Origin of the sequence: Micromonospora sp. NPDC002296 (assembly GCF_040296145.1) — a bacterium.
GTDB lineage: Bacteria > Actinomycetota > Actinomycetes > Mycobacteriales > Micromonosporaceae > Micromonospora.
Genome location: NZ_JBEOWQ010000001.1, coordinates 227,781 through 283,135 on the forward strand (window position 1 = coordinate 227,781; position 55,355 = coordinate 283,135).

Consider the following 55,355-nt stretch of genomic DNA (forward strand, 5'->3'; position numbering starts at 1 on the left):
CTGCGTCGACGAGTCGCTGAAGTACGCGAAGGAGCGCCAGGCGTTCGGCCAGCCGATCGGCAACTACCAGGCCATCCAGTTCAAGATCGCCGACATGGAGTTGAAGGCGCACACCGCCCGCCTCGCGTACTACGACGCCGCCGCCCGGATGCTGGCCGGCGAGCCGTTCAAGCGGCAGGCGGCGATCGCCAAGCTGCACGCCAGCACGATCGCCGTGGACAACGCCCGCGAGGCCACCCAGATCCACGGCGGCTACGGCTTCATGAACGAGTACCCGGTGGCCCGGTTCTGGCGCGACTCGAAGATCCTGGAGATCGGCGAGGGCACCAGCGAGGTCCAGCGCATGATCATCGCCCGCGACCTCGGACTGTGAGCGGAAGGGCCCCTCGCTGACGCCCGCGGCACGGGCGGGAACACCACGGATCGCGACCGCTGCGGCGCGGCTGTCGGATATCCGTGTGCCGGGGCGTCGGCAGGGCGACGGTTACCTGCCAGCCGTCACACCGGATCCGTACCCTTCCTGCCCATGGTGCCCGATCATGATCGTCCGCCGGGCGTGGACGGTCGTACCGGCCTGTCGGACCTGTTGCGCGCGTACCGGCGTGGGGCCGGCCTCACCCAGGCCGAGCTGGCGCACCGGGCGGGCATCGGCGTGCGCACGGTCCGCGACCTGGAGCGTGGTCGGTCCGCACGACCGCAGCGGACCACCGTCGAGCTGCTCACCGGCGCGCTCGACCTGTCCGGCCCGGCGCTCGCGGAGTTCATCGCCGCAGCCCGCTCCACCCCCGCCGCGCCCGATGGTCCCGCCCCCGGGCCGCCCCGGCGCCCGCCCCCGAGCGTCGGCGCGGGGCCGTCGTCGGCCGCCCAGTCCGCCGGTACGCCGATCGCGCTCCCGCCCCCGGTCGAGCTGATCGGTCGGGAACGGGACGTGGCCGAGCTGGTCGATCTGCTGACGGCCGGCCACGGTCCGTCGGTGGTCAGCCTCGTCGGACTGGCCGGGGTGGGAAAGACGGCGCTGGCCCTGGCGGTGGCCCACGCCGTCGCCGGCCGGGCGCCGGGGGGCGCGGCCGGGGTGCTCGTCGGGGAGGGCTCGGACGCCGCCGACGTGCTCTCGGCGGTGGCGGCCGTGTTCGGCGGCGCCCGCCCCCCGGACCTCGCCGTCCGGGTCGCGGGCCGCCCGGCGCTGCTGCTGATCGACGCGGTGGAACGCGCGCCCGACGGGGTGGCCGAGGCGCTGCACCGGCTCGCCCGGGCGGTGCCCACGCTGCGGATCCTGGTGACCGGCCGGCACCCCGTCGGCGTGCCCGGGGAACGGGTCTGGCCGGTGCCGCCGCTGGACGTGCCCCCGCCCGAGCTCGACCCGGCGGAGCCCGATGTCCTCGCCGGCTACCCGGCGGTGGCGCTGTTCACCGCGCGCCTGGCCCGGGTGCGGCGGGAGCCGCCGGACCCGGCCGAGCTGCCGGCCCTCGCCGCGCTCGCCCGCAGGCTGGGCGGGCTGCCGCTGGCCATCGAGCTGATGGCCGCCCGGGGGCGCATCCTCGACCTCAACGAGCTGCTCGACCGGTACGGCGACCGCGTCCTCGACCTCACCACCTCGCCGGTGTCCGCCCCTGGGCCGGGATGGGCGGCGGCCGAGCCCGGCGGGGCGTTGGGCGGGGCACCGGTCACCCTGCGGGACGCGGTGGCGGCCAGTTACCGCCTGCTCGCGCCGGACGAGCGGGCGGCGCTGCGTCGGCTCTCCGCGTTCAGCAACCGGTGGTCGGTGGAGCTGGCCGAGGAGATGCTCGCCGACGACGCCGATCCGGAGGGCACCGTGTCGGTCGACCCGGTGCCGCTGTTGGACAGGCTGCTCCAGCTCGGCCTGCTCAGCGTGCGCGGTGCCGGGCCGTTCCGGTTCCGGCTGCTCGACGCGGTGCGGGAGTTCGCCGCCGAGCAGGCCATCGGCGTCGGCGAGCTGAGCGCGGTCCGGCGGCGGCACGCCGACGTCTACGCACGACTGGTGGCCCGCATCGTCGCCGAGCTGGCGGGTTCCCAGCTGACCTCGGCGGTGCGCCGGCTCGACGAGGCGGCCGGTGACATCACCGCCGCGCTGGCACACGCGGCGGTCGACGACCCGGTCACCGCGCTGCGGCTGGCCGCCGGGCTGGCCCGCTGGTGGCGGTTCCGGGGGCGCAACGTCCTCGGGCGGCAGTGGCTGCGCCGGCTGCTGGCCGACCCGCGTACCGCGGGCGCCGACCCGATGCTGCGCGCCTGGGCGGCGCTCGGGGTGGCCCGGCTGGCCGCCGAGCACGGGGCGGCGGAGCAGGAACTGCCGGCGGCGCGGGGTGCCTGGGCGGTGTTCCACCGGGTCGGCGACGTGGCCGGCGAACTTGAGGCGCGTACGGTGCTCGGCGCGCTGCTGGTCGCCACAGACGCGCACGACGAGGCGCGGGAGCAGGCGCTCGCGGTCCTGGACCTGGCCACCCGGCACAACCGGGCACGCGACATGGCCGTGGCGCAGAACAACCTGGCCTGGCACGAGACCCGGCTGGGCAACCTGGCCGGGGCCCGCCGCCGCCTGGCCGCGGTGGACCGGCTGGCCGCCCAGTGCGGCGAGCGGCGACTGCGGGTGCTGGCCCGGGCGAACCTGGCGGAGGTGTCCCGGTTGGAGGGCCGGTACGCCGATGCCGTGGCGCAGGGCCGACGGGTGCTCGCCGGGGTGGCGGAGCTCGGCGATCCGGGGCACCGCAGGCGGGCCCTCGGCACCGTCGGACTGGCGCTGGCCCAGGACGGGCACCCGGATGAGGCGGCCGAGGTGCTGTCCGGCCTCCGCTCGTGCGCGGCCGGCGACGCGGCGCTCGGTGCGGGTCCGGGCGGTGGCCGGTCGGTGCTCGGGTGGGACGCCCGTGGCCGGGTCGGGGAGGCCCGGTTCGAGGGCGCGGCCTGCGCGCTGATCGAGGCGAACATCGCCCTGCACCGGGGGGACCGGGACCTGGCGGCGGAGTGGTTCGCCGCCGCGGTCGAGGCGGGCGCCGCCGGGCGGTACCGCCGGGACGTGGTGGAGGCCCTGGTCGGGCTGGCGGCGAGCACCGGCGACGCGGGTGTGTTCGACCGGCTGGACCGGCTCTGCCGGGAGAGCGGCATCAGTCTGCTGCCCCGGGAGGCCGCCCTGCTCGCGCCCCTGCGATCGGCCGCCGGCCATGATCTCGGACGCTGCGGCGCGGCGGAGGGGTGACGCGGAAAGGGTGGCGCGGGGGGTGGCGCGAGCGAAAGCCCCCTGGTGTTACCCCTCGCTCATCGCTCGCGCCAGCACCCCCCGGTGCGCCCCCGCTCAGAGCACAGTAGCCGCCGCAAGTGGGGTGCTTCGTCCGTTCCGCCCGGATAGCTGCCGCTGGCTCAACGGATTCTGCCGGTCTTTCTGCCGGTGTCGCCGCCGGTCGGGTCAGCCGCCGTGCGGGGCGGCCGGCTCCCCCGGGTTCGGGTCGGTGCTGCCCGCCGTCGCCCCGGGGTGCACGGCGTCGCGTACCCGCCGGAGGCCGTCGAGGAGGACATGCAGCGTGTCGGGCGTCAACTGGCCGGTGAACCACTGCTCGATGATGCGCAGGTGCCCCGGGAGGGTCTGGTCCAGCCGTTCCAGGCCGGCCGCGGTGACCACGGCGTACGAGCTGCGCCGGTCGGACGGGCAGGCCCGGCGGCAGATGAGCCCGTCGCGTTCCATCCGGTCCACCACCCGGGTCACCCCGCTGGTGGAGAGCGAGGTCTGCGCGGCGAGGTCCGTCATCCGGAGCTGGTTGCCGGGCGAGCGGGCGAGGCGGGTCAGCACCTCGAACTCGACCGGGGACAGCCCGTGCTCCTCGAACTGGGCGGCGAACCGGGCCGACAGCCCGGCGTGCGCCTCGACGAGCAGGCCGACGGCGGTGATCCGGGGGTCGTCGAACACGTTCTGGTCCACCCGGCCATCGTAGCAGTACTTGACGCGGGGAATATTGCTATGGTTATAGTTGCTCAGTCAGCCGTTGGCCTATTAAACAATCTTCCCTGGAGGACTGCACCATGACCAGCAGCACCGGATCTGTCACCCGCGAGTGGGACGGCCTCACCATCCCGGCCGCCGGCACCTATCTGCTGGACGCGGCGCACAAGCGGGTCGGCTTCGTCGCCAGGCACATGATGGTCAGCAAGGTCCGTGGTGAGTTCGCCGACGCGACCGCCACGATCACGATCGCCGAGGACCCGGCGCTGTCCTCCGTCACCGCGACCATCCAGGCCGCGAGCATCAGCACCGCCCAGGCCGACCGGGACGCCCACCTGCGCAGTCCCGAGTTCCTGGACACCGAGACCTTCCCGACCCTGGAGTACCGCAGCACCGGCGTGAAGTCCCGGGACGGCAACGAGTTCGTGCTCTCCGGCGAGCTGACCATCAAGGGCGTCACCCGGCCGGTGGAGCTGGAGGTCGAGTTCGAGGGCGTCGGCCGCAGCCCGTTCGGCCAGGACATCTTCGGCTTCTCCGCGAGCACCGAGATCGACCGCGAGGACTTCGGCCTGACCTGGAACGTCGCCCTGGAGACCGGTGGCGTGCTGGTCGGCAAGAAGATCAAGATCGAGATCGAGGGCGAGGCCGTCCGCCAGGCCTGATCCCCTGCCTCCCCGTACCGGAGGGACTCCGCGGGCCCGCGTCGCACCAGTCGGCGCGGGCCCGCGGCCGTGTCGGCCCAGGAGCCCCTGGCGGCGCTGAGCCGGCGCGCCGGGCCGGTGACGGTGCGGATTGTCACGTGCCGCCGCACGTCGTGAGCGGTGGCGGGAGCGCCCACCTGGGTAGAGATCCGCCGGGAGCGTCCTTCGTCCTGGTCGCGGTCGTCCGTCGCGTGATCGCCCGGCGTCGGCCTCTGGCCCGGCGCGCTGGGCCCTTTTACCGTAGATGGTTCACAATGCGTTGCGGGGCGGCACCGTTCCGCAGCGCCTCGCGCCGGGAGGGCACATGGGCAGGGACGTCGAGCAGGGCGCCTTCTCCCGAGAGGACAGGGTCCGCTACCGGCAGAAGGTTCGGCGGTGTCTGGACGTCTTCGCGCTGATGCTGGACGACTTCGGGTTCGACGCCGACCGGCCGATGACCGGGCTGGAGATCGAACTCAACCTGATGGACCCGGCGGCCGAGCCGGCCATGCGCAACGAGCAGATCCTCGCGGACATCGCCGACCCGCTCTTCCAGACCGAGCTGGGGCAGTTCAACCTGGAGTTGAACGCCGAACCCCGGCTGATCGAGGGCAGCGGCTTCGCCGACTACGAGCAGGACCTGCGCAGCAGCCTGACCCGGGCCGACGAGCGGGCGGCGAGGTCCGAGGCCCGGATCGTGCTGGTCGGCATCCTGCCCACCCTCACCGAACGCCACCTGGTCGCCGACAACCTCTCCACCGCCGTCCGGTACCGGGTGCTCAACGACCAGATCGTGGGTGCCCGCGGCGAGGACATCGAGCTGGACATCCGCGGCATCGAGCGGTTGCAGACGTACACGGACTCCATCGCGCCGGAGGCTGCCTGCACCAGCCTTCAGTTCCATCTCCAGGTCGCCCCGGACAGCTTCGCCGACTACTGGAACGCCTCCCAGGCCATCGCGGGCGTCCAGGTCGCGGTCGGGGCGAACTCGCCCTTCCTGTACGGCCGGCAGCTCTGGGCGGAGACCCGGATCGCCCTGTTCCAGCAGGCCACCGATACCCGCCCCGACGAGCTGAAGGCCCAGGGCGTACGCCCCCGGGTCTGGTTCGGGGAGCGCTGGATCACCTCGATCTTCGACCTGTTCGAGGAGAACGTCCGCTACTTCCCGCCGCTGCTGCCGATCTGCGGTGACGAGGACCCCGTCGAGGTGCTGCACGCCGGCGGCGTCCCCGAACTGGCGGAGCTGCGGCTGCACAACGGCACGGTCTACCGCTGGAACCGGCCGGTCTACGACATCATGAACGGCCGCCCGCACCTGCGGGTGGAGAACCGGGTGCTGCCGGCCGGCCCCACGGTGGTCGACATGCTGGCGAACGCAGCCTTCTACTTCGGGCTGGCCCGAGGCCTGGCGGAGGCGGAGCGGCCGATCTGGAGCCAGTTGACGTTCAGCTCGGCGGAGGAGAACTTCCACACCGCCGCCCGGCGTGGCATGGACGCCGTCCTGCACTGGCCCCGCCTCGGGGACGTGCCGGTGACCAAGCTGGTGCTCGACACCCTGTTGCCGACAGCGGCCGTCGGGCTGGACCGCTTCGGGGTCGCGCCGGCCGAGCGGGACCGCCTGCTCGGCATCATCGAGCAGCGGTGCCGCACCGGCCGCAACGGTGCCGTGTGGCAGACCGAGGCGGTCTGGGCCGCCGAGCGGCACCGGGGAATGGACCGCGGCGCGGCCCTGCACGACATGGCGCAGCGCTACGTGGCGCTCCAGCGCAGCAACGAGCCGGTGCACACCTGGCCGGTCGACTGACAGGCGTCATCGGGTACGCCGGCCGCCGCGGGGCTTCGGCGCAGTCGACGGCCGGGGCTCGGTGGCCGCCTCCACGGCGGGCGTATCCAGGGCGGGCGTATCCACGGTGGTGGCCGCCTCCACGGCCGGCACCTCCACGGCGGTGGCCGCCTCCACTGCGGCGGGCGTTTCCGTGCCGGTACCGGGCGTGAGCGGGCCGACCTGGTTGGCGGTTGGCGTTTCCGGCTCGGCGTCGGCCAGGCCGGCCCGCTGCCGGGGCACCAGCGCCGGTGCCTCGGATCCGGGCAGGGCCGCCGGCGGCACCGGTACGCCGGCGCGGCGGGCCCGTTGGGCCAGCGTGGCGGTCAGCATCGACCCGGCGAGACCGGCCAGCACCGCGTACGGCGCGATGAGGTGGGCCGACACCTGCTCCCGCCCGATCGTGGCGAGGCCGGGCACGGCCAGCAGGTAGGCCAGCGCGACGAGCAGCGGACCCGCCGCGCCCGAGGCCGCCGCCCCGAGCCGGTGCTCCGGCGACCGGGCCGTACGCCGCGCGGCAAGCGCGCCGATCAGCAGCGCCGAGCCGAGCGCCAGGAGCGCGCCGGGCCAGTAGAACCAGTCCCGGATCCAGAAGCCTGGCCGGTCCGCGCTGAGCTGCCAGATGCCGAGCTGGGCGGTGGTCAGCCCACGCCCCGAGAACACCCCGTCCGCCACGGTGACCATCGCGAGCAGCCAGAGCCAGCCGACGGTGGCGATCACGGCGGTCGCCGCAGCCGGTGAGCGCAGCGCCCACCTGGCCACCAGCATCCCGATCAGCACCCCGGCCCCGGCGTACGCGGCTGCCACGGCCTGCGGTGCGGAGACGTCCGGGACGCTCGCCACCCGGGCCGGTACGGCCACCAGCAGCAAGGTGACCAGCGCGCCGGCGCCCCCGGCGAGCGCCAGGACCGTCGATCCGAGCCCGCCGACCTCGCCCGACCCGGAACCGCCAGGAGGCGGGACGTCGGGGGAGGCGGGCGCCTCCGGTCGCTGCTCGGCGGCGGGGGGAGCGTCCGGGACGGGGATCGCCGGTGTCGAGCCGCGCTGTCGCAGCCGCTGGGCGCAGACCGCGCCGGCGATCGTCGAGGTGCTCGCGATCCAGGTCGACCAGGCGAGGCTGGCCACCCAGGCCGCCCCGCCACCGACGTCCGTCGCCGCCCAGCTGATGATGCCCAGCCCGTAGCCGAAGCCCAGCTGGGCCGCGCCCGCGCCGGCAGCGACGCCGACAGCCGTGGCGATCGATCCTCCCCAGCCCCGTCTGGCCATGCCGGGGAGCGTAACGTCCCGAGGTCGGCCCGGCGAGTCGTGGCGCGGAGCGGGGCCCGGCGCTTGGCGCGGCCCGATACGGTCGCCGGTGATGAGATGGTGGGCGCGATGACGGACGGGAACAACGCTCGGGTGACGTACTCCGACGAGCCGGGCGGGTCCGGGTCGGGCCGGATGGCCAGGGTGCTCGGCGGGGGCCTCGCCGTCGCGCTCCTCGCGGCCGCCGGGGCGGCCGGCGGCTGGCTGCTGGCCGGCGAGGATGCCCCACCGTCCGGCCCGAACGCGGATGCCGGCGTCGGCACGACGGCCCCGGCCACCCCCTCCGGGACCCCGTCGCCGACGGCTCGGACGACTGCGCCGCCCGCGCCCCGGACCAGCGCGCCCGCCCCGTCCGGCGGGCTGACCGTCCCGCCGGTGGTCGGCACGGACTTCGCGGACGCCCGGGACGAACTGCGGGACCACCGGCTCGGCTGGCGGCTGGTCTTCGGCACCGGGTCGGGGCGGGACGTGCGCAGCACCGACCCCCCGGTCGGCTCGCCCGTGCGCCGGGGGACCACCGTCGCGCTGTACGTCGCGGGGCCGGCGCCCGAGGTCAGCGTCCCGGATCTGCTCGACGACGACTGCTCCGACGCGGCCGACGACCTGGTCGAGGAGGGCCTCTACCCGCGTTACCGCACCGGCCGGGCCGGCATCGTCACCGCACAGGACCCGGCGCCCGACAGCACGGCGTACTGGAACGACCCGGTGACCCTGACCTGCGGCAAGGAGCCGGCGGAACCGAGCGGGGAGCCGGCGCCGACCCCGTGACCTCCGGGCCGGCGCACCGACTCGCCTCCCACCCCTGCGGTTCGCCGCGCTGATCCCGGCCGATGTGCGCGGCAGCGGTTAGCGTGGACGCCGAGGGCCAGGCCGCCCGGTGGGGAGAGGACGTGCGATGAGCGACGACCGCCAGGACCCGCCACCCGACGACGACGACCGCACCCGCCCGCTGCCGGGTTCCTCGCGCGGGCTGCCCGCCGAGGAACCGGGCGACGCGACCCGCCCGCTGCCCCGGTCCGGGGACACCGGTCGGCAGCCGCCGACCACCCCCGCGGTCTGGTCCGGGCGGGCCGGGGTTCCGCCGCCGCGCCCGGCGGACTACCGCGACCCGGCCGGCGAGGACTGGTACGCCGAGGACCAGCCCGGCCGGCGCTGGTGGACGCCGATCCTGCTCGGTGTCCTGGCGCTGCTGCTCGTCGGCCTGCTCGGGGCCGGCCTCTGGTTGCTCGCGTCGGCCGACGACTCTTCCGGTCCCGGGGAAACCCCCTCGGCGCGGCCGACCACCGCCCCGGCGACGACCGGCGCTCCGACGACCGAGGCGACGACCGCCGGGCCGTCCAGCACCCCGCCGTCGACCGCCCGACCCGCGGTCCCGATGCCGCCGCTGGTCGGGCTGTCCCGGGCGAGGGCCGAGCAGGTCCTGGACCAGCTCGGCATCGAGCACCGGGTCGAGGCCCGGGAGTCCGACCAGTCGGCCGGCACGGTACTTGAGACCGATCCCGGCCCCGGCGAGCTGGTGCCCGCCGGGGAGGAGGTCACGCTGGTGGTCGCGACGGCTCCGGCACCCACCACGAGCGCGGTCGAGCCGTCGGCGACCACGGCTGCCAGTCCGACGCCCTGATGCGGCCGGGCCGCCCCCCGGTGGCGACGGGCCCTCGCCGTGTCGGTCGTGTGCTCACCACCTCCGGCGTCTGGTCCCGACAAGTCCCAGTCCGGCCAGCGAGATGGCCAGGCCGAGGACGCCGGACCAGAACAGTGAGCGGCTCACGTCGTACCGGGGTTCCGCCGTCCCACCCGGTGCCCGGCGGGCCTCGACCACCGCGTCCGTTCCGTCGCCGGCACCCGCTCCTGCGGGGCCCGGTACGCCGACCGCCCCCGCCGGAGCGCCCCGCGCCCCTGCCGGGGCTTCCCGGTCGGCCCAGTCCGGCCCGGTATCGGCCCCCTCGTCCACCACGGTGATCTCGGGGGCCGGGACCGGGGCGCTCAGCTCGGTGGGGGACAGGGCCGGGTATCGGACCACCACCACGAGCGTGGTGACGGCGCCGAGCAGTGCCAGCAGGCCGAAGGCGTAGAGGGTGCGGGAGCGGTGGTGCCGCCGCGCGGCGGGCAGAATGACCATGACCATCCCAGGTTCAGGGTCCGGGACGCGCGGGGTGGAAACGTTCGCCGGGGTGGGCGTACCGATCCTATGCCGGCGGCACGCCTCCCGACCTGCGATTCCGGTGGTCAGCCCACCCGGACCGCCGTACGGACCACCGGGCGGCGCTGGCGGACGGTGTGCTGCTGGGGCTGCGGCGCGGTCCGGAGCTGACGCAGCCCGGCCGCCTGCACGAAGATCGACCGCTGGCTGACCGCGTCCCCCGCCGCGTTCAACTCGTAGCCGTCGAGCCACACCCAACCTTCGTACGTGGGCCAGTCGTGTACCCGGATCACGCGGAACATGATCGGTCTGAGGAACTGGACACTCGCCGCGCGAGTCACGTGCACTACGTCACCTGAGCGGGGAAGCACAGAGGACTCCTGGAAAGGATCGGCCGGCGTACGCCGGCGGTGATTTCGGGGGATGCCGTGGGCCCGGTGACGGGGGGTCGTGCCTCGTGAACCGGTCAGGCGGGGCGGTGCTGGTCGGGTTGTGCCCGCTGGTGGCGTGCCGTCACCCGACCATCACCCGACTGCATCCGGTCGTCGCGCCCGCCGTCGCAGCCAGTGGCATGTGACAACGGGGCCTGGAACCGGGGCAGGTCCGTGTGGTGCCTGGGCCGGGTCCCTCGGACCGGGCGGTCCGTCGCGACGGAGCGCCCGCCTCTCCGGTGGCCGACCGGAACGGTGAGTGACCTTGGCCCTACGGACAGACTGCATCAGTGGCGTGTTTCATGCAAGTTGCATGTCGACTTTTGCCGATACGTGAGCGGCGCGCGGAAATAGACGCTTGATGCCGCTGTCCCCGGGGCGGCACACTGGACGCCGGTTTCGCCCGCCCGCGGCCGGTCGACGACCGGCACCACGCCCCTGCCGCGAAACGCTCGCCGCCCGACGGTCGCGCCCCCGGCGGGCGTCGATTCCGGGCGCGATCGACCGGAGGTAACCGGGTGAGCGCGAGCAGCGATCGGTCCGGCCACATGGCCCGCTGGGGGACGCCGTGAGTGAGCGACGCAGCCCCACCATCCGCCGTCGCAGGCTCGGCGCCGAGCTGCGCCGCCACCGCGACGCGGCACGCATCACGATCGAGGTGGTCGCCGAGCAGTTGGAGTGCTCCGCGTCGAAGATCTCCCGGATCGAGACCGGCCACACCACCGCCACACCGCGCGACGTCCGGGACATGCTGCTGATCTACGGGGTGTCCGGCGCCGAGAGCGACGAACTGGTGCAGATCTCCCGGGAGGCCCGGCAGAAGGGCTGGTGGCACCCGTACAGCACGGTGCTGGTCGGGTCGTTCGTCGGCCTGGAGTCGGCCGCGAGCTCCATCCGGACGTACGAGCAGCAGGTGGTGCCGGGCCTGCTGGAGACCGAGGAGTACGCCTCGGCGATGATCCGCGCCGCCCGTCCGGACTTCACCGACGATCAGGTCCAGCAGAGGGTGCGTGTCCGAATCGACCGCCAGTCGTTGTTGACCCAGGACGATTCGGTCGATCTCTGGGTGGTGCTCGATGAGGCGGTGCTGAGCCGGCCGGTGGGCGGCGACGCGGTGATGCGTGGTCAGCTCAGGCGGCTGGTGGAGGTGGCGGAGCTGCCGAACGTGACGCTCCAGATCCTGCCGTTCTCGGTAGGGGCGCACGCCGGCATGGACGGCACCTTCACCATCCTCAGCTTCCCCGAAGCGGGTGATCCCGATGTCGTGTACGCGGAGAACGCCACGGGTGGGCTCTTCCTCGAGAAGAGCGACGAACTGCAGAAGTACAACTTCATCTTCGATCACATTCGAGCAGCAGCCACACGGCCGGAGGAATCCATCGCACAAATCGCAAAACTGGCAGAGGAGCCGTTGTGGAAGTGGCGACCAAGTGGTCCCGTGGGGACCTGACGCGGGCGACGTGGTTCAAGAGCTCGAAAAGTGGGCCGAACTGTGACAACTGCGTCGAGGTGGCGTACGTGACCGGGGCGGTCGGGGTGCGGGACTCGAAGGACAAGAGCGGGCCCAACCTGATCTTCGCTCCGGGTGACTGGCACGCCTTCGTCGCCGGCACCAGGGAAGGCACCTTCGCCCGGGACTGATGGACCGGACCCAGACACGGCGGGCGCGGCCCGTCCGGCAGCGTTGCCGGACGTTCCGCGCCCGCCGCGCGTCCCGGGGTGGGACCGTGACCTGCGGGTACGGATCTGCGGCCAGCGGCACGGATCGGATCCGGACCCGTCGCCACCCCCGCCCCGGGTCGTTGTACCCCTCGGTACGGCGCTGATCGACAAACCGCCGGGATCGGCAACCGAGCGAGGCAGGCGAGACGATGACGACGATCGGGTCAGAGAACCTCACCAACGGTCCGGGCAAACCGGAGCGGTTCGGCGGCAAGTACCGCGGGGCCCGCCGGGACACCGTGCTGACAGAGGTGGTCTCCACCGACACCGACTTCGGTGGCAGGGAAGGCGGGGCGCCAGCCCCCGAGCAGGCCGGGCCGCCGCTGTCGCTGCCCTCGCTGGACCCGAACCCGCTCACCGAGCCGTCGTTCCCGCCGGCCGGCTGGCCGACCGGGTCGGCCGAGTCCCTGGCCGACCATCCGTTGCTGCGCGGCCTGCTGCTGGAGCTGCCGCCGAAGGGGAGCGTGCCCCCGCCCGACTGGATGGACCGCTGGTTCGAGGCGACCCGGGCGATCCTGGAGCTGCTATACGTGCAGGGGACTGGCCGCCCGCGGTGACGCCGGCTGCTGGGACAGCGCCCGCTCGGCCAGCCGGCTGTGGCGCAGCGCGTGTCGTACCCCGATGGCGGCGACACCCAGCGCGCCGACGGTGACCGCGGCCCCGGTCGTGCCGGGCCCGGCGAAGACCTCCAGGCCGCTGGCCGAGAGCACACCCGGGACGGTGGCCAGGCCGGTGACCTGGAGCGGCAGGCCGACGAGCGGATGGGCGGCGGCGGCCCGCAGGCCGTGCGGGGCCGGGGCGTGCGGTGCCGTGGCGAGGGCGCCCGCGCCGGTCCGCAGCCGGCGGATCCGCCGGGCGGCGCAGACCGCGACGAGCAACGCGGGTGGGGCCGCCGGCGCGAGCCCGGCGGCGGCCCGGTCCACCGTGCCGGCGCCGGCGCTCTGCAACCCGGCGGCCAGCACGCCCGCCGTCAGGCCGAGGCCGGTCAGGGTCAGGGCGAGCACCCATCCGGTACGCCGGTGCAGTGCTCGGGCGCGGTCCGGCCGGGGCAGCCGGTCGGCGAGGAAGCCCGCGGCCAGCCAGACGCCGGCGACCGGCAGCAGAACGATGAGATGCCCATCCACGACCCCAGCCTCGCCGAATCCGACCCCGGGCGGATCCGGGCCGTTCCCGGGTTCGACCCGAAGCCTGGTCCCCTAGGGGCGGCCCGTCGGCGCGCGGTTCACAGCATCGACGGGGTGACCGGAGGGGCGTGGGTCAGACGGCGAACGTGGCCGGACGCTCGGCGGCCGGGGTGGGCGGCTTCGCCTTCCACAGGCCGGTCTTCTGCGCCGCCAGCCGGCCCAGGTAGGCCGGGTTGAGGATGACGTACCGGCGCCAGAGTCGCTTCGGCTCCAGGCCGAGCCGCCAGAACCACTCCAGGCCGGCCCGCTGCATCCACGGCGGCGGCTTCCGGAGCAGGCCGGCGTGGTAGTCGAAGGCAGCCCCGACCGCCATCAGCGGCATGTCCAGCAGGGGCCGCATGGCGTACGCCCAGACCTCCTGGCGGGGGCAGCCCAGCCCGACCAGGACGAGCCGGGCACCGCTGGCCCTGATCCGGTCGGCGATCTCGACGTCCTCGCCCGGCTGTACGGCCCGGAACTTCGACGGCTCCACCCCGGCGATCTTCAGGGCCGGGAACATCCGCTCCAGCTCCGGGATCAGCCGGCTCAGGGTGTCCTCCGTCGAGCCGTAGAGGTAGACCGGCAGGCCCTCCTCGGCGAAGCGGCGCAGCACGTGCAGGGTCAGCAGCGGGCCGTAGACCCGGTCGGCCAGGCCGGCGTGGTGCAGCAGGTTCAGCGCCCAGCGCACCGGCTGACCGTCAGGGGTGACCACGTCGAACGAGTTGAGCCGGGCGTTGTGCGCCGGGTCGAGCACGCCGGTCATCACGCCGTGCACGGCGAGCGCGGTCAGCGCCAGCGGCCGGCGCTCGCGCGCCGCGGCCACCACCCGCTCGGTCGCGCCGGCGTAGTCGGTGGCGTCGACCAGGACGCCGAGGACGTTGCGCTTGCTGTCGACGGTCATGCGCCCGGGACCCACTTGTCCACGTTGGCCTCGTGGATCTCCCGCATGATCATCGGGACGTCGTAGACCTGCTTCCAGCCCGGGTAGTCGGCCTGGAACGCCTCGTTCGAGCCGATCCACCACTTGTGGTCGCCGACCCGGTTCGCCTCGACGTACTCGGTGACCATCTCCTGGCCGGTGATCTGCTCGGCCAGGGCGAACGCCTCCCGGTTGGAGGTGTTGGAGTGCCGTCCGCCGCCGAGGTTGTAGACGGCAGCCGAGCGCGGGTCGCGGAAGAACGCCTCGAACGCCGACACCACGTCCGAGCTGTGGATGGCGTCCCGGACCTGCTTGCCCTGGTAACCGAAGATCTTGTACGTCCGGCGTTCCATGTTGGCCCGCATCACGTACCCGAGGAAGCCGTGCAGCTCCGTCGCGGAGTGCGCCGGGCCGGTCAGTGTGCCGCCCCGGAAGCAGGCGGTCCGCATCCCGAAGTAGCGGCCGTACTCCTGCACCATCACGTCGGCGGCGACCTTGGACGCGCCGAAGACCGAGTGCAGGCAGGCGTCGATAGACATGTCCTCGCGGATGCCCTGCTCGTACGGGTGCCCCGGCTCGATCTCCCACCGGGTCTCCAACTCGACCAGGGGGAGGCTGTTGGGGTGGTCGCCGTACACCTTGTTGGTGGAGCAGTGGATCACCGGCGCCTCGACGCAGTGCTCGCGGACGTTCTGCAGCACGTTGAGGGTGCCGCCGGCGTTGACGTCGAAGTCGGTGAACGGGTCCCGGACCGCCCAGTCGTGCGACGGCTGCGCGGCCGTGTGGATCACCACAGCGATGTCGCGGCCGTACCGGGCGAAGAGTGTCGCCAGCGAGTCGCGGTCCCGGATGTCGATGCTGTGGTGGGAGTACGCCCCGCCCAGCTCCTCGGACAGCCGCCGGACGTTCCACGCGGTCGACGCCTCGGCGCCGAAGAACTCCTGCCGCATGTCGTTGTCGATGCCGACGACGTCGAGACCGAGGCCGGCGAAGTGCCGGACCGCCTCGGAACCGATCAAGCCGCCCGACCCGGTCACCAACGCGACACTCACACGCCACTCCTGGTCCATAGGAGGCAGGGAAACGATCGGAGCATAGCGTGACGTCCGGCACCGGCCGGACGCGACGCAGGCCCCCAACGACTCAAGGGCCCCGCATCGCTGCGGAGCCCTTGATCTGGTGGGGAAGGGGGGAGTTGAACCCCCACGTCCTTTCGGACACACGGACCTGAACCGTGCGCGTCTGCCATTCCGCCACTTCCCCGTGGCTGACCGGTAAGACTGTAGCTTGCCCCGGCTCCGCCGTTGTCAGCGGCCCGGCACATCCTACGGTCTTTCCGACCCTGGCCACGACCGGTTACCGTTCGTGGCGGACGAAACTGTAGCACGAGGGCACCGGCCCGCCCGAGCGGGCCGGCAGCGGACGGCCGAGCGGCGTGTGAGCTGCACGCGCGCCGGCCGGATACCATCATGTCCTCGGGACCCGAGGAGGAGCCGGTGAGCGTGCTGCAACGCTTTGAGAAGCGTTTGGAAGGCCTGGTCGAGGGAGCCTTCGCCAAGGTCTTCAAAGGGGTGGTTCACCCTGTGGAGATCCTCAACGCCATGCAGCGGGAGGCCGAGGCGCACAAGGCGATCCTGGCCGGTGGGCGAACGCTGGTGCCCAACCGCTACGTGATCGATCTCTCGCCCTACGACCACAGCCGTCTGGCGCCGTACGCCGCCGCGCTGGCCCAGGAGCTGGCCCAGTCGCAGGCGGAGTTCATCGGCGAGCAGGCCTGGACGGTCTACGGCGACGTGATCGTCGAGATCGAGCGCGGCGAGGGCCTCGACACCGGGATGTTCCGGGTCACCGCCGAGGTCTACACCGGCGGCGACGTCGCCCCGGTCTCCGCGCCCGGCTACGACCAGGGCGGTTACGACCAGGGCCCGCCCGCCTACCCGGCGTACGACCAGGGTGGCGGCTACGGTCCTCCGCCGGGACACGGCGGCGGGCGCAACGTCCGGCTGGTCTCCGGCGACGGCCGCACCTATCCGCTCCAGATGGGCTCGACGGTGATCGGCCGCGGCGACCAGGCCAACCTGCGCCTGCCGGACGTCGGCATCTCCCGGCGACACGCCCGGCTGGACTTCGACGGTGGACAGGTTGTGCTGACCGATCTCGGGTCGACCAACGGCACCATGGTCAACGGCCAGCGGGTCTCCGCCGTCGCCCTCAACCCGGGCGACATGATCCAGCTCGGCACCACCACCCTGACCTTCCGCGTGGACGGCTGATCCGCCTTGCCGGAACTCGTCATCACCGTCGCCCGGTTCGGGTTCCTCATCCTGCTGTGGATCTTCGTGTTCACGGTGGTCGGCGTCATCCGCCGGGACCTGTTCGCGGGCGCCCGTTCGGGCCGGCTGGTGGCCGCGCCGCGGGCGGTGGGGGCCTCGACCGGGCAGCCACAGGCCAAGCCGGCGAAGGTGAAGCGGGGCCGGGCCGCGCACCAGCTGGTGGTGACCGCCGGGCAGCTCGCCGGCACCCGGATCACCCTGGGTGAATCGCAGATCACCATCGGTCGGGCCGAGGATTCGACCCTGGTCATCACCGACGACTACGCCTCCGCGCGACACGCCCGGCTCGTGCCGCGTGACGGGCAATGGTTTGTCGAGGACCTCGGATCGACTAACGGCACCTACCTGGATCGCGCTAAGGTCACCGGACCAACCCCCGTCCCCCTCGGCGTGCCGATCCGTATCGGCCGCACCTCTCTCGAATTACGGCCATGACTCTGACCCTGCGCTATGCGGCCCACAGCGACCGCGGTCTGATCCGAGACGGTAACCAGGACTCCGTCTACGCCGGACCGCGGCTTCTCGCCGTCGCCGACGGCATGGGCGGCATGGCCGCCGGTGACGTCGCCAGCAACATCGTCATCGGTGCCATGGAGCCGCTCGACCAGGACGTCCCCGGTGACGCCCTGGTCGACGCGTTGCGCTCGGCCGTGGGCACCGCCAACCAGCAGCTCCGCGACACAGTGGACGCCAACCCGCAGCTGGAGGGGATGGGCACCACGCTGACCGCGACCCTCTTCTCCGGCACCAAGCTGGGCATGGTCCACATCGGCGACTCGCGGGCCTATCTCCTGCGCAACGGCGAGTTCGCGCAGATCACCAAGGACGACACGTACGTCCAGATGCTCGTCGACGAGGGCCGGATCAGCGCCGAGGAGGCGAGCAGCCACCCCCAGCGCTCGTTGCTCACCCGGGCGCTCGACGGCCGCGACATCGACCCGGAGTACAGCGTCCGTCAGGTGCTGCCCGGCGACCGCTACCTGATCTGCAGCGACGGCCTCTCCGGCGTCGTCAGTGCGGAGACGATCGGCGACACCCTGCGCGAGTACACCGACCCGCAGCAGTGCGTCGAACGGCTGGTGCAGCTCGCGTTGCGCGGCGGTGGCCCGGACAACATCACGGTGATCATCGCCGACGCCACCGCCCATGACATCGTCGAGGCGAGCCCGATCGTCGGTGGCGCCGCCGCCCGAGACCGGGGCATGGCCACCTCCGCCGACATCTCCACGCCCGCCGCGCGTGCCTCGGCGCTGTCCGCGCCCCGGCCGCCCGCACCCGATGAGCCGGCCGAGGAGGACGACCGCCCGAAGCGTCGCCCGCTGCGGACCACCGCGATGCTCCTCGGCCTCGTGGTCATTCTCGGTGGCGTGCTCTTCGCCAGCTGGAGCTACACCCAGCGGCAGTACTACGTCGGCGCCACAGAGCAGGGCGACGTGGCCGTGTTCCGGGGAGTCCAGGGGCAGATCGCCGGCCTGGACCTCTCGGCCGTGCACTCCACCAGCCCCGCCCGGCTGGACGACCTCACCCTGGCGGCGCAGGAGCAGGTCAAGCAGGGCATCCCGGCGAAGAACGAGCCGGACGCCGAACGCCGGCTGGCCGAGCTGACCAGTGACGACCCGGCCAACCCGAACCTGAAGCCGATCTGCCCGACGGCGACGACGGATCCGGCCAACCCGGGCCCGGCGACCCCCACCCCCGGGGCGAGCCGTACCGCGATCGCCAGCGGCGAACCCACCAGGCCGGGCGGCCCGGCAACGCCATCAGCCGCAGCCACCCTGACGTCCTCGCCCACCACTACACCCGACGTTCCGCCCTCCGACACGGCCACGCCGGCCGACCCCGCCGGCTGCCGGTCGCCCGAGTGAGCGTCGGCTGAGAAAATCCGAGGACCATCCGTGACCGCAGCGGCCGTACCGACAGTCTCGCCCGCCACGACGGGCGAGCAGTCCGGCGTACGCATGGCCAGGTCGCGGCGCAACGCCGAACTGTCCCTGCTGCTGCTGGCCCTGGTGATCGTGGCCGCGTACGGCGCGACGGTGGAGGCGACCGTGCTCGACACGGTCACCCCGGACTTCTGGGTCCCGACCGCCGTGCTGGCGGGCGTCTTCCTGGCCCTGCACGTGGTCATCCGGTTTCTCGCGCCGTTCGCGGACCCGGCCCTGTTGCCGGCGGTGGCCCTGCTCAACGGGATCGGCGTGGGCTTCCTGCGCCGGCTCGACCTGGCCAAGGCCACCCCCGGGGACCGGGAGTCGCTGGCGATCTTCGCCGGTAACGGCGGCCGGCAGTTCGCCTGGACGCTCGCGTCGGTGTTCCTCGCCGCCGTCCTGCTCGCGTTGATGCGCGACCACCGGTCGATCTCGCGGTACGCGTACACCCTGGGCCTCGCCGGCATCGTGCTGGTGATGATCCCGGCGGTGCTGCCGGCGAGGTACTCCGAGATCTACGGCGCGAAGCTGTGGATCCGCATCGGCGGCTTCAGCATCCAGCCCGGTGAGTTCGCCAAGCTGGCGCTGCTCGTCTTCTTCGCCTACTACCTGGTGCGCAAGCGCGAGGTGCTCTCGCTGGCCAGTCACCGGGTGCTCGGCATCGACTTCCCGCGCGGGCGGGACCTCGGCCCGGTGCTCGCGGTGTGGGTGCTGAGCGTGCTGGTGCTCGTCTTCGAGAAGGACCTGGGCACCTCGCTGCTCTACTTCGGCATGTTCGTGGTGACCCTCTACATCGCCACCGAACGGGTGAGCTGGCTGCTCATCGGCCTGATCCTGTTCTTCGGCGGGGCCTATCTGGCGTACGTGCTGGGCGGCGTCATCGGCGGGCCGTTCGCGAACTTCCACCTGCGCGCCGAGATCTGGCTGGACCCGTTCGCCGACCCGTACGAGGACGGCTACCAACTGGTGCAGGGCCTGCTGGCGCTCGGCAGCGGCGGCCTGTTCGGCGCCGGGCCGGGCGGCGGGCAGCCGCTGGAGATCCCCGAGGTGCAGAACGACTTCATTTTCGCCGGCATCGGCGAGGAGATCGGCCTGTTCGGGCTCTCCGCGCTGCTGGTGGTCTACCTGCTGATCGTGGAGCGAGGGCTGCGGGCCGCGCTGGCGGTGCGGGACTCGTTCGGCAAACTGCTCGCCGGTGGCCTGGCCTTCACCCTCGGCCTCCAGGTGTTCGTGATCGTGGGCGGGATCAGCAAGCTGATCCCGCTGACGGGTCAGACCACCCCGTTCCTGTCCGCCGGTGGCTCGTCGCTGATGGCGAACTGGCTGCTCATCGCGGTGCTGCTGCGGGTCTCCGACGGCGCACGTCGTCCGGTGGCCGGGGCCGGCGGCTCCGCCGCCCGACCCGGGGGCGGCCCGCCCGAGCAGCTGCACGGTGCCCCCACGGAGGTGATCCGGCCGTGAACGCACCCCTGCGCCGCGTTGGCGTCGTCGCGATGGTCCTGTTCGGTCTGCTCTTCGCGAACCTGAACTGGATCCAGGCCTACAAGGCGGACGAGTACCGCAACAGCGACTACAACGGCCGGGTCCAGGTGGCCGAGTACGAGCGCAAGCGCGGCAACATCGAGGCCGGCGGCACCGCCCTGGCCACCAGCAAGGAGACCGGCGGCAAGCTGCGGTTCCTGCGGACCTACCCCGGCGGGGAGAAGTACGCGCACGTCCTCGGCTACAAGCCGGTCAACCTCGGCGACACCGGCATCGAGCGGGTGGAGAACGACTTCCTCGCCGGCACCAGCGACGCGTTGATCGTCAACCGGATCGGGGACATGTTCACCGGCGACGAGACCGGCGGCGGCAACGTCCTGCTCACCCTGTCGAAGCGGGCCCAGGACGCGGCGTACGCCGGGCTGGCCGACAACGAGGTCGGGGCGAAGAAGGGCGCGGCGATCGCGTTCGATCCCCGTACCGGTGCGGTGCAGGCGCTGGTCTCCATGCCCAGTTTCAACCCGAACCCGCTGGTCAGCCACGACAGCAACGAGGCGACGGCGGCTTACAACAAGCTGGACAACGCTCCGAACGGCCCGCTGAAGAACCGGGCACTGTCGGAGGTGTTGCCCCCGGGGTCCACCTTCAAGATCGTGGTGGCCGCCGCCGCCCTGGAGAACGGCGTCGGCAAGAACACCGAGATCCCCGCCGGCTCCAGCTGGACCCCGCCGACCTCGGGCACCCCGATCCGCAACGCCGCGCCGTCGATCTGCCCCGAGGACCAGGTCACCCTGCTCGACGCGGTCACCGAGTCCTGCAACACCGGCTTCGCCCAGCTCGGCGTCAAGCTCGGTCCCGACAAGGTGAAGGAGAAGGCCCGCCAGTTCGGCTTCGAGCAGGACGACCTCACGGTCGGCCAGCTCGGCGAGGGCGGGCTGCCGACGGCGGCCAGCCGCACCGGAACGATGCAGGCCCCCGACGGCGCCACCGACCCGGCCGCCCTGGCACAGTCCTCCATCGGGCAGCGCGACGTGCGGATGACCCCGCTACAGGGGGCGCTGATCGCCGGGACGGTCGCCAACGGCGGCAGCCAGATGCGGCCGTACCTGGTCCGGCAGTTGCTCGCCCCGGACCGCACCACCAGCTACTACACCGCCAAGCCGCGGGAGCTGCGCCAGCCGGTCAGCGGCCCCGTCGCGTCGGACCTGCGCGACATGATGGTCAGCGTGGTGGAGAACGGCAGCGGCCGCAAGGCGAAGATCGACGGCTACCGGGTCGGCGGCAAGACGGGCACCGCCCAGTCCGGCCCGCAGACTCCGGACCACGGCTGGTTCATCGGCTTCGCGTTCGACAAGAACGGCAACCCGGTCTCCGCGGTCTGCGTGATGCTGGAGGAGGCGGGCGCCGGCGGCAGCGCCGAGGCGGCCCGGATCGCCGGCAAGATCATGCAGGCGGCGATCGCCGACCCCGGGGGCCGCTGACATGCTCAGCCCCGGTGTCCAGCTCGGCAACCGCTACCGCCTCGACGAGCGGATCGCCAGCGGCGGCATGGGCGACGTGTGGCGCGGCACCGACCAGGTGCTGGGCCGGACGGTCGCGGTGAAGAGCCTGCTCCCGGCGCTGCTGGACGAGCCGGGCTTCGCCGAGCGGTTCCGCGGCGAGGCGCGCACCATGGCCACCATCAACCACCCCGGCGTGGTCGACGTATACGACTACGGCAGTGACCAGCACATCGCCTTCCTGGTGATGGAGTACGTCGAGGGCGACGCCCTCTCCTCCACGCTCGGCCGGGTCGGCCGACTCACCCCGGCCCGCACCATGGCGCTGCTCGCCCAGGCCGCCGACGCGCTGCACGCGGCGCACTGCAAGGGCATCGTGCACCGCGACGTGAAGCCGGGCAACCTGCTCGTCCGGCCGAACGGGACGCTGGTGCTGACGGACTTCGGCATCGCCCGCTCCGAGCTGGTCGGGCAGCTCACCGCAGCCGGCTCGGTGCTCGGCACCGCCTCGTACATCTCCCCCGAGCAGGCCACCGGTGCGGTCGCCACGCCCGCCTCCGACGTGTATGCCCTCGGCGTGGTCGCATACCAGTGCCTCGCCGGCCGGCGGCCGTTCGAGGGCGACAATCCGCTTGAGATCGCCATGAGGCACGTCCGGGACGCCCCCCGGCCGCTGCCCGGCGACATCCCGCCGCCGGTGCGGGCGATCGTCGAACGGGCGATGGCCAAGGACCCGACCGCCCGCTGGCCCAGCGCCGCAGCCCTGGCCGGGGTGGCCCGGCAGGCGAAGCTCGCGCTCGGCCAGCAGTCCCGCACCGCCGGGCAGCTCGGCCAGATCTCCGCCGCCCCGGCCTCCCCGGCGGCCCCGATGGCCCGCGCCCAGGTGCCGTCCGCCACACGCCGGCCGCCCCGCCCGCCCGCGGTGGCGCAGCGGCCGGTCCCGACGTCCGCGCCGCCGCAGCCCCGTCCGCCGGCCGCCGTACCCCGGCCGCCGGTCGTCCACCAGCCGCGCCCGCCGGTCACCCACCAGCAGGCGCAGCCTCCGGCGGCCGTTTCCCGTCCGCCGGTCGCCACCCCGCCGGCCTACCCGCGCGGCGCCGCGGCCGTGCCACCGGCCCCGGTCCGGCAGGCGGGCCCGGTCGGGTACGCACGGCAGCCCGGCCCACCGCCGGCCCCCCCACAACGGTCCAGCTCAGGGGTGGTCCTGCTGTTCGTGGTGCTGGCCGTAGTGGTCCTGCTCTGCTCCGGCGTGATTTCCTACAACTGGCGGAAGAACGCGGCGGCCGGTGATCCCGGCGGCCTCGGCATGCGGGCCGTGGCCTCCGGTGCGTCGGCGGCCGGCGAGGGCGACGAATCCTCCCGGACGCCGTACCGTCGGATGGGACGGCTCCTGCCGGGTGACGGCGGGACGACGACGAGCGAAGGACGACAGACGCGATGACAGCGCAGGCCCGCCTGCTCGGTGGCAGGTACCAGGTCGGCGAGCTGCTCGGCTACGGCGGCATGGCCGAGGTGCACCGCGGCCGTGACCTCCGGCTCGGTCGGGACGTCGCGATCAAGATGCTCCGGGCCGACCTGGCCCGGGACGACACGTTCCAGATGCGGTTCCGTCGGGAGGCGCAGAACGCCGCCTCGCTCAACCACCCGGCGATCGTCGCCGTGTACGACACCGGCGAGGAGACCGGGCCGACCGGCGAGACGCTGCCGTTCATCGTGATGGAGTTCGTCAACGGGCGGACCCTCAAGGAGGTCCTCGGCGTCGAGGGGCGGCTCCAGCCGCGCCGGGCGCTGGAGATCTGCGCCGACATGTGCGCCGCGCTGGAGTTCAGCCACCGGCACGGCATCATCCACCGGGACATCAAGCCCGGCAACGTGATGCTCACCCAGACCGGCCAGGTCAAGGTGATGGACTTCGGCATCGCCCGGGCGCTGGCCGCCGGCGTCACCTCGATGACCCAGACCAGCGCGGTCATCGGCACGGCGCAGTATCTCTCCCCGGAGCAGGCGCGCGGCGAGGCCGTCGACGCCCGATCCGACGTGTACGCGGCCGGCTGCGTGCTCTTCGAGCTGGTCTGCGGCCACCCGCCGTTCGTCGGGGACAGCCCGGTCAGCGTCGCGTACCAGCACGTCCGGGAGGCCCCGCCGACCCCCAGCGACATCAACCCGGATGTCACTCCCGCGATCGACGCGATCGTGCTGAAGGCGCTGTCGAAGAACCCGCTCAACCGGTACCAGAGCGCCGGCGAGATGCGGGCCGACCTGCTCCGGGCGGCGGCCGGCCGGCCGGTGATGGCCACCCCCGTGATGCAGGAGGCCGAGACCGCTCCGATGGCGGCCGCCAGATCCGGGTACCCGACCCAGGTCGTCGGCGGCGCGGCCACCCGGCAGCAGCCGCCGGCCCGCGTCGGCGATCCCCGGCAGCGCAGGGCCTCCTCCTGGGTGATCGCCACCTTCGCCGCGCTCGGCGTGCTCGCCGTGATCGCCCTGGTCACCGGCATCCTGCTGAACGAGAGCGACCCCGAGAAGGTCGGCGTTCCCAACCTGGCGGGCCAGACCAAGGACGCCGCGGTGGCTGCGATCGAGGGTGCCGGCCTGGTCCCCACCGTCGGCGACCCGGTCTTCGACAGAACCTGCAAGAAGGACACGGTCGTCAAGCAGGAGCCGTCGGCGAGCACCGAGCTGGAGAAGGGCGAGGGGGTCACCATCCAGCTCTGCGGCGGCAAGCCGGAGGTGGCGATCCCGCGCGCCCTGGTCGGCTCCCCGTTCAAGAACGTCGAGCAGCAGCTCAAGGGGCTGAATCTTCGGGTGACCAAGAAGGAAGTGAGCAGCGAGGCCGCCGAGGGGAACGTCACGGAGGTCGACCCGCCCTCCGGGACCATGGTCGCCGAGGACACCCAGGTGACGGTGACGGTCTCCAAGGGCAACATCCGTGAGGTGCCGAACGTCGTCGGCTCCTCGGCGGAGGACGCGAAGCGGGAGTTGGAGCGGGCCGGCTACGTGGTGAAGATCGTCGACGGTGACGAGGTGCCGGCCGACCAGGCCGGCAAGGTGTCCGGCCAGAACCCGCGGGGTGGCACGAGTCTGGAGAAGGGCAAGCGGGTGACCATCGAGGTGGACATCCCCGAACCCAGCCCGGAGCCCACCGAGCCGACCGGGACGCCGCCGTCCAGCAGTCCGACCCCGCCGGCGGGCCGCGGCGGCGGGCTGCCGCTCCCGACCCCGCCGGTCCGCCTCCCCGAGCAGTGACCACCGAACCCGGCCCCTCCGAGGGGCCGGGTTCGTCGTTTCCGGCCTCGGGCGGCGCGAGCGCGACCGGTCGGCCTCGGGGTGGGGCGGGCGCGACCGGTCGGCTTTCGGGGTGGGGCGGGCGCGACCGGTCGACGTCAGGCGGCGGCGAACGCCGAGCGGCGGCGGGCGTCGACCTCGGCGGACAGCTCCGGTGCGCGCTCCAGCGCCTCCGGGTGGCCGCACGTGGCCAGCCAGTTGGCCAGCATCAGATGGCCGCCCTCGGTGAGCACCGACTCCGGGTGGAACTGGACGCCCTCGATCGGCAGCGTCCGGTGCCGCATCGCCATCACCACCCCGGAGCCCGTCCAGCCGGTGACCTCCAGCTCGTCGGGCAGCGTCTCGGGCAGCACGGTGAGCGAGTGGTACCGGGTGGCGGTGAACGGGTCCGGCAGCCCGGCCAGCACCCCCACCGCGTGGTGTCGCACCTCGGACGTCTTGCCGTGCAGCAGCTCGGGGGCGCGGGCCACGGTCGCCCCGAACGCCTCGCCGATCGCCTGATGACCCAGGCAGACGCCGAAGATCGGCAGCTCGCCCGCGTACCGGCGGATGACGTCGAGGCAGATGCCGGCCCGGTCCGGGCTGCCCGGCCCCGGGGAGAGCAGGACGCCGGCCGCGCCGACCCGGCCCACCTCCTCGACGTCGATCTCGTCGTTGCGCCGCACGTCGCAGTCGACGCCGAGCTGGCCGAGGTACTGCACGAGGTTGAAGACGAACGAGTCGTAGTTGTCGATCACCAGGACGCGCATCGACTCACCTGTTCGGGCTGGGGGGCGGGGTGTTGTTCTGGTCGGTGTTGTACGGCAGGTCGTGCTCGTCGCCGGGCGGGGCGCTCCCGTCCACGCCCGGCTCGCCGCCCGGCTCACCGGAGTCCTGCGTGACCTGCACGTCGTCGAAGGGGAGCAGCGGCTCCGCCCACGGGAAGACCACGTACCACAGCAGGGCGACCGTCGCGGTGGCGAGCAGCAGCGAACCGGCCAGCTTGCCGGGTAGCCCCAGCGGGAGCCTGCGCCAGATCCAGCCGTACATCGTCAGGCCCCCAGTTCCGCCGGCCGGCCGGCCGACTTGGCCTCGGTGCGGTCCAGTTCGGCGTGGATGATCAGGCGCTGGTAGTTGTCGAACTTCGGGTTGCAGGTGGTGAGGCTGAGCAGCTTCTTCGTCGGCTTCGCGCCCGGTTGCATCGGCACGGGGGCGACGACCTCGACCTGGTTCGGCTTGACGATCCGGGACTTGTAGACCTTGTAGACGTACCAGTCGGTCTTGCCCTCGACCACGATGGCGTCGCCGCTGTCCAGCTCGTCCAGCCGCCAGAACGTGGCCCGGTTGCGGTGGCCGGCGACGGCGAAGTTGCCCACCTCCCCCGGCATGGCGCTGTCCGGGTAGTGGCCGGGGGCGTACCGGATGTCCGCCTGGGTGACGCCCTCGACCACCACCCAGTTCTTGTCGAGCTTCGGGATGTAGAGCCCGGCGAGGGGCTTGCCGTGCACCGGCGGCTTGGGCTTGGCGGTGGCGGTGGCGGTGGGGGCCACGGTCGGGTCGCCGCTCGCACCCCAGGCCTGGGCGAGCTGACGGTCGAGGTCGTTCTGATGGGCGTCGACGATGGCCGACTTGCCCCACACCTCGTACCCGGCGAAGAGGAGCACCACCAGGCCGAAGGTGATCAGCACCTCGCCGGTGACCCGTACCCCGGTGCGCAGCCGGGTCCAGATGGACGGCCGGGTCAGCTCGGAGTAGACGCTCTTGTAGCCCTCGCCGGTCTGCTCGGCCCGGAGCTGGACCACCCGCTCGCCACGGCGCGGTCGGGGCGGCTCGGCCGGCTCGGCGTCGGCTCGGCCCGGGTCGTCGCTCTGCGCCATGCGGGGCACGGCGCCCATCAGCGCGGTCGAGTCCAGGGCCGGGCCGGTAACCGGTGGCCGGCCGGGCGGCACCGTCGGGAGGAAGGCGGTGGGGGCCTCGGCGGCGGACGCCGGGCGGTTCGCGGCGGGGCCGGTCCAGGCGGGCGGGGCGTCCGCCGGCTTCGGCCGGGTGCCGGGTGCCGCCGGATGGCCGCCTCGGGAGGCCGTCGAGCGGGGCGGCAGCACCGGGTGGGGCCAGGGGCCGGCCTGGCCGGGTCGCTCCGACGGGCTCGGGCCGGGGCGGTCGACCGGGGGGAGGAAGTCGGTCGCCTCCTCGTCCCGGCCGGGGCGCCGGCCGTCCCAGCGGTCGTCGGGCGTCCGGCTCACCTGGGCACCTTGGCAGCGCGTAGGGCTGTCGAGTCCTCGAAGGCCGGCACGGTGACCGTCGAGACCGTCTCCCGGTACCCGAGGTGGAAGTCGTCGACCACGCCCTTGAACACCCGGACTCCCTCGGAGGCGGCGAGGGCCTGCTGGAGGGCAGCTGGATCGCCGATTGCCACGATCTTGAACGGTGGGGAGTACACCCGGCCGTGCAGCAGCAGGGTGTTACCCACGCAGCGTACCGCGCTGGTGGCGAGCACGCGGACGTTCATGATTGACATGGCCTCCGCGCCGCCGGCCCACAACGCGTTCACCACGGCCTGGACATCCTGCTGGTGGACGACCAGGTCGTCGTTGCTGGCACCCTCGGGCAGCCCCTGCTCCGGGCGGCGCGGCGCGTCGTCCAGCTCCACGGCGACGCCGGTCCCGCTCAGCGCGGTGAACCCGGCGGCCTGGAGGCTGGTGGCGGCGCGGTCCCGCTGATCCCTGATCGGGCCGTCGGAGTCGGCGAGGGCGGCGGTCTCGCCCTCGACCTCGTCGCGCAGCCGGGCGGCCCGCAGCTCGCTCGTCGCGACCTGCTCCCGGCGTTCCTCGATGAGCTGCGTGAGTTGGGGGCGGCGGTCCTCGCGCAGGGCGGTGCCCCCGGCGGTCGTCGCGGTGGTGGTGAAGAGCAGCCCGGCCGCGGCGGCGATCAGCGGCACCCCGATCGACCAGCCCGGTCGGCGCTGGCGTGGGCGTCGGGGCAGGAGGGCGATGACCGCCCGCCGGAGGACCTTCCGCCAGGAGGCGGCGCCGGATGTGTACTCCACCGACCGTTCCTTCCGCGTCGTCTGGTGTCAGCCCGCCACGACGCGGACCGGTGCGGGTACCCGAACAGTCCCGCCCTTTTCGGTCACTCCGCGCATCGGCCTGACCCCATTCATGGCCTGGACGGGCCTTCGGGACTACGCTAGCTGTCGAAACATTATTGGCCATGGACCGTCGCCCCCGTGCCCGGTTGTCAGGCCGGACGAGGTCGTCACCCCCTCTGGAGAGCGTCGTGCCCAAGTCTCAGGTCCGCAAGAAGAAGGTGTACACCCCGCCGACGGACGTGCGTCCGACGGCGACGGCGGCGACGCGCAAGCCTAGCCCGGTCTGGCTGCCGATCACGGCGGTTGCGCTGATCGTCGCCGGCATCGGCTGGCTGGTGATCTACTACCTCTCCGAGCAGGCGTACCCGGTCATGTCGTGGGGTTACTGGAACCTCGCGGTGGGCTTCGGCGCGATGGTCGGATCCCTGGTGCTGCTCTCCCGCTGGCGCTGACCGCGCCGGGCGTCGGCCCGGCGCGTCGTTCTCGGTGGTGGACACGCTCCACGTCACCTCGCTGGCCCCTGCCCGGCGCTTCGGCGCCGGGCCCCCTATGGTGTCCGCAGGGCGGCGTGGCCCCAGGTGCGAGATGACTCACGTTACTGCTGGGTAACCTTGCGCGTAGGCTGCACTGCATGACCGAGCGGAGCGAGGTCATCGACCGGTCCGGTCGGTGTGCGGGGTCGGCGGAACGCCGGTCACGCACCTGACCCGGTCGCCGAGCCGCTCGACAGGCAGCAGACCGGGAGGCCAACTCGATGGGCAGCGTCCAGATCGTCACCACGATCCTCGCGGCCGCCATCACCGCCGTGGCGGTGTGGCTTGCGGTGCGTGCCGTCATGAAGATGGTGGCAGTGATCCGGTTGGGTCGGCCCGATCCGGATCGGTTCACCGACAGGGCCACCCGCACGAAGACGATGCTGGTGGAGACCGCCGGCCACACGCGGATGCTCCGGTGGGGCGTCGTGGGCGCCGCGCACTGGTTCGTGATGGTCGGCTTCATCGTGCTGTCGCTGCTGGTGCTGGAGGCGTACTTCGAGGTCGTCTCCCCGACCGGCGGCCTTCCGCTGATCGGTGGCCTGGCGGTCTACGGCCTGGTCACCGAGCTGATCGCGGTGCTCGGCGTGGTCGGCATCCTGGTGCTGATCGCGATCCGGGTCCGGAACCGGCCGACCCGGCCGGGCGGGCGGTCCCGGTTCACCGGTTCGACCATGTGGCAGGGCTACTTCGTCGAGGCCGTGGTCCTCGCGGTGCTGATCATGGGCTTCGTCATCCGGGGCTTCAAGGTCGCCACCGACCACTTCGAGTACCCGGTCTGGGCCACCCCGGTCAGTCACGCCGTCGGCTCGCTGCTGCCCGATTGGGAGGCCGGCGTCAGCATCGCCGCCGTCATCAAGATCGCCATCTCGATGACCTGGCTGATCGTCATCGCGCTCAACGTGACCATGGGCGTCGCCTGGCACCGCTTCCTGGCGTTCTTCAACATCTTCTTCAAGCGCAACCCGGGTGAGGCCGGCTCCGGGCTCGGCGCGCTGCGGCCGATGATGAGCGAGGGCAAGCCGCTCGACTTCGAGGAGGCCGACCCGGAGAAGGACCAGTTCGGCGTCGCCCAGGTCGAGCAGTTCACCTGGAAGGGCCTGCTCGACTTCAGCACCTGCACCGAGTGCGGCCGGTGCCAGTCGCAGTGTCCGGCCTGGAACACCGGCAAGCCGCTGTCGCCGAAGCTGCTGGTGCTGAGCCTGCGCGACCACGCGTACGCCAAGGCGCCGTACCTGCTGGCCGGCGGCGGCAAGGACCTGACCGGCGAGGAGAAGGCAACCGCCGCGCAGCTCGCCCACATGGACGTGCTGGCGCTCGCCGAGGCCGAGAAGCCGCTGATCGGCGGGGCCGAGGACGGCGGCATCATCGACCCCGACGTGCTCTGGTCCTGCACCACCTGCGGGGCGTGCGTCGAGCAGTGCCCGGTCGACATCGAGCACGTCGACCACATCGTCGACATGCGCCGCTACCAGGTGTTGATCGAGTCGAGCTTCCCGTCGGAGGCCGGCGTGATGCTGCGTAACCTGGAGAACAAGGGCAACCCGTGGGGTGCGCCGCAGAACACCCGGGAGGACTGGACCAAGGGCCTCGGCTTCGAGGTGCCCCGGGTCGGTGAGGTCGAGGACTTCGAGTACCTCTTCTGGGTCGGCTGCGCGGGCGCGTTCGAGGACCGGGCCAAGAAGACCACCCGGGCGGTCGCCACGCTGCTCAACGAGGCCGGCGTCAGCTTCGCCATCCTCGGCGAGGGCGAGACCTGCACCGGCGACCCGGCCCGCCGGATCGGCAACGAGTTCGTCTTCCAGATGCTCGCCCAGCAGAACGTGGAGACCTTGAACGAGGCCTTCGAGGGCCGAGAGAAGAACAAGCGCAAGATCGTCGCCACCTGCCCGCACTGCTTCAACACCCTGGGCAACGAGTACGGGCAGCTCGGCGGCGAGTTCGAGGTGGTGCACCACACCCAACTCCTGGCCCACCTGGTCAGCGCCGGCAAGCTCACCCCCGTCCAGCCCGTCGACGGTGGCGTCACCTATCACGACCCCTGCTACCTGGGCCGGCACAACCGGGTCTTCGCCCCGCCGCGCGAGGTACTCGACAGCTCCATCGCCGGCGAGGTCACCGAGATGCCGCGCAACAGCGAGCGCTCCTTCTGCTGCGGTGCCGGCGGCGCCCGGATGTGGATGGAGGAGAAGATCGGCAAGCGGATCAACGTGGACCGGGTCGAGGAGGCCATGGCCACCGGGGCGAAGACCATCGCGGTCGGCTGCCCGTTCTGCTCGACGATGCTGAACGACGGCGTGAACGGCAAGGGTGCCGGCGAGCAGGTCGAGGTCGTCGACGTCGCCAGCGTGCTGCTCCGCTCGGTCAAGCCGGCGGACGCCGCCGGCGCGAAGGAGACCGCGCCGGCCGGTAGCTGACGGCGCCGCCCCGGGCGCGGGCGGACGGCGGACAGCGGACAGCGGACAGGTCACGGTGGACGGCGACGCCCCGGGCGACGACTGGCCGGGGGCGACTGCGCGTGGTCGTGTGCGACGCGGCCGGTCGTGGAACAATCGCGCCGAGGTGAACCGATCATCGACAGTCCTCTTGTTACCACGGTGTTGCCCCTGGTCGGCTTCGTGCTGCTGACGGCGGGTAACGCATTCTTCGTCGCGGCCGAGTTCGCACTGGTCACCGTGGACCGGCCGGAGCTCGACCGGCGGGCCGCGGCCGGGGACGGCGGTGCGGTCACCGTCCGGCACGCGCTGCACGAACTCTCCTTCCAGCTCTCCGGGGCGCAGCTCGGCATCACCATCACCGCCCTGCTCACCGGGTACCTGGCCGAGCCGGCGCTGGCCCGCCTGTTCACCCCGCTGCTGCACCCGCTGGGGGCGTCCGCCGACCGGTTCACCCCGTTCCTTGCGCTCGCCCTGGCGACCCTGCTCTCCATGCTGTTCGGCGAGCTGGTGCCGAAGAACCTGGCGCTGGCCCGGCCGATGCCCACCGCGCTGGCCACGGCCCCGGGGATGCGCGGCTTCTCCCGGACGTTCGGGTGGCTGATCAGAGGGCTGAACAACTCGGCGAACACGCTGGTGCGGCGCCTCGGGGTGGAACCGCAGGAGGAGTTGGCCAGCGCCCGGTCCCCGGAGGAGCTTGGCCTGCTCGCGGTGATCTCGGCCCAGGCCGGCGCGCTCCCCCCGGACACCGCGATGCTGCTGCGACGCACCATCCGCTTCGGCGACAAGCGGGCCGCCGAGGCGATGACCCCCCGGGTGGACGTCATCGCGCTGCGCGCCACGGCCAGTGTGGCCGAGCTGCTCATCCTTGCCCAGCAGACCGGCCGGACCCGGTTCCCGGTCTTCGAGGAGACCCTCGACCTGGTCACCGGCGTCGCGGCGGTGCCGGACGCGCTGGGTGTCCCGCTCGCCCGCCGGGCCGGCACCAGCGTCGCCTCGGTGGCCCGGGAGCCGGTGTACGTGCCGGAGAGCCTCGACCTCGACGGCGTCCTCGCGGCGCTCAAGGCGGCCGGCTCGGACCTGGCGATCGTGGTCGACGAGTACGGCGGCACCGACGGCGTGGTGACCATGGAGGACCTGGTGGAGGAGCTGGTCGGGGAGATCGCCGACGAGTTCGACCCGGCCGCGGTCGACGACGGCGGCCCGGTCGAGCTGACCGTGCCGGGCGGCGAGCGGACCGCCCTGGTCGACGGGGTGCTGCGCGAGGACGAGCTGGCCGAGCAGACCGGATTCCGGCTGCCCGAGGGGCCGTACGAGACCCTCGCCGGCTTCCTGATGGCCCGGCTCGGGCATATCCCGGTGGCCGGGGAGACGGTCGAGGAGAGCGGGTACGAGTTCACCGTGGTCGAGGTGGAACGGCACCGTATCGAGCAGGTGCGGGTGGTCCGCCCGGAGGAGCCCGGCGACGATGCTTGAACTGTCGGTGACCGTGCTGCTGCTGCTCGGCAACGCCTTCTTCGTCGGCAGCGAGTTCGCACTCATCGCGTCCCGGCGGACCGTGATCGAGCCGCTCGCGGCGACGTCGAAGCGGGCCCGGTGGGCGCTGTCGGCGATGAACCAGATCCCGCTGATGATCGCGGGGGCGCAACTCGGCATCACGGTCTGCTCGCTGGGTCTCGGCGCGATCGCCGAACCGGCGCTGGCGCACCTGCTGGAGACGCCGTTCCACGCGCTGGGGCTGCCGGCCGGGGCGGTGCACCCGGTGGCCTTCCTGATCGCCCTCGGCGTGGTTGTCTTCCTGCACACCGTCGTCGGCGAGATGGTGCCGAAGAACATCACCCTCGCCGGGCCGGAGCCGGCGGCGCTCTGGCTGGGCCCGGCGATGCTCGCGTTCTGCACGGCGACCAAGCCGCTGCTGCTGGCCATGAAGTGGGCGGCACGGCAGGTGCTGTGGCTGTGGCGGGTCGAGGCGACGGACTCGGTCAAGACGGTCTTCACCGCCGAGGAGCTGGCGGGGCTGGTGGCGCAGGCCCGCACGGAGGGGCTGCTCGACGCGGAGGAGCACGCCCGGATCACCGGCGCGCTCGCCCTGCACACCCGCACCGCGGCGGACGCCCTGCAACCCTGGTCGACGGTGACCACGGTGGCCGAGGACGTCTCGCCGGCCTCCCTGGAGGTGCTGGCCACCCGCACGGGCCGGTCCCGGTTCCCCGTGGTGCAGCGGGCCACCCGCAAGGTGCTCGGCTTCGTGCACGTCAAGGACGTCCTCGGGTACGCCGGGGCGGACCGCCGCGCGCCGGTGCCCGCCGAGGTGTACCACCCGCTGGCCGTGGTCCCGCCGGACCGTACGCTGGCCGACCTGCTGCTGGCGATGCGTCGCGAGCGGCGGCACATGGTTCTGGTCAGCGACGGCCGCCTGCCGCTGGGCGTGGTGACCCTCGACGACGTGTTGACGGCAATCGTCGGCTGAGTCGCCCCCGCCGGACCGCATCCGTGGTGTGCGAACGGTTTCCGGTACGTGACCGTAGGCGACCCACCTTGATTCCCCGAGTGGGCCTCGCCTAATGTGGGGCGCTGACCGCTGTGGGTCGTCTGCCTCGATCTTCCCTCTCGCGAGGCGCCCGGCGGTCGGTTGCGAAGGAGTCGGTGCCGGTGGCAACCATGCCCCCCCATCGCCATGTCCCGGGCCGGTCACCTGCTCGTCCGGGTGGCACCCGCCGGTTCGTACGACGCCTGCTCACCCTGGTCGCGGCGGTTGCCGTGGGCGCCGGAACCCTGACCGCGCCCGCGTACGCCGAGCCCTCGGTCGACGAGATCGAGGCGCAGATCGACAAGAAGTGGGAGCAGCTCGAACCCACCATCGAGCAGTACAACAAGGTGCGTGCCCAGCTCAAGCTGAACAAGCAGAAGTCGGCGGAGCTGCAGAAGAAGATCGAGCCGCTCGCGCTCGAGACCGAGCTGGCGATGAACCGGGTCGGTGACCTCGCCGCCCGCTACTACATCTCCGGCCCGTCGCAGGACCTCGGCGCGCTGCTGGTCAGCACCAAGCCGGGGACGCTCGCCGAGCAGCTCACCATGCTGGACCGGCTGGCCTCGGAGGAGCGCCGTCAGTTGCAGGGCGTGCTCGCCGTCCGGGCCAAGTACGACGGACAGAAGCTGAAGCTGGACACGCTGATCGTCAGCCAGGAGAAGCAGACCAAGGAACTGGCGGCCAAGAAGACGCAGATCAACACCGAGATCAAGCAGTTGCAGGCGTCGATGCCGAAGACCGTGGTGCCCGCCGGCGGCGGCTGCCCCACGATCCAGGGCGTGGTCAGCGCGGCCGCCCGGACCGCGATCAGGACCGCCTGCGCCCAGGTCGGCGATCCGTACGTCTGGGGGGCCACCGGCCCGAACTCGTTCGACTGCTCCGGCCTGACCCAGTACGCGTACAAGGCGGCCGGGATCTCGCTGACCCACTTCACCGGCGCACAGTGGAACGAGGGCCGGGCCATCCCGCGCTCGGAGGCCCGCCCGGGTGACCTGGTGTTCTTCTTCAGCGACCTGCACCACGTCGGCCTCTACCTCGGCAACGACAAAATGGTGCACGCGCCCCGGGCCGGTAAACCGGTCAACGTGAGCAGCATCAACACCATGCCGGTCGCCGGCTTCCGCCGACCCGGCTGACGCCGTGCGGCCCCGCACCTGAGCACCGCCCACGACGAAGGCCCCCGGTCACCCGACCGGGGGCCTTCGTCGTGCCGAGGAAACCGTCAGCGGGGCGCGCCCAGCGGGGACGGCACCAGGTTCACGTCGGCGCGGTCGACGTACATGATCCGGTGGCCGAACTGGATCTGCACGTACGTCTTCTCGCCCCGGATCACCGTCCGGTCACCGGGGGCCGTGCCGTCGAACGTGGTGGCCCGGTAGTACTCGCCGGGCAGCACGTTGCCGACGGCGTACCGCTGGCCGGCGGAGAGGGTGTACTGCAACGGCGAGATCGGCTGGTACGGCACGCCGGCCGGGTACGCCGCCTCCTCCGGGTAGGCCCGCCCGTACACCGGGATCGTCGCCTTCCCGGCCTTCGGGGTGGCCACCAGGCCGACGGTCCACGCCGCGGTGGGCGCGGACGCCGGGTTGTGGAACCACGCCTTCTGGCCGAGGTACCAGATCGCCGTCCAGTCGCCCTCGCGGCCGGCCAGGGCGTACGTCTGCCCGGTCGACGCGCGGGCGCCGTGGTCGGAGACGGCCATCGTGGCCGGCGAGCCGTTCGGACGCAGGGCGATGTCGTTGACCAGTGGCGCGTCGGCGCTCGGCGCGCTGCGCAGCACCACCGCCGAGGAGCCGCGCGACGGGCAGGGCACGCCCGCCGTCACGCAGCCGGTGAACGCCGGCCGGTTGGTGGCGAAGTCGGGGTCGATCCGCACCATGCCGGTCAGCGGGGTGCCGGTGTTGAGCTCCGGCGCGCGCAGCAGGTCGAAGTAGTGCGACCAGTCCCAGTACGGCCCCGGGTCCCAGTGCATGCCCCGCACGTTCGCCGCGACGGTGCCGGGGACGTTGTCGTGGCCGATGATGTGCTGCCGGTCCAGCGGGACGCCGTGCCGCAGCGCGAGGTACCGGACCAGCTTCGACGAGGTGCGGTACATCGCCTCGGTGTACCAGGTGCCCTGGGCGGCGAAGCCCTCGTGCTCCAGCCCGATCGACTTGGCGTTGACGTACCAGTTGCCGGCGTGCCAGGCGACGTCCTTGGTCTTCACGTGCTGGGCGATGTGCCCGTCCACCGAGCGCAGCGTGTAGTGCCAGCTCACGTAGGTCGGGTCCTGGACCATGTTGACCGTGCCCGCGTAGCGGCCCTCGGTGTCGTGGATGAGGATGTACTCGACCTTCTGCCGCTTCGGCCGGTCGGACAGGTCGTGGTTGCCGTAGTCACCGGGGTCGGCACTGAGCGACTGGTACGGCGCGGGGATCCACTCGCAGGAGATGGTCGACGGGCACTCCAGGCCGTCGGGGCGCTCCGGCAGGCGCAGGCCGAGCCGGTCCAGCCAGGACTTCTGCGGGGTCACCGCGCGGGCCGCGAGGGTCACCCGCTGCCCGTCGTCGGTCACCCGGCTCTCGCCCTCGGCGATGGTGCCGAAGACCTCGTCGGCGAAGGCAGCCGCCGCGTCGGCGCCGTCCGCGCCGGCGTACCGGGCCACCGCGCCGTACCAGGCCGCCGGGTCGGTGTCGGCCCCGACCGGGGCGCCGATCTGCCGCTGGTACGACGCGAGCAGCGCCGCCCCGCCCCGGATGTTCGTCGGCGCGTCGGCGCGCAGGGCAGCCTCGTCGGCCCCGGTGAGGGTGGCGGCGGTGTCCAGGGTCTGCAACGACGCGGCGGCCGGGGCCTCGTCGGCCGAGGGCCGGGCGGCGGCGGGGGCCGGGCGGGAGTCGTCCCCGCGCGGGTCCTCGTCGCCGGAGTCGTGGTGGGTGCCGGTGGGCAGGCCGGCGACGTACTCGGCGTCGGTGAGGTGCATCGGCCCGTACCCACCGCTGGTGCTGGGGGTGCCGGAGTTGGTGTCCCACCTGGACTGGAGGTAGGAGACACCGAGCAGGACGCTCTCCGGCACGCCGTACTCGGCGGCGGCGTCAGCGTACTGCTGCTGGCGTTCGGGGGTCTGGCCGGCCGCGGCCGGGGAGGCGGTGGTACCGAGGGGCACAAGGGCCGTGGTGGCGGCCACGGCGGCGGCGAGCAGGATCCGTCTGCTCGACGACACGACGGAACGGGGCATCGAACCTCCTGGTTAAGCGTCGGATGAGGGTCACCCTTCCGCCGCCGACCTCCCGCGTCAATAGCTTTCCAGCAGGTGCCGCGATGTGAAGGAAACTTCCGCACGGCGGCATGGTGTGGCGTGTTGTGGCCCGGCGGGTTGCGGATCGATAACGGGCGTCTCTACTCTGGTCAATCGTCGGCCGGTAGCTGTACCGCCCAGCCGGGCGGTGACGGTCCGACACCGCCGAGTCGCCTCCGGGCGAACCGGGGACCCAGGTACGCCGGGGTGAATCCGCAGCGCCGCTGCGGTAGGGCGTTCTCCCTTCCCGCCCGAACCCGTCAGCTAACCCGGTAGGCGGTCGAGGAAGAAGGAGAACGGAGCCCGGTGGCACACCATGCCCCGCGGCGCCCGTCACGCCCGTCGGCGCACGCCGACCGGATGCCGGCTGCGCCGCGCCCACGCTGGTCACGCTTCACCACCGCCCTCGCCGCCCTCGTCGGCGCCGCCGTCGTCCTGACCGGCGCCCCGACCGCGGCCCACGCCGATCCCTCGGTCGCCGAGATCGAGCGGCAGATCGATCAGGACTGGAACAAGCTCGAACCGCTCATCGAGCGGCACAACGCCACCCGTCAGGACCTCGCCCTCAAGCGCCGGCAGGCCGACGCCGTCGCCAAGCAGATCGGGCCGCTGCAACGCCGGGTCGACGAGGCGATGGACAAGGTCAGCGGGCTCGCCGTCGAGGCGTACAAGAGTGAGAACCTGTCTGCGGTGAACGCGCTGCTCGGCAGCCGCTCACCCGGTCAGATGATGGGACAGTTGGAACTGCTCGACCAGTTCGCCGAGCGCCAGCAGCGCGACATCCGGGCGGTCATCGACCTCCGCGACGAGCTCGACGCCAAGAAGAAGCCGCTGGACGAGATGGTCACCCAGCTCGCCCGCACCGAGGCGCAGCTCGCCGCCAAGCGGAAGCAGATCAACGCCGAGATCGACCGGCTCCAGAAGCTGCGGCTCACGGTGTACGGCAACGGCGGTGGCGGCGCGCTGCGTCCCGCTCCCTGCCCGGCTGCCTACCCGGGCGGCGGCGCGGGGGTCGCGGTGAAGTTCGCCTGCGCCCAGATCGGCAAGCCCTACGTCTGGGGCGCCGAGGGCCCCAACTCGTACGACTGCTCGGGTCTGATGCTCGCGGCCTGGGCCAAGGCCGGCGTGTCGCTGCCGCACAACGCGGCCCAGCAGCGGTCGGTGACCGCCCGGGTGAGCCGTGCCGACCTGCGCCCCGGCGACCTCGTCTTCTACTACGCCGACCTGCACCACGTCGGCATGTACGTCGGCGGCGGCTGGGTGGTGCACGCCTCCCAGGCCGGCCAGCCCGTCAAGATGAAGCGCGTCGACGACGGCCAGATCCACAGCTACGGCCGCCCCGACTGAGCGGCGAGGGGCCCGTTCCGCGGAACGGGCCCCTCGACCACGCCCGCGTCGTCAGCGGGTGGGCCAGGTGCGCCAGTTCTGCCAGGAGCGGCTCGGGGTCGGGCCGCGCTGGCCCTGGTACCGCGAGCCGTACACCGTCGACCCGTACGGGTGCTCGGCGGGCGAGGAGAGCCGGAAGATGCAGAGCTGGCCGATCTTCATGCCCGGCCAGAGCGTGATCGGCAGGTTCGCCACGTTGGACAGCTCCAGCGTGACGTGACCGGAGAAGCCCGGGTCGATGAACCCGGCGGTCGAGTGGGTGAGCAGCCCGAGCCGTCCCAGCGAGCTCTTGCCCTCCAGCCGGCCCGCGAGCTGGTCGCCGAGCGAGATCACCTCCAGCGTGGAGGCGAGCACGAACTCGCCCGGGTGCAGCACGTACGGCTCGCCGTCGGGCACCTCGACCGCCGAGGTCAGGTCGTCCTGCTGCACCGACGGGTCGATGTGCGTGTAGAGATGGTTGTTGAAGACCCGGAAGAGCTTGTCGAGGCGCACGTCGATGCTCGACGGCTGCACAAGGGTGGGCTCGAACGGCTCCAGCGCGAGCGTGCCAGCCTTCAGTTCGCTGACGAGATCGCGGTCGGAGAGCAGCATCGCCACACCATAGCGACCCTGGTCGGCGGGCCTGTCATCGCATGCTGCAACCGGCGTGCCGCGCTCGCCTGTCGTACACGTGTTCGATAGAATGTCCACATGGCTTCCTGGTCCGAATTCGCCGCTGACGAGCCACGACTCGCCGGCGGGATCCGCCTCCTCATGCAGCAGTACGGGCCGGGCTTCGGCTACCTGGCCACCGTCCGCGCCGACGGTGGGCCCCGGGTGCACCCGGTCTCCCCGGTGATCACCGACGACGGGCTCTTCTGCTTCATCGTCGACTCGCCGAAGCGGCGCGACCTCGAACGCGACGGCCGCTACGCGCTGCACTCCTTCCCGCCGGAGGACAGCGACGACGAGGCGTACGTGGCGGGGCACGCGTGGCCCGTGACCGACCAGGCCCGGGTGGCCCGGCTCGCCGAGCTGGGGCGGGCCGCCCCGCAGGTGGACTGGCGGCTGTTCGAGTTCACCGTCGACGTGGCGATGCTCGCCCGCCGCTACCAGGGCGGCTCCGTCTTCCCGGGCGGGGGCCCGGGGCAGCCGGCCGTGCAGGTGTGGCTCGACCCCCGGGCCGCCGGCGAGGCGGGCGCTGCCCCGGTGGGCGTACCGGATCAGGGGTCGACCCTGCACGTCCGCGGCTCCCACCGCGCGGCGGCCTGACCCCCGACGACGCCGGTGCCGGCCCCGTGGAAGGACGGAGCCGGCACCGGAGGGTCAGGAACAGGGATCCGTCAGGCCGCGCGGTACGCGTTCCACGCGGTCAGCATCCGGCTCGCCTGCCCGGTCGTGAACTGGTACATGCACGAGTCGTAGGTGTAGTCCATGAAATTGGTGATCGGGTCCAGGCCGGTCGCGGTGCAGGTGTCCCGCCCGGTCGGGCACTCGAACGCCGGCGAGGCCTCCGCCGGGGTGTCGCTCACGCTGTCGCCCGAGCCGGAGCAGCCGCCCTGGAAGGTGTGGTAGAGGTTCAGCCAGTGGCCGACCTCGTGGGTGCCGGTGTCGCCCTGGTTGTAGTTGGTGGCGGTGCCACCCGGCAGCGACTCGTTCAGGGCGACGACGCCGTCCATGCTGTTCAGCTTCTTCTGCGGGAAGGTCGCCCAGCCGAGCAGGCTGTCGCTCAGCTCGCCGAGGTACATGTTCAGGGTGTTCTTGCCGCCCTCACGCAGCGAGGTCTTCATCGAGCGCTCGGCCGACGAGCCCGACACGATCGGGTACCACGCCGGGTTGGTGACCCGGTTGATCTTCTGGAGCTGGAAGGCGAAGGCGGTCGCCGCGCCGCCGGTGGCACCGCTGTAGGCCTGGTTCAGCACGTTGATCTGCGAGGTGATCAGCGAGTCCGGGATGTTGCCGCCGGCCCGGGTGCTGTTCTCCTGGATGACGTGCACGACGACCGGGATCGTCACGGTCGCGAGCGTGCCGGCGCCGGCACCGGCCCGGAAGCTGGCCCGCTCGCGCAGGGCGGCGGCGAGGTCGGCCTCGCGGTCGCGGACCTGTGCGGCGGTCAGCTCGTTGGGTTCGTGCTTGGCCTGCGCGCCCGCCTTGACCCGGGCGTCGGAGTGCACGTCGGCCGGCTCGGCGCACGTCTGAGCCGGGGCGGCGGAGAAGGCCGATGCGGCCGGAACGACGCCCACGGCGGCGGTGCTGAGCAGGAGCGCGAGGGTCGTCGACGCGACGCCGGCGGTACGCCGGGTCAGCAGGTTGGGACGGAGTCCCATGGGCCCACCTCTTTCTGGCGACGCGGCAGGGGGTGTGTCGCGCCGTGGCCGAAACTTGTGGCAGACGTTACAACCGATCGAGGGATTTGAGAACGGCTATATATGCCCGGCATGAAACTCCTACGGCTCGTCGATGGCTCGTCGATGGCTCGGGGATCGCGGGGAGGCGGTCAGGGTGGCCATGGATCGGGTGGGGTGGAGCGCGAGCCGCGGCGTCGGCCCGGCGCGGCTGCCGGTCGGCGGCGCGCGACGGGTGCCTGGATGCACCCGGCGCAGCCGTCGGGTACAGTGGTGCCGCCTGCGGGTGTAGTTCAATGGCAGAACATCAGCTTCCCAAGCTGACAGTGCGGGTTCGATTCCCGTCACCCGCTCCACCACGAAGGCCCTGGTCAGGACGCGAGTCCCGGCCAGGGCCTTCGACGTTGCTGACGCTTACCGCGCTTGCCGTGCCCGATTCCGGGTCAGCTGAGCGCGGGGTGGGCTCGGGCATGCGGTGCCCCGCTGCGGTAGGTAGAGCCAGGTATACCGCTCGGGTACCGGCGCCTCGACCGGGGGCGCGGGCTCGTGCACCATCGCGCCCCGAACGGGTGGTTCCTAGGGTTGACCTGTGCGAATTCGAAGAATCACCGCGATTGTCGCCGCCGGTGCACTGACCATCGGCGGAGTACTGACCACGACTGTCGCGTCGGCCGGGGTTGCCCAACGGCAGTCGGTGAACTGGCACGGCTGCCTTACCGGTCCGGCCGACGAGCTGGGCGCCGCTCTCGACGACGCGGGTGCCCAGTGCGGCGAGATGACCGTTCCGGTCGACTACAGCCGCCCGCACGGCCCTACGACCACGGTCGCGATGGCGCGGATCAAGGCGACCGATCCGGCCCAGCGCCGTGGCGTCCTGATGCTCAACCCGGGAGGCCCTGGAGACAGTGGGATGGGGATGGTGCTTGCCGGCGAGCAGATGCCGGACGTCGCGGCCCGGTACGACCTGATCGGGATGGACCCGCGGTTCGTGGGCCGGAGCAGCCCGATCGAGTGCCGATGGGAGACCAACACGTTCCTGCGTTCCGCCGGCCCGAGCCAGCGCACGTTCAACGAGAGCGCGGCACTGGCCAAGGAGCTCGCCGCCGGGTGTGCGCAGGGCAACCTCGATCTCCTGCCGCACGCGTCCACGCGGAACACCGCCCGGGACATGGATCTCATCCGAGGCGTCCTGGGGGAACGGAAACTGTCCTACCTCGGCTACTCGTACGGCACCTACCTGGGGGCGGTCTACCTGCAGATGTTCGGCTCCCGCGCCGACCGGGTGGTGCTGGACAGCGCCGTGGATCCGGCCATCTTCGGCCCGGCCCTGTTCTCCCGCAACGCGGCGGCGATCCAGGCCGCACTCGAACACTGGGCCGCGTGGGCGGCCGATCACAACGGCGAGTACGGCCTGGGCGCCACCGCCAGCGAGGTGTTGGCCGTGGTCGACCGCATCAACAGCGCCAGCGCTCGCCGTCCGCTCAAGATCGGTACGTACGCGGTGGACTCGCACGTGTTGCCGTACTTCCTCTTCGCCCACCTCTACGACGACCTCGTCGAGGGCTACGCGGATCTCGCCGAGCAGCTGCGGGTGCTCGACGCTGCCGCACGCGGCGAAGCGACGACGCCCACACCGTCGCTGGAGGCGTTTCTCGCCGGTCTGCTCACCGGCGACGGCTACGCCGCCGATCGAGCAGGGACCCCCGTCCTCTGCGCCGACCGCGCCGCTTCCCGGGATCCGGGCACGTATTTCCGCGACATTCAGGCCCACCGCGCCGACGAGCCCCTGTTCGGGCCGTTGATTCGCAACATCACGCCGTGCGCGTTCTGGCCGGTCCGGCCGGCGGAGGCGGCCACGACGATCCGCAACAACGCGCCGGCGCTGATCGTCGGGGCTGACGGCGACGCGGCCACCCCGTACCCGGGACAGCAGGCGATGCACCAGGCGCTGGCGGGCTCGCGGATGGTGACGCTGCGCGGCCGTTTCGCGCATGCCCAGTATCTCGCCGCAGGGAATGAATGTGTGGACAGCACCGTGAACCGCTACCTGGTCGACGGCGTTCTGCCGACCCGTGACACAGACTGTGTCGCAGGGGCGTGAACGTGGCTGCGAGCGTGTGGCGGGCGATAGCGGGCAATCCGCTCCGCTTTCTCCGGTCGTCGTGGCCGTGGCGGAGCCTGGCCTACGTCGCCAGCACGGTGCCGGTCGCCGGAGCCGCGTGGGTCGCCGTACTGGTGCTGTTGTTGTTCCCGCCGTTGCTTCTGCTCATCGGTATGCCGGTCGGGGCGCTGGAGCGTCACCGGCTCCGCCTCCTGACGTCGGCCCAGGTCCGCAACCCGCACGCGACGGCACCCGGAAGCGGGCTGGCCTGGGCACGGCTGAGGGTGCGGGAGACGGCCACCTGGCGCGAACTCGGCTATTTCGCGTGCCTACAGTCGGTGCTCCTTCTCCTCGACGCGCTCGCCTTGTTCGTCGTCTTCCTCTGCGTCATCCTGCTGGCCCTGCCGCTGTTCGTCGCGACGATGAACCCGGGTCAGTTCCAGATCGATCTGGGCGGCTGGTCGGTCGACACGGTTGGCCAGGCGTGCGCCGTCGCCGCCCTGGCCGGGGTGCCCGCCACGATCGTCACCCTGTACGGGATCAGCGTTCTCGCCGGTGGGCAGGCGGAGTTCGCCAGGTGGCTGCTCGCCCCCACCGGTACCGAGTTGAGCCGTCAGATGGATGAGCTGGCCGAGTCGCGCAACCGGCTGGTGAACGCGTTCGAGGCGGAACGTCGACGCATCGAGCGTGACCTGCACGACGGCGCACAGCAGCACCTGCTGCTGTTGACGATGAATCTGAGCCTGGCCGAGATGGAACTCGCCGGCAAGAACGAACGGACCGGCGAACTCGTCGGCGAGGCCCACCAGCAGGCCCGGATGGCGCTCGCGGCGATCCGGGAGCAGATTCGCGGCATCCATCCGCAGATTCTCACCGACTTCGGGCTGGCCGAGGCGGTACGCGAACTCGCCGAGCGGTGCCCGATTCCGGTCGAGGTCGACCTCGTGATGCCCGGTCGCCCGTCGCCTGCGGTGGAGTCCACCGCCTACTTCGTGGTCTCCGAGGCCCTGACCAACGTGGTTCGGCATGCCGCCGCCACCTGCGTCCGGGTCACCGGAAGGGTGGTGGAGGATCGGCTGGTGCTGACGATCACCGACGACGGGCGGGGTGGTGCCGACCCGTCGCTGGGCACGGGCATCCGGGGGCTGGCCGACCGGGTGGCCGTCATGGATGGCACCCTGGAGATCAGCAGCCCGCGAGGAGGCCCGACCGTGGTGAGGATCGACCTGCCGTGTCGCTGCGGATAGTCCTGGCCGAGGACTCCACCCTCATGCGGGCCGGCCTCGTCAGCCTGCTTGAGGGCCTCGGCCACACGGTCGCGGCGGCGGTCGCCGACGGTGACTCGCTGTTGCGGGCCGCCCTGGAGTGCCGGCCTGACCTGGTCATCACCGATGTCCGCATGCCGCCCGGTTTCACCGATGAGGGGTTGCGCGCCGCGGTGACACTGCGTGCCGGCGATCCGGACGCGGCGGTCCTGGTGCTGTCGCAGTACGCGGCCACCGCGTACGCCGCCGAACTGCTCGGCCCGTCCGGTCAGGCCGGGGTCGGCTACCTGCTCAAGGACCGCATCGGCGAGGTCGCCGACTTCGCCGATGCGGTGTCGCGGGTCGCGTCCGGCGAGACCGTCATCGACCCCGCTGTGGTGCGGCAGTTGCTGAGTCGGCAACGCACCACCAATCCGCTCGACCGGCTGACCCGGCGGGAACGGGAGGTGCTCGGGCAGATGGCCGAGGGCCGCTCCAACCCGTCGATCGCACGCACGCTCGGGGTCAGCGACGCCGCGGTGGCCAAGCACATCGGCAACATCTTCCTGAAACTCGATCTTCCCGTGGAGGACGGCCACCGCCGCGTACTCGCCGTCCTGACCTACCTGCGAAGCTGACCGGCCTGCTGGCGTCGGTGAGCGGACGACGGGGCGCAGCGGTGCCCCCCCGTCAGGCCGACCACTCGTCGAGGATCGTGTCGAGATCGGCGCGCAACTCGTCGAGGCGGTAGTCGGGGGCCTTGCGTCGCAGCTTCGTCGCCAGCCCGTCGAGCGTGGATGTGAGGTCGACCGCGAAGTCCTGCTTCTGCCGGTCCAGGCCGGCGCGGGCCTCGGCGTCGGTGTAGTGCCGCTCGACGGTGAGCACGACCTCGCCGCGGCGGCGGGTGAGCCGGCCCAGCTCCATCCGGGGCCGCAGGAACGGCTTGGCGTCCGGGGCGGTGGGCGGGCCGATCTGGTCGTGGAAGTACTCCATGCCGAGCCCCGGACCTCCGTTGGGCAGGCTGAACAGCAGGCGGATCCCGAGGTAGCCGAATCCGGGGCCGTACGGCCTGGCGAGCCGCTCGTCCAGCAGGCCCCGCAGGCGGGCCAGTTCGTCGACGAACTGGCCCGCCTCGATCTGGTAGTTGCCGGACCGGACCAGCCGGACGGGGTTCTTGGCCAGAGGGATGCGCTGCGAGTGCAGGGTGGTCACCGAGGGGTCGACGTTCCCCGGGCCGCCGTCGACGAGGAACGTGTCGCCGCGCCGGGACCAGCCGTGCGCGGTGCCGGCGACGGCCCGGAACCGTACGTCGTGCAGCCGCGTGTAGAAGGAACCGTTGATCCAGCGTTCGGCGAATGCCTCGACGGGCTCCCGGTCGCCCCAGCCGATCAGGGCGAGGGCCTCGCAGACACGCACCAGCGCGTTCCAGTCTGCGGCGCTGCGGTAGTCGCGGAGCCGGTCGAAGTCGGCGAGCAGAGCTGCCCGGTCCCACCCGGTGCAACGCTCACGCAGTTCCTCGACCGTCAGGTCCCCGTACAGGCCGTCCATGATCACGAAGCATAATCGCGCTGGTGCCCTGGTCGGCCGGGGCGGCGCAGGGTGGTCGGCCGGGTCGAACACGACCGGGACGCCGGGGAGTCGAGCACGCTCGCCTACGCTGCGCGGCATGGATCAGAGTCTGCCTCCGAAGCTCACCCGGGATGAGGCCATCGTCCTCGTTGAGCGGATCATGAGTCTCGGCTACGCGGACGACGCTGAGCTCGACGACTTGTTGGATCGACTCGAACGTGGCCTCGTCTGCCCGGACGTCGCTGACATGATCTTTTCGGTCCCCGAGCTGACGGCCGCTGAGGTCGTCGACCGGGCCCTCGCCTACGAGCCGATCGAGATGCGGTCCGGGCCGTGGACGGAGCCGGCGACCAGCTAGGTGACGTCACCGGCGGGTGCGAACTGCTTGTCGACCAGCGCCAGCAGGGCGGCGTGCGTCTGGCGGTCCGCCGCCACGATGAGCCCGCCCGAGCCGGTGTGCGGGGGTTGACCCTGGATGCCGGTCACCACGCATCCCGCTGCCTGGCACAGAGCGATCCCACTGGCGAAGTGCACGCTGTCCCGCAGGTCGCCGTCGGTGACGTAGGCGGCCCGTCGACCGGCGGCGACCCAGGCCACCGCCAGGGTGGTGGAGACGACGCGCGGGCGGAACCACTCGACGAAGCCCGGGTCGGCGAGCAGCCGCGCCGCCTGGAACCGGGGAGCGTTCGGGAACGGTGGATCGAGATTGACATCCACCAACCGGGACTCGGCGGAGGGCGCGAGCCGCACGTCGACGCCGTCGCGGCGTACGTACGCGTGCGTGCCGTCGGTCCAGAACACCTCGTCCGTGAACGGGTCGGCCGAGGCCGCCACGGTCACCCTCGCATCGGCCCGCAGCGCGACGTTCACCGCGACCAGCATGTTGCGTACGGCGTAGTTGAGCGTGCCGCACAGGGGGTCGACCAGCCATTCGCGGGCGGTGCCGCCGGCACCTGTGCGTCCGCTCTCCTCGCCCGTCACGGCGTCCTCCGGCCGCGCGGACCGGAGGACACCGAGGATGGCGTTCTCCGCCTCGATGTCGACCGAGGTGGCGAAGTCACCCCCGGACTTCTCGAAGCGGGTCAGGGCGGCCCCGTACCTGGCCCGGACGATGACGGCTCCCGCTTGCGCGGCCTCGATCGCCACGTCCTCGTCGCTGTCCGGCATGCGCGCAGGGTACCGGCGCCGGTGCCGAAGGGCCCGACGGGGGACACGTTCTCCGAGCTGCTGACCCTGGTGGCGCTTGGCCGGGGCGTCCTGCCGGTCGGCGAGCACACCCGGCGCTACTACCCGCGCCCGTACGTCGTGTACGTGCCGATCAGCGACGCCCCGCCGATCCAGCGCGGGCCGGTCTGGCTGGAGAGCAACACGACGGCCCGGGTCCGTGAGTTCGTCCGGGCCGCGACGGACGCGACGGCACGCCCGCCGGCCTGAGCCGGGTGCGGCGTCCGGCTGAGCCCGGTACGAGGGAAGGCGCCGGGCGGCGAGCGGGTCGGGAACCCCGGCAGGCCGTACGCTGGCGATCATGCGGATTGGCATCGTGATCCTCCCGGACCAGCGCTGGTCGGACTCGCAGCGCCGGTGGCGGCAGGCGGAGGAGTGGGGCTTCGACCACGCCTGGACGTACGACCACCTGGGCTGGCGGGACCTGGTCGACGGGCCGTGGTTCGACTCGATGACGACGCTGACCGCCGCCGCGACGGTGACCTCCCGGATCCGGCTCGGCACCCTGGTCGCCTCGCCCAACTTCCGGCACCCGGCGGCGTTCGCCCGGCAGATCACCGCCCTCGACGACGTCTCCGCCGGCCGGTTCCTGCTCGGTCTCGGTGCGGGTGGCATCGGCTTCGACTCGGCCGTGCTGGGCGGCGAGACGCTGCCGCCGCGCCAGCGCGTCGACCGGCTCGCCGAGTTCGCCGAGCTGCTCGACCTGATCCTGCGGAAGGACGGGACGACGTGGCGCGGCGAGTGGTTCGCCGCCGTGGACGCCCGGAACAATCCCGGCTGCGTGCAGCGTCCCCGGGTGCCGTTCGTGATGGCCGCCAACGGTCCCCGTTCGATGCGGTTGGTGGCCCGGTTCGGGGAGGGCTGGGTGACCACCGGCGAGGGCGGCGACGACCTGGAGGCGTGGTGGGGGACCGTGTCGGACCTCGCCGCCCGGATGGACCGGACGCTGGCCGAGGCCGGCCGCGACCCGGCCACGCTGGACCGCTACCTTTCCCTCGATTCCGCCCCGGTCTTCTCGCTGAGCAGCGCGGACTTCTTCGCCCAGCAGGTCGGGCGGGCCGCCGCGCTGGGCTTCACCGACGTGGTCACGCACTGGCCGCGGGCCAGCAGCTGGTACGCGGGCGACGAGGCCGTCCTGGTGGACGCGGCCACCCGCCTGCTGCCCGAGCTGCGCCGCCTCGCCCCCGCCTGACCGCCCGTGCGTCAGGTGGCGGTGCCGCCCTCGGTCGAGACGAGTCGGAACCGGATGCAGACGACCTGGGTGTCGTCGGTGACGGGGGTGCCGACCCGGGCCCAGTAGGCGGCGTGACCGGCCCGCCACTCCTCGATGGACCGGTCGCCCTCCCCCTCCGAACGGGCGAAGTCCCAGGGGACGTCGGCGAAACGGACGACCTCGACGCCGGTCACCTCGACGACCCCGACCAGCGCGTCGTGGTCGTCGACGAGGGCCAGCCGCTCGCCGGCCCGCTCCATTTCCTCGCCCTCCTCGGCGTACTCGTCGATCAGGCCGGCGGTCGCCACCTTGGCCCCGGCGAGCACCAGGGCGTTGAGTCGGGCCCGCTGTTCGCCGGGGATGCCGAGGGCGAGGGAGCGCAGTTCACCGACGCGAGGCCACATCCTGCCGAGGCTACGCGCGCCCGCCGCCCGCCGCCGCCCGATTTCGCCCGCCGTCGGGCCTCGCTGCCCGGCTGAGCTGCCCGGCGCGCACAGCCGCCGCTCAGCCCAGCCGGACGGCGTCGAGCAGGCCGCGTACCCGCAGCTCGGTGGCGAGGGCGGGCGGGCAGTCGACGACCACCGCGGACGTGCCGAGGACCTCGGCCCCCCGGGTCGCGCAGATCTCGTACAGGGCGTGGAGCTGGGCGCCGGTGGCCACCCAGTCGTCGACCACCAGCACCCGGTCCTCTGGGCCCAGGTGCCGGTCCCGGACGCCGAGCTCGACCCGGCGGCCCCGGAAGTCGGGCGGGCTCTGCGCCCAGGTGGTCGCCCCGGCGGGCAGCCGCCCGTCCCCGGTCTTGTGCGCCGGCACGAAGCCCACCCCGAGCGCGGTGGCGGCGAGCGGGCCGAGCAGAAGCCCGGTGACGGCCGGGGCGAGCACCACGGTCGGCCGGGCGGCCCGGAACGGCGCGACCAGTGCCGGCCCGAGTTCCGCCAGGACCGCCGGGTCCCGCCACCAGCCGGAGACGTCGCTGACCAGGTGGGTGCTTCCCGGGCCGGGATCGATCCACCGGAACAGCTCGACGAGGCGTTCGCTCAGCTCAGCGGGCATGCCGCCCATCCTGCGACATCCCCGCGAGCCGCGCCGCGCCGGCCGGGTTCGGGGCCGGCCAGTTTCGGGCCGAGCGGGCCACCTCGCCTCGGATGATCGGCTACACGTATGCGATCAAATGCGGGCATACCACCGTGATCACGTTGACTTCGGAAGTGCTTCTCTCGTTACGGTCCGGGCCGGTTTGTTCAGCGACGACGAAAGGACGGGCCCCGTGGCTGGTAGGCACTCCCGTATCCGCATGTTCTCCTCGCCGGCCGGCATCGCGGCCACCGCGGCGGTCGGCGTCGCGCTCGCCGTCGGTGGGACCGTCGGCGCCGTCCAGCTCGCCTCCGGCGAACCGGCGGGCTCCGCGCCGGCCCTCGCCGACGCCCCGGTGATCAGCCCCGCCGTGCCGGCCTCACCGTCGGCGTCGCCGAGCGCGAGCCTGCCGCCCAGCGCCGGCCCCTCGCCCACGGTCACTGCCAGCCCGAAGGCGACCCGGACCCAGGCCGCGTCGCGGAGCAAGGCCCGCACCGCCGCGCCGAAGCCGGCCGCCACGACCAAGAAGCCGGCCCCGACCAGCACCGTCGTCGACAGCGGCTCCTGTGGCGCGTCCTTCTACGACGAGGGCCAGCTCACGGCCAACGGGGAGACCTTCAACCCCGACGAGCTGACCGCCGCGCACAAGACCCTGCCGTTCGACACCAGGGTCCGGGTGACCAACCCGGCGAACGGCAAGTCGGTCACCGTTCGGATCAACGATCGTGGCCCGTTCATCGCGGGCCGCTGCATCGACCTGTCCCGGGCCGCATTCGCCACCATCACCTCCGTCGACGTCGGCGCACTCACGGTGAAGTACGAGGTCCTGGGCTGATCCGGCGGCCCCGGCGGTGGGCGAGGCGTCCGTCCCCCGTCGGTCCGGCACCGCGGACCGGCCGGGCAGAACATCCTCGGACGACGGGCCAGGCTCATTCACCGGCCCACGTCGATCAGGCATGCTGTCCCTCGTACGCACGCATGCCTTCCAGTCGGGCCGCGGCCCGCTGACCCCCGGATCCCGCGCCGGCCTCGGCGCGGCCCTCGCCCTGCTCGCGATCATCTCCGGGGTGGAGCTGGCGGACGGGCGTCCGGCGCACTACATCGCCCTGATGGTCGCCGCGCCCTTCCTCGCCGCCGCGCTCGCCTCCTGGCGGGTGGTGCTCGGGGTGGGCGCCGTCGCCACCGCGATCGGGTCGACCTTCGCCCTGATGGAGCCGACGACGTCGCTGGTGACCGCGGTCAACGTGGCCGGCATCGCGCTGGCCACCGCCATCGCGGGGGCGGTGGCCGCCGCCCGGGAGCGGCAGGCCGAGCAGATCGCCGAGCTGTCCAAGCTGGCGACGGTGGCCCAGCAGGCGGTGCTGCGTCCGCTCGGCCCGCAGGTGGGCACACTGGCGGTGGCCGGGCGCTACATCTCGTCCACCGCCACCGCCGAGATCGGCGGAGACCTGTACGAGGCGATCGACACCCCGTACGGCGTGCGCATGATCATCGGTGACGTCCGGGGCAAGGGGCTGGACGCCGTCCGGCTGGCCAGCATCGTGCTCGGCTCGTACCGGCACGTGGCGTACGAGCGGGCCGACCTGCGGGCCGTGGTGGCCGACCTGGACCGGGCGGTGGCCCGCAACGTCGGCGACGAGGACTTCGTCACCGCCGCGCTGGTCGAGGAGCGGGGCGGGACGCTCACCATCGTCAACTGCGGCCACCCGGCGCCGCTGTTGCTGCGCCGGGGCAAGGTGATCCCCCTCGAACCGCCGGCGCCCGCCCCGCCGCTGGGCTTCATGCCGGTCGTCCGGCCCCGGGTCGAGCGGCTGGAGCCGGGCGACCGCCTGCTGCTGTTCACCGACGGCCTCGGCGAGGCCCGCCGGGACGGCGAGTTCTTCCCGACCGCCGACCGGGCCTGGCGGTTGCTCGGCCACGGCACGGTCGGCGACGGGCTGGCCTCGCTGGAGACCGCCCTGGTGGAGTGGGTGCACGGGCGACTCGACGACGACATCGCCCTGGTCCTGATGGAGTACGCGGGCCCGAGCAGCGCGGTGACCGTACCGGTGCCGAGCTGGGAGGTCGGTGCCGCCGAGGGCTGAGTTCGGTGACGCCCCGTGTCGGGATCGTGCTGTTTCCTGGAAGATGTGGTGTCGCGGCCCGGCTGAGGCCACTGATTCCAGAATTGGGCACGATTTCGTCACTCGGCACCGGGCGGTGCCGACCCGACGGGCGCTGGCCTGCCGATTCGGTGTCCCGGCGAGCGCCGGAACGCGGGTGTGTAATCGCTGTCACTTCCGTGGGCGGCTTGTCGCTGTCTACCGACGAGTAATACAGTCTGGGTTACTGATCGGTAATACCTGTCCGGAAGCGGGGCCAGCGAGCATGACCCACTACAAGAGCAACCTTCGGGACCTCGAGTTCAACCTGTTCGAGGTCTTCGGGGCGGACCGGGCGTTCGGCCAGGAGCCGTACTCGGATCTCGACGTCGACACCGCGCGCAGCTTCCTCGCCGAGGTGGACCGCCTCGCCCGCGAGGATCTGGCCGCCAGCTACACGGACAGTGACCGGAACCCGCCGGTCTTCGACCCGGCCACGCACACCGCACCGCTGCCGGAGTCGTTCAAGAAGTCGTACCAGGCGTTCATGGACTCGGAGTTCTGGCGGCTGGACCTCCCGCCGGCCCTCGGCGGCACCAACGCCCCCCGCGCCCTGTGGTGGTCGCTCGCCGAGTTGGTGCTCGGCGCGAACGCCCCGGTCTGGATGTACTCCTCCGGCCCCTCCTTCGCGCACGTGGTGTACGTCGAGGGCAACGAGCGGCAGCAGAAGTGGGCCAAGCTCTTCGTCGAGAAGCAGTGGGGCTCCACCATGGTGCTCACCGAGCCGGACGCGGGCTCGGACGTCGGCGCCGGTCGCGCCCGCGCCGTCCAGCAGCCGGACGGCTCGTGGCACATCGAGGGCGTGAAGCGCTTCATCACCTCCGGCGAGCACGACCTGAGCGACAACATCGTGCACTACGTGCTGGCCCGCCCGGTCGGCGTCGCGGGCGTCGGTGGCCCGGGCACCAAGGGGCTGTCGCTGTTCGTCGTCCCGAAGTACCACTTCGACGAGGACACCGGCGAGCTGGGCGAGCGCAACGGCGTCTACGCCACCAACGTCGAGCACAAGATGGGGATCAGGGTCTCCAACACCTGCGAGATGACCTTCGGCGAGCACGGCGTGCCGGCGAAGGGTTGGCTGCTGGGCGACAAGCACGACGGCATCCGGCAGATGTTCATGATCATCGAGTACGCCCGGATGATGGTCGGCACCAAGGCGATCGCCACCCTCTCCACGGGCTACCTCAACGCCCTGGAGTACGCGAAGAACCGGGTGCAGGGCGCCGACCTGATCCAGCAGGCCGACAAGACCGCGCCCCGGGTCACCATCACCCACCACCCGGACGTGCGCCGCTCGCTGATGCTCCAGAAGTCGTACGCCGAGGGCCTGCGGGCCCTGGTCTGCTACACCGCTACCTGGCAGGACCAGGTCGCCCTCGCCGAGGCGGCCGGCGACGAGAAGGCGACGAAGATCGCCAAGCGGGTCAACGACCTGCTGCTGCCGCTCGTCAAGGGCGTCGGCTCGGAGCGGGCGTACGAGATGCTCGGCCACGAGGCGCTCCAGACGTTCGGCGGCTCCGGCTTCCTCCAGGACTACCCGCTGGAGCAGTACGTCCGGGACTCGAAGATCGACACCCTGTACGAGGGCACCACGGCGATCCAGAGCCTCGACCTGATCTTCCGGAAGATCGTCCGGGACAACGGCAAGGCCCTGATGACGGTGGCCGCCGAGATCCAGGAGTTCATCACCTCCGAGGGCGGCAACGGCCAGCTCAAGCAGGAGCGGCAGGCGCTCGGCAAGGCGCTCGCCGAGATCCAGAGCATGCTCGGCGTGCTCACCGGCTGGCTGGGCGAGGCGCAGGCCGGCGACTCCCGGTCGCTCTACAAGGTCGGCCTGAGCAGCCGGCGGTTCCTGCTGGCGATCGGCGACCTGGTCGTCGGCTGGCTGCTCCAGCGGCAGGCCGACGTTGCCCTGCGTGCCCTGAACGGCGAACTCTCCGCCGCCGACAAGGCGTTCTACACCGGCAAGGTGTCCGCCGCGAAGTTCTTCGCCCGCGAGGTGCTCCCCCGCCTCGGCGCCGACCGGCGGATCATCGAGAACACCGACCTGGACGTGATGGACCTCCCGGAGGAGTCCTTCTGACCCACCCCACACGCCGGGCCTGCGCCGGCACTTTCACGGAATGAAGGGCTGTCCCGCGCCGGGAGGCCACAGATTTCGGGAAAGTGCCGGCGCTTCCGGTTCGGAGGGGTTCGGGGTTCTATCGGGTTGTCTGTACCGGGTAGTTGGCGGCGCGGGCGGGTAACCGGGGCGCGGACGTCGTCAGTGAACGCCCAGAGCCACCGCACGTGGGGGTGCAGCGCACATGGGCATTGGTAGCGGAATCTTCCTGATCGCCATCGGCGCGATCCTGACCTTCGCCATCCGGGCGAACGTCTGGTGGGTGGACCTGCGCGCGGTCGGCTGGGTGTTCATCCTGGCCGGGTTGGCCGTGCTGCTCACCACGCTCTGGTTCTGGCAGGACCGGCGTAAGCGGGCGCGCACCCTGATCGTGGAGGAGAACCGGCTGTCGCATCCAACCGCGATGATGCCGCCTCCACCCGACCCGCCTCCACCCACGGCGCCGCCGTCCTGAGTGAGCCCGTGAGCAGGGGCCCCGGTCGCACCGGGGCCCCTGCCACGCGTACCCGCCCCGGGGCTCAGCCCCGCTCGGTGTGGCGGGCGGTGATGTCGGCGTGGCGCAGGTCGGCCCAGCGGAGCCGGGTGCGGTGCACCACGAGGCCGGCGGTACGTATGCCCTGCTGGTCCGCCCGCTCCGGGTCGAGGAGCGCCGAGAGCAGCGAGACACCCGGGTTGTGGGCGATCAGCAGCACCGTCGTCGCCTCCGGCGGTGCCGACCGGACCAGGGCCAGCAGCTCCACCGGGCTTGCCTCGTACACGCCGGGCTCGTGGCGCACCGCCGGGGAGGTGCCGGCGGGCCCGGCCTCGTCCGTCGAGCCGGTCATGCCCAGCGCCACCCCGTGCCAGGTTTCCCGGGTGCGTCTCGCGGGGGAACAGAACACCACGTCGGGCAGCAGGCCGTGCCGCGCCAGCCAGGCGCCGGCAGCGACGGCGTCGGCGTGCCCCCGCGCGGTCAGCTGCCGATCGGCGTCCCTGTCGTCGCCCGGCGGTTCCGCCTTGGCGTGCCTCAGCAGCACCAGCGTCCGTTCCGTACCCCCGGCGTCCGTCATGGGCCCAGCTTGCCCGATTGGCGAGCGGAGTGCCGGGGTATGTCGATGGGTGCCGCAATCTCACGATGGCTGCGGCGGTAGTAGCGCCAGCTGACAGCCAAGGAGGCGACAAAATGGGCATTGGTGCCAGCATCTTCCTCATCGCACTGGGTGCGATCTTCGCGTTCGCCGTGCAGGCCGACCTGGGGTGGCTCAACCTCGGCGTCGTCGGCTGGGTGCTGATGCTCGCCGGGGTCGTCAGCCTGCTCACCACCCTCTACTTCTGGAACCGGGGCCGGCGCACCGTGGTGGCCACCCCGGTGCGGGAGAACCGGGTCGTGGCCGACCGGGTCGTACCGGTGCAGGGCGAGCCGGTGGTGCAGGAGTACCGCGAGGTGCGCCGCCCGGGCCGGACGGTCTGATCCAGCGGCCCGACGACCGCATGCCGACGGCCGAGACAGCCCGCCGGCCCGGCCGGCGACCACCCGAGAACCCCCGGGGCCCCGCAACGGTGCGGGGCCCTCGGCGTGCGCGGGCCCCGCGCGGCCCTCAGGCGAACAGGGCGAAGTAGATCGCGATGTGGTGACAGACCGCGGCCACCAGGGTGCAGGCGTGGAAGAACTCGTGGTGGCCGAAGACGGTGGGCCACGGGTTGGGGCGGCGCAGCGCGTAGAAGACCGCGCCGACGCTGTAGATCGCACCGCCGACGGCGAGCAGCACCAGCGCGGTCATCCCGCCGGAGTGCAGGATCTGCGGCAGCATCGCCACCGCGACCCATCCGAGCGCCAGGTAGAGCGGGGCGGAGACCCAGCGCGGGGCGTGCGGCCAGATCAGTTTCACCGCCACCCCGCCCAGCGCGCCGCCCCAGACCAGGGCGAGCATGGCGGTCGCGTGCCGGACGTCCAGCAACAGGACGCAGAACGGCGTGTACGTTCCGGCGATGAACACAAAGATCATCGAGTGGTCCATCCGTCGCATGATCTGGTACCCGCGTTCCGACCACACCCGGCGGTGGTAGAGCGCGCTGGTGCCGAAGAGCCCGCACACGGTCAGGCTGTAGATCAGGCAGCTCACCAGCGGAGCCCAGCCGGGCCGACCGGCCGCGACGGAACAGAGCACTATGCCGCAGACGAGCGCGACGAAGAACGCGTAGGTGTGCAGCCAGCCCCGCATCCGGGGCTTTCCGATGTCGACCGGCTTGAGTCGAAGCGGGGCGGAGGTCGTCACGCCATCAGGTTACGGCACCGTAGGTTACCTGCAAGTAGTGTCCCGGGTCACGAGATCGAAGGGTCGGACGCCCCTGGCCCTCAGCCGAATCGGGAATCATGACGGGATGCGGATCCGACCCGTCGGCACGAACGCCCTGCTGCTCGACTGCGACGACCCCGACCAGGTCGAGGCTTGGCGTGCCGAGCTGTGGCGCCGCCGGGCA

The 55,355-nt window shown here is 72.4% G+C and carries 54 protein-coding genes, 2 tRNA genes, 1 pseudogene and 1 riboswitch (2 of these 58 cut by a window edge); of the genes and pseudogenes, 36 read left to right on the top strand and 21 right to left on the bottom strand.

Annotated elements, in window-relative coordinates; translation table 11 throughout:
• On the top strand, positions 1–373 hold the final stretch of the coding sequence (locus tag ABT023_RS01060) for an acyl-CoA dehydrogenase family protein (RefSeq protein ID WP_350880320.1). Its footprint begins 782 nt before the window's first position; the window shows 373 of its 1,155 coding nt (coding positions 783–1,155); its start codon lies beyond the left edge, outside the window; its stop codon occupies positions 371–373.
• A gap of 153 nt (positions 374–526) precedes the next feature.
• A complete protein-coding gene (locus ABT023_RS01065; RefSeq protein WP_350880322.1) occupies positions 527–3,214 on the top strand; it encodes an ATP-binding protein in 2,688 nt (895 codons plus the stop codon).
• Between the two features lie 207 nt (positions 3,215–3,421).
• On the opposite strand, the gene ABT023_RS01070 is transcribed toward ABT023_RS01065, so the two are convergent.
• On the bottom strand, positions 3,422–3,931 hold the full coding sequence (locus ABT023_RS01070) for a MarR family winged helix-turn-helix transcriptional regulator (RefSeq protein WP_350880324.1): 510 nt from the start codon (positions 3,929–3,931) through the stop codon (positions 3,422–3,424).
• A 101-nt stretch (positions 3,932–4,032) separates the two neighbouring features.
• Here ABT023_RS01070 and ABT023_RS01075 point away from each other — a divergent pair, with 101 nt between their 5' ends.
• Positions 4,033–4,614, top strand: a complete 582-nt coding sequence (locus ABT023_RS01075; RefSeq protein ID WP_350880326.1) for a YceI family protein — start codon at positions 4,033–4,035, stop codon at positions 4,612–4,614.
• A gap of 343 nt (positions 4,615–4,957) precedes the next feature.
• The gene (locus ABT023_RS01080) at positions 4,958–6,436 is read left to right on the top strand and encodes a glutamate-cysteine ligase family protein (RefSeq protein ID WP_350880328.1); all 1,479 of its coding nucleotides are present in this window, start codon (positions 4,958–4,960) and stop codon (positions 6,434–6,436) included.
• Between the two features lie 6 nt (positions 6,437–6,442).
• Here the strand turns inward: ABT023_RS01080 and ABT023_RS01085 are convergent, their stop codons facing one another.
• Positions 6,443–7,720, bottom strand: a complete 1,278-nt coding sequence (locus ABT023_RS01085) for a hypothetical protein (RefSeq protein WP_350880330.1) — start codon at positions 7,718–7,720, stop codon at positions 6,443–6,445.
• A 108-nt stretch (positions 7,721–7,828) separates the two neighbouring features.
• On the opposite strand from ABT023_RS01085, the gene ABT023_RS01090 reads away from it, so the two are divergent.
• Positions 7,829–8,527 carry a PASTA domain-containing protein gene (locus ABT023_RS01090; protein WP_350880332.1) on the top strand — a complete coding sequence of 233 codons (699 nt, stop codon included), beginning with the start codon at positions 7,829–7,831 and terminating at the stop codon, positions 8,525–8,527.
• Between the two features lie 127 nt (positions 8,528–8,654).
• Positions 8,655–9,380 carry a PASTA domain-containing protein gene (locus ABT023_RS01095; protein ID WP_350880334.1) on the top strand — a complete coding sequence of 242 codons (726 nt, stop codon included), beginning with the start codon at positions 8,655–8,657 and terminating at the stop codon, positions 9,378–9,380.
• A gap of 54 nt (positions 9,381–9,434) precedes the next feature.
• On the opposite strand, the gene ABT023_RS01100 is transcribed toward ABT023_RS01095, so the two are convergent.
• Both ABT023_RS01100 and ABT023_RS01105 read right to left on the bottom strand, forming a co-directional pair.
• The gene (locus ABT023_RS01100) at positions 9,435–9,884 is read right to left on the bottom strand and encodes a hypothetical protein (protein WP_350880336.1); all 450 of its coding nucleotides are present in this window, start codon (positions 9,882–9,884) and stop codon (positions 9,435–9,437) included.
• A 101-nt stretch (positions 9,885–9,985) separates the two neighbouring features.
• Positions 9,986–10,270, bottom strand: a complete 285-nt coding sequence (locus ABT023_RS01105) for a hypothetical protein (RefSeq protein ID WP_350880338.1) — start codon at positions 10,268–10,270, stop codon at positions 9,986–9,988.
• 628 nt (positions 10,271–10,898) lie between these two features.
• Between ABT023_RS01105 and ABT023_RS01110 the strand changes: the two genes are divergently transcribed.
• The 3 genes from ABT023_RS01110 to ABT023_RS01120 all read left to right on the top strand — a co-directional run bounded on the left by ABT023_RS01110 (position 10,899) and on the right by ABT023_RS01120 (position 12,609).
• A complete protein-coding gene (locus ABT023_RS01110; RefSeq protein ID WP_350880340.1) occupies positions 10,899–11,780 on the top strand; it encodes a helix-turn-helix domain-containing protein in 882 nt (293 codons plus the stop codon).
• Positions 11,750–11,971: a DUF397 domain-containing protein gene (locus ABT023_RS01115; protein ID WP_350880618.1), complete on the top strand. Its 222-nt coding sequence runs from the start codon at positions 11,750–11,752 to the stop codon at positions 11,969–11,971. Before ABT023_RS01110 ends, ABT023_RS01115 begins: the two co-directional genes overlap by 31 nt.
• A gap of 230 nt (positions 11,972–12,201) precedes the next feature.
• A complete protein-coding gene (locus ABT023_RS01120) occupies positions 12,202–12,609 on the top strand; it encodes a hypothetical protein (protein ID WP_350880342.1) in 408 nt (135 codons plus the stop codon).
• Here ABT023_RS01120 and ABT023_RS01125 read toward each other — a convergent pair.
• The 4 genes from ABT023_RS01125 to ABT023_RS01140 form a co-directional block, all read right to left on the bottom strand.
• Positions 12,577–13,176, bottom strand: coding sequence for a hypothetical protein (locus ABT023_RS01125; protein WP_350880344.1), 600 nt, complete (start codon positions 13,174–13,176; stop codon positions 12,577–12,579). The two genes, ABT023_RS01120 and ABT023_RS01125, sit on opposite strands and share 33 nt — an antisense overlap.
• A 133-nt stretch (positions 13,177–13,309) precedes the next feature.
• Positions 13,310–14,116: a WecB/TagA/CpsF family glycosyltransferase gene (locus tag ABT023_RS01130; protein ID WP_350880346.1), complete on the bottom strand. Its 807-nt coding sequence runs from the start codon at positions 14,114–14,116 to the stop codon at positions 13,310–13,312.
• Positions 14,113–15,186 (bottom strand): NAD-dependent epimerase/dehydratase family protein, encoded by a 1,074-nt coding sequence (locus ABT023_RS01135; protein ID WP_350880348.1) that lies wholly within the window; start codon positions 15,184–15,186, stop codon positions 14,113–14,115. The genes ABT023_RS01130 and ABT023_RS01135 overlap by 4 nt, the downstream gene beginning before the upstream one ends.
• A 125-nt stretch (positions 15,187–15,311) precedes the next feature.
• Positions 15,312–15,397 (bottom strand) — tRNA-Leu (locus ABT023_RS01140).
• Between the two features lie 206 nt (positions 15,398–15,603).
• Here ABT023_RS01140 and ABT023_RS01145 point away from each other — a divergent pair.
• The 7 genes from ABT023_RS01145 (at position 15,604) to pknB (ending at position 24,619) form a co-directional block, all read left to right on the top strand.
• Positions 15,604–16,407, top strand: coding sequence for an FHA domain-containing protein (locus ABT023_RS01145; RefSeq protein ID WP_161688773.1), 804 nt, complete (start codon positions 15,604–15,606; stop codon positions 16,405–16,407).
• Positions 16,408–16,413: 6 nt separating this feature from the next.
• Positions 16,414–16,902 carry an FHA domain-containing protein FhaB/FipA gene (locus ABT023_RS01150; RefSeq protein WP_350880350.1) on the top strand — a complete coding sequence of 163 codons (489 nt, stop codon included), beginning with the start codon at positions 16,414–16,416 and terminating at the stop codon, positions 16,900–16,902.
• Positions 16,899–18,332, top strand: coding sequence for a PP2C family protein-serine/threonine phosphatase (locus tag ABT023_RS01155; RefSeq protein ID WP_350880352.1), 1,434 nt, complete (start codon positions 16,899–16,901; stop codon positions 18,330–18,332). The genes ABT023_RS01150 and ABT023_RS01155 overlap by 4 nt, the downstream gene beginning before the upstream one ends.
• Positions 18,333–18,425: 93 nt before the next feature.
• Positions 18,426–19,853, top strand: a complete 1,428-nt coding sequence (locus ABT023_RS01160) for an FtsW/RodA/SpoVE family cell cycle protein (RefSeq protein ID WP_350880620.1) — start codon at positions 18,426–18,428, stop codon at positions 19,851–19,853.
• Positions 19,850–21,355 carry a peptidoglycan D,D-transpeptidase FtsI family protein gene (locus ABT023_RS01165; RefSeq protein ID WP_350880354.1) on the top strand — a complete coding sequence of 502 codons (1,506 nt, stop codon included), beginning with the start codon at positions 19,850–19,852 and terminating at the stop codon, positions 21,353–21,355. The genes ABT023_RS01160 and ABT023_RS01165 overlap by 4 nt, the downstream gene beginning before the upstream one ends.
• 1 nt (position 21,356) lies before the next feature.
• Positions 21,357–22,814, top strand: a complete 1,458-nt coding sequence (locus ABT023_RS01170) for a serine/threonine-protein kinase (protein ID WP_350880356.1) — start codon at positions 21,357–21,359, stop codon at positions 22,812–22,814.
• Positions 22,811–24,619 carry a Stk1 family PASTA domain-containing Ser/Thr kinase gene (gene pknB / locus ABT023_RS01175; RefSeq protein ID WP_350880358.1) on the top strand — a complete coding sequence of 603 codons (1,809 nt, stop codon included), beginning with the start codon at positions 22,811–22,813 and terminating at the stop codon, positions 24,617–24,619. Before ABT023_RS01170 ends, pknB begins: the two co-directional genes overlap by 4 nt.
• A 137-nt stretch (positions 24,620–24,756) precedes the next feature.
• On the opposite strand, the gene ABT023_RS01180 is transcribed toward pknB, so the two are convergent.
• The 4 genes and pseudogenes from ABT023_RS01180 to ABT023_RS01195 all read right to left on the bottom strand — a co-directional run bounded on the left by ABT023_RS01180 (position 24,757) and on the right by ABT023_RS01195 (position 27,683).
• Complete coding sequence (locus tag ABT023_RS01180) at positions 24,757–25,407, bottom strand: aminodeoxychorismate/anthranilate synthase component II (protein WP_350880360.1); 651 nt, start codon at positions 25,405–25,407, stop codon at positions 24,757–24,759.
• 4 nt (positions 25,408–25,411) lie between these two features.
• Entirely contained in the window at positions 25,412–25,687 is a 276-nt protein-coding gene (locus ABT023_RS01185; protein ID WP_350880362.1) for a hypothetical protein, read from the bottom strand.
• Between the two features lie 2 nt (positions 25,688–25,689).
• Positions 25,690–26,793, bottom strand: a pseudogene (locus ABT023_RS01190) (class E sortase); the annotation flags it as partial.
• A gap of 83 nt (positions 26,794–26,876) precedes the next feature.
• Positions 26,877–27,683: a DUF881 domain-containing protein gene (locus ABT023_RS01195; RefSeq protein WP_350880364.1), complete on the bottom strand. Its 807-nt coding sequence runs from the start codon at positions 27,681–27,683 to the stop codon at positions 26,877–26,879.
• 230 nt (positions 27,684–27,913) lie between these two features.
• Between ABT023_RS01195 and ABT023_RS01200 the strand changes: the two genes are divergently transcribed.
• From ABT023_RS01200 to ABT023_RS01220, 5 genes are all read left to right on the top strand, one after another.
• Positions 27,914–28,177, top strand: a complete 264-nt coding sequence (locus ABT023_RS01200) for a cell division protein CrgA (protein ID WP_350880366.1) — start codon at positions 27,914–27,916, stop codon at positions 28,175–28,177.
• Between the two features lie 302 nt (positions 28,178–28,479).
• Complete coding sequence (locus tag ABT023_RS01205) at positions 28,480–30,675, top strand: (Fe-S)-binding protein (RefSeq protein WP_350880368.1); 2,196 nt, start codon at positions 28,480–28,482, stop codon at positions 30,673–30,675.
• Between the two features lie 183 nt (positions 30,676–30,858).
• A complete protein-coding gene (locus ABT023_RS01210; protein WP_350880622.1) occupies positions 30,859–32,169 on the top strand; it encodes a hemolysin family protein in 1,311 nt (436 codons plus the stop codon).
• Complete coding sequence (locus ABT023_RS01215) at positions 32,162–33,163, top strand: hemolysin family protein (protein ID WP_350880370.1); 1,002 nt, start codon at positions 32,162–32,164, stop codon at positions 33,161–33,163. Before ABT023_RS01210 ends, ABT023_RS01215 begins: the two co-directional genes overlap by 8 nt.
• A 176-nt stretch (positions 33,164–33,339) precedes the next feature.
• Positions 33,340–34,359: a C40 family peptidase gene (locus tag ABT023_RS01220; RefSeq protein WP_350880371.1), complete on the top strand. Its 1,020-nt coding sequence runs from the start codon at positions 33,340–33,342 to the stop codon at positions 34,357–34,359.
• Between the two features lie 86 nt (positions 34,360–34,445).
• On the opposite strand, the gene ABT023_RS01225 is transcribed toward ABT023_RS01220, so the two are convergent.
• Positions 34,446–36,437 carry an N-acetylmuramoyl-L-alanine amidase gene (locus ABT023_RS01225; RefSeq protein ID WP_350880373.1) on the bottom strand — a complete coding sequence of 664 codons (1,992 nt, stop codon included), beginning with the start codon at positions 36,435–36,437 and terminating at the stop codon, positions 34,446–34,448.
• Between the two features lie 213 nt (positions 36,438–36,650).
• Positions 36,651–36,791: riboswitch (cyclic di-AMP (ydaO/yuaA leader) on the top strand.
• Between the two features lie 66 nt (positions 36,792–36,857).
• On the opposite strand from ABT023_RS01225, the gene ABT023_RS01230 reads away from it, so the two are divergent.
• On the top strand, positions 36,858–37,844 hold the full coding sequence (locus tag ABT023_RS01230; protein ID WP_350880375.1) for a C40 family peptidase: 987 nt from the start codon (positions 36,858–36,860) through the stop codon (positions 37,842–37,844).
• Between the two features lie 51 nt (positions 37,845–37,895).
• Here ABT023_RS01230 and dcd read toward each other — a convergent pair whose 3' ends face one another.
• Positions 37,896–38,474, bottom strand: coding sequence for a dCTP deaminase (dcd, locus tag ABT023_RS01235; protein WP_350880377.1), 579 nt, complete (start codon positions 38,472–38,474; stop codon positions 37,896–37,898).
• A gap of 99 nt (positions 38,475–38,573) precedes the next feature.
• Between dcd and ABT023_RS01240 the strand changes: the two genes are divergently transcribed.
• On the top strand, positions 38,574–39,134 hold the full coding sequence (locus ABT023_RS01240; protein WP_350880379.1) for a pyridoxamine 5'-phosphate oxidase family protein: 561 nt from the start codon (positions 38,574–38,576) through the stop codon (positions 39,132–39,134).
• A 71-nt stretch (positions 39,135–39,205) separates the two neighbouring features.
• Here ABT023_RS01240 and ABT023_RS01245 read toward each other — a convergent pair whose 3' ends face one another.
• Positions 39,206–40,189, bottom strand: coding sequence for a zinc metalloprotease (locus ABT023_RS01245; RefSeq protein WP_350880381.1), 984 nt, complete (start codon positions 40,187–40,189; stop codon positions 39,206–39,208).
• Between the two features lie 300 nt (positions 40,190–40,489).
• On the opposite strand from ABT023_RS01245, the gene ABT023_RS01250 reads away from it, so the two are divergent.
• The 4 genes from ABT023_RS01250 (at position 40,490) to ABT023_RS01265 (ending at position 44,190) form a co-directional block, all read left to right on the top strand.
• Positions 40,490–40,563, top strand: a tRNA-Gly gene (locus ABT023_RS01250).
• Positions 40,564–40,796: 233 nt separating this feature from the next.
• Complete coding sequence (locus tag ABT023_RS01255; protein ID WP_350880383.1) at positions 40,797–42,308, top strand: alpha/beta hydrolase; 1,512 nt, start codon at positions 40,797–40,799, stop codon at positions 42,306–42,308.
• Positions 42,305–43,555, top strand: a complete 1,251-nt coding sequence (locus ABT023_RS01260) for a sensor histidine kinase (RefSeq protein WP_350880385.1) — start codon at positions 42,305–42,307, stop codon at positions 43,553–43,555. The genes ABT023_RS01255 and ABT023_RS01260 overlap by 4 nt, the downstream gene beginning before the upstream one ends.
• Positions 43,552–44,190 carry a response regulator transcription factor gene (locus ABT023_RS01265; protein WP_350880624.1) on the top strand — a complete coding sequence of 213 codons (639 nt, stop codon included), beginning with the start codon at positions 43,552–43,554 and terminating at the stop codon, positions 44,188–44,190. Before ABT023_RS01260 ends, ABT023_RS01265 begins: the two co-directional genes overlap by 4 nt.
• 52 nt (positions 44,191–44,242) lie before the next feature.
• Here ABT023_RS01265 and ABT023_RS01270 read toward each other — a convergent pair whose 3' ends face one another.
• Positions 44,243–45,100 carry a hypothetical protein gene (locus tag ABT023_RS01270; protein WP_350880387.1) on the bottom strand — a complete coding sequence of 286 codons (858 nt, stop codon included), beginning with the start codon at positions 45,098–45,100 and terminating at the stop codon, positions 44,243–44,245.
• Positions 45,101–45,218: 118 nt separating this feature from the next.
• Here ABT023_RS01270 and ABT023_RS01275 point away from each other — a divergent pair, with 118 nt between their 5' ends.
• The gene (locus tag ABT023_RS01275; RefSeq protein ID WP_350880389.1) at positions 45,219–45,479 is read left to right on the top strand and encodes an e9imm peptide; all 261 of its coding nucleotides are present in this window, start codon (positions 45,219–45,221) and stop codon (positions 45,477–45,479) included.
• Here ABT023_RS01275 and ABT023_RS01280 read toward each other — a convergent pair.
• On the bottom strand, positions 45,476–46,288 hold the full coding sequence (locus tag ABT023_RS01280) for an inositol monophosphatase family protein (protein ID WP_350880391.1): 813 nt from the start codon (positions 46,286–46,288) through the stop codon (positions 45,476–45,478). The two genes, ABT023_RS01275 and ABT023_RS01280, sit on opposite strands and share 4 nt — an antisense overlap.
• A gap of 21 nt (positions 46,289–46,309) precedes the next feature.
• Here ABT023_RS01280 and ABT023_RS01285 point away from each other — a divergent pair, with 21 nt between their 5' ends.
• Entirely contained in the window at positions 46,310–46,555 is a 246-nt protein-coding gene (locus tag ABT023_RS01285; protein ID WP_350880393.1) for a type 2 periplasmic-binding domain-containing protein, read from the top strand.
• Between the two features lie 91 nt (positions 46,556–46,646).
• A complete protein-coding gene (locus tag ABT023_RS01290; protein ID WP_350880395.1) occupies positions 46,647–47,537 on the top strand; it encodes an LLM class flavin-dependent oxidoreductase in 891 nt (296 codons plus the stop codon).
• An 11-nt stretch (positions 47,538–47,548) separates the two neighbouring features.
• Here ABT023_RS01290 and ABT023_RS01295 read toward each other — a convergent pair whose 3' ends face one another.
• Both ABT023_RS01295 and ABT023_RS01300 read right to left on the bottom strand, forming a co-directional pair.
• On the bottom strand, positions 47,549–47,962 hold the full coding sequence (locus tag ABT023_RS01295; RefSeq protein ID WP_350880397.1) for an ASCH domain-containing protein: 414 nt from the start codon (positions 47,960–47,962) through the stop codon (positions 47,549–47,551).
• Between the two features lie 100 nt (positions 47,963–48,062).
• On the bottom strand, positions 48,063–48,611 hold the full coding sequence (locus ABT023_RS01300) for a phosphoribosyltransferase family protein (RefSeq protein ID WP_350880399.1): 549 nt from the start codon (positions 48,609–48,611) through the stop codon (positions 48,063–48,065).
• Positions 48,612–48,825: 214 nt separating this feature from the next.
• Between ABT023_RS01300 and ABT023_RS01305 the strand changes: the two genes are divergently transcribed.
• From ABT023_RS01305 to ABT023_RS01320, 4 genes are all read left to right on the top strand, one after another.
• A complete protein-coding gene (locus ABT023_RS01305; protein ID WP_350880401.1) occupies positions 48,826–49,467 on the top strand; it encodes a septal ring lytic transglycosylase RlpA family protein in 642 nt (213 codons plus the stop codon).
• A 121-nt stretch (positions 49,468–49,588) separates the two neighbouring features.
• Complete coding sequence (locus tag ABT023_RS01310; protein WP_350880403.1) at positions 49,589–50,716, top strand: PP2C family protein-serine/threonine phosphatase; 1,128 nt, start codon at positions 49,589–49,591, stop codon at positions 50,714–50,716.
• A gap of 283 nt (positions 50,717–50,999) precedes the next feature.
• Positions 51,000–52,856: an acyl-CoA dehydrogenase gene (locus tag ABT023_RS01315; protein WP_350880405.1), complete on the top strand. Its 1,857-nt coding sequence runs from the start codon at positions 51,000–51,002 to the stop codon at positions 52,854–52,856.
• A 223-nt stretch (positions 52,857–53,079) separates the two neighbouring features.
• Complete coding sequence (locus ABT023_RS01320; protein ID WP_043961115.1) at positions 53,080–53,349, top strand: DUF6458 family protein; 270 nt, start codon at positions 53,080–53,082, stop codon at positions 53,347–53,349.
• A 64-nt stretch (positions 53,350–53,413) separates the two neighbouring features.
• Here the strand turns inward: ABT023_RS01320 and ABT023_RS01325 are convergent, their stop codons facing one another.
• Complete coding sequence (locus ABT023_RS01325) at positions 53,414–53,944, bottom strand: SixA phosphatase family protein (RefSeq protein ID WP_350880407.1); 531 nt, start codon at positions 53,942–53,944, stop codon at positions 53,414–53,416.
• Between the two features lie 113 nt (positions 53,945–54,057).
• On the opposite strand from ABT023_RS01325, the gene ABT023_RS01330 reads away from it, so the two are divergent.
• Positions 54,058–54,345, top strand: a complete 288-nt coding sequence (locus ABT023_RS01330) for a DUF6458 family protein (protein ID WP_350880409.1) — start codon at positions 54,058–54,060, stop codon at positions 54,343–54,345.
• Between the two features lie 127 nt (positions 54,346–54,472).
• Here the strand turns inward: ABT023_RS01330 and trhA are convergent, their stop codons facing one another.
• Complete coding sequence (trhA, locus tag ABT023_RS01335) at positions 54,473–55,150, bottom strand: PAQR family membrane homeostasis protein TrhA (RefSeq protein WP_350880411.1); 678 nt, start codon at positions 55,148–55,150, stop codon at positions 54,473–54,475.
• Between the two features lie 106 nt (positions 55,151–55,256).
• On the opposite strand from trhA, the gene ABT023_RS01340 reads away from it, so the two are divergent.
• Positions 55,257–55,355, top strand: the 5' portion of a protein-coding gene (locus ABT023_RS01340) for a 5-oxoprolinase subunit B family protein (RefSeq protein ID WP_350880413.1). Its footprint extends 513 nt past the window's final position; only the first 99 of its 612 coding nucleotides appear in the window; it begins with the start codon at positions 55,257–55,259; its stop codon lies beyond the right edge, outside the window.

Excerpts from the sequence above, each read along its gene's own strand:
- ABT023_RS01065 (WP_350880322.1), top strand. The coding sequence starts at position 527 with ATGGTGCCCGATCATGATCGTCCGCCGGGCGTGGACGGTCGTACCGGC.
- ABT023_RS01075 (WP_350880326.1), top strand. The coding sequence starts at position 4,033 with ATGACCAGCAGCACCGGATCTGTCACCCGCGAGTGGGACGGCCTCACC.
- ABT023_RS01080 (WP_350880328.1), top strand. The coding sequence starts at position 4,958 with ATGGGCAGGGACGTCGAGCAGGGCGCCTTCTCCCGAGAGGACAGGGTC.
- ABT023_RS01085 (WP_350880330.1), bottom strand. The coding sequence starts at position 7,720 with ATGGCCAGACGGGGCTGGGGAGGATCGATCGCCACGGCTGTCGGCGTC.
- ABT023_RS01090 (WP_350880332.1), top strand. The coding sequence starts at position 7,829 with ATGACGGACGGGAACAACGCTCGGGTGACGTACTCCGACGAGCCGGGC.
- ABT023_RS01095 (WP_350880334.1), top strand. The coding sequence starts at position 8,655 with ATGAGCGACGACCGCCAGGACCCGCCACCCGACGACGACGACCGCACC.
- ABT023_RS01100 (WP_350880336.1), bottom strand. The coding sequence starts at position 9,884 with ATGGTCATGGTCATTCTGCCCGCCGCGCGGCGGCACCACCGCTCCCGC.
- ABT023_RS01120 (WP_350880342.1), top strand. The coding sequence starts at position 12,202 with ATGACGACGATCGGGTCAGAGAACCTCACCAACGGTCCGGGCAAACCG.
- ABT023_RS01130 (WP_350880346.1), bottom strand. The coding sequence starts at position 14,116 with ATGACCGTCGACAGCAAGCGCAACGTCCTCGGCGTCCTGGTCGACGCC.
- ABT023_RS01145 (WP_161688773.1), top strand. The coding sequence starts at position 15,604 with ATGTCCTCGGGACCCGAGGAGGAGCCGGTGAGCGTGCTGCAACGCTTT.
- ABT023_RS01155 (WP_350880352.1), top strand. The coding sequence starts at position 16,899 with ATGACTCTGACCCTGCGCTATGCGGCCCACAGCGACCGCGGTCTGATC.
- ABT023_RS01160 (WP_350880620.1), top strand. The coding sequence starts at position 18,426 with ATGGCCAGGTCGCGGCGCAACGCCGAACTGTCCCTGCTGCTGCTGGCC.
- ABT023_RS01170 (WP_350880356.1), top strand. The coding sequence starts at position 21,357 with ATGCTCAGCCCCGGTGTCCAGCTCGGCAACCGCTACCGCCTCGACGAG.
- pknB (WP_350880358.1), top strand. The coding sequence starts at position 22,811 with ATGACAGCGCAGGCCCGCCTGCTCGGTGGCAGGTACCAGGTCGGCGAG.
- ABT023_RS01180 (WP_350880360.1), bottom strand. The coding sequence starts at position 25,407 with ATGCGCGTCCTGGTGATCGACAACTACGACTCGTTCGTCTTCAACCTC.
- ABT023_RS01185 (WP_350880362.1), bottom strand. The coding sequence starts at position 25,687 with ATGTACGGCTGGATCTGGCGCAGGCTCCCGCTGGGGCTACCCGGCAAG.
- ABT023_RS01205 (WP_350880368.1), top strand. The coding sequence starts at position 28,480 with ATGGGCAGCGTCCAGATCGTCACCACGATCCTCGCGGCCGCCATCACC.
- ABT023_RS01215 (WP_350880370.1), top strand. The coding sequence starts at position 32,162 with ATGCTTGAACTGTCGGTGACCGTGCTGCTGCTGCTCGGCAACGCCTTC.
- ABT023_RS01225 (WP_350880373.1), bottom strand. The coding sequence starts at position 36,437 with ATGCCCCGTTCCGTCGTGTCGTCGAGCAGACGGATCCTGCTCGCCGCC.
- ABT023_RS01230 (WP_350880375.1), top strand. The coding sequence starts at position 36,858 with ATGCCGGCTGCGCCGCGCCCACGCTGGTCACGCTTCACCACCGCCCTC.
- dcd (WP_350880377.1), bottom strand. The coding sequence starts at position 38,474 with ATGCTGCTCTCCGACCGCGATCTCGTCAGCGAACTGAAGGCTGGCACG.
- ABT023_RS01240 (WP_350880379.1), top strand. The coding sequence starts at position 38,574 with ATGGCTTCCTGGTCCGAATTCGCCGCTGACGAGCCACGACTCGCCGGC.
- ABT023_RS01245 (WP_350880381.1), bottom strand. The coding sequence starts at position 40,189 with ATGGGACTCCGTCCCAACCTGCTGACCCGGCGTACCGCCGGCGTCGCG.
- ABT023_RS01270 (WP_350880387.1), bottom strand. The coding sequence starts at position 45,100 with ATGGACGGCCTGTACGGGGACCTGACGGTCGAGGAACTGCGTGAGCGT.
- ABT023_RS01275 (WP_350880389.1), top strand. The coding sequence starts at position 45,219 with ATGGATCAGAGTCTGCCTCCGAAGCTCACCCGGGATGAGGCCATCGTC.
- ABT023_RS01280 (WP_350880391.1), bottom strand. The coding sequence starts at position 46,288 with ATGCCGGACAGCGACGAGGACGTGGCGATCGAGGCCGCGCAAGCGGGA.
- ABT023_RS01290 (WP_350880395.1), top strand. The coding sequence starts at position 46,647 with ATGCGGATTGGCATCGTGATCCTCCCGGACCAGCGCTGGTCGGACTCG.
- ABT023_RS01295 (WP_350880397.1), bottom strand. The coding sequence starts at position 47,962 with ATGTGGCCTCGCGTCGGTGAACTGCGCTCCCTCGCCCTCGGCATCCCC.
- ABT023_RS01300 (WP_350880399.1), bottom strand. The coding sequence starts at position 48,611 with ATGCCCGCTGAGCTGAGCGAACGCCTCGTCGAGCTGTTCCGGTGGATC.
- ABT023_RS01310 (WP_350880403.1), top strand. The coding sequence starts at position 49,589 with ATGCTGTCCCTCGTACGCACGCATGCCTTCCAGTCGGGCCGCGGCCCG.
- ABT023_RS01315 (WP_350880405.1), top strand. The coding sequence starts at position 51,000 with ATGACCCACTACAAGAGCAACCTTCGGGACCTCGAGTTCAACCTGTTC.
- ABT023_RS01320 (WP_043961115.1), top strand. The coding sequence starts at position 53,080 with ATGGGCATTGGTAGCGGAATCTTCCTGATCGCCATCGGCGCGATCCTG.
- ABT023_RS01325 (WP_350880407.1), bottom strand. The coding sequence starts at position 53,944 with ATGACGGACGCCGGGGGTACGGAACGGACGCTGGTGCTGCTGAGGCAC.
- ABT023_RS01330 (WP_350880409.1), top strand. The coding sequence starts at position 54,058 with ATGGGCATTGGTGCCAGCATCTTCCTCATCGCACTGGGTGCGATCTTC.